Source organism: Phaeacidiphilus oryzae TH49, from assembly GCF_000744815.1.
Taxonomy (GTDB): Bacteria; Actinomycetota; Actinomycetes; order Streptomycetales; family Streptomycetaceae; genus Phaeacidiphilus; species Phaeacidiphilus oryzae.
In genome coordinates, this window is record NZ_JQMQ01000005.1 from 6,274,506 (window position 1) to 6,330,878 (window position 56,373).

Genomic DNA, 56,373 nt, shown 5'->3' on the forward strand with positions numbered 1-56,373 from the left:
GTCGAGCGGCTGCGGTCGAGTGGACAACGGCCAGGGCCGCCGGACCTGTTGCGGTCCGGCGGCCCTGACCTCCCGTTCCTCAGGCCTTCAGGCCTTCAGGCCTTCAGGCCTTCAGGCCTTCAGGCCTTGAGGCTTGTTGAAGGTGCTCCGCGCCCACAGGTAGGACACCGCGCCGATGCCGAGGCACCAGGCGAGGGCGATCACGCCGTTGTTCCCGATCGCGCCGCCGAGGAGCAGTCCGCGGACGGTCTCCATGATCGGCGTGAACGGCTGGTACTCGGCGAACCAGCGCAGGCCGGCCGGCATCGAGCCGGTGGGCACGAACCCGCTGCCTAGGAAGGGCAGCAGCACCAGCGGCATCGGCGCGTTGCCGGCCGCCTCGGGGGTCGAGGCCCGCAGGCCGAGGGCGACCGACAGCCAGGTGACGGCCAGGACGAAGAGGGCGAGCAGTCCGATCGCGGCCAGCCACTCCACGAAGCCGGCGTTCGGCCGGAAGCCGACGGCCAGGGCAATCCCGATCAGCACGGCCATCCCGAGGAGCTGCTGGACGACGCTGCCGACGACGTGCCCGGTGAGCACCGAGGCCCGGGAGATCCGCATGGTCCGGAAGCGGGCGATGATGCCCTCGGTCATGTCGGTGGCCACCATCACGGCGGTCCCGGTCGCGGCGATGGCCGCCGACATCATCAGGATGCCGGGGAGCACGTAGTTCACATAGCCGGCGCGGCCGCCGCCCAGTCCGGCACCGAGGGTGCCGCCCAGCACGTAGACGAAGAGGAGCAGCATGACGACCGGGGTGATGACCAGCTGCACGGTCATCGACGGATACCGCAGCAGGCGCTTCAGCTGGCGCCGGACCATGGTGTGGGAATCGCGGACGGCGAGGGCGAGGGTGCTCATCGGACGGTCTCCTTCTGCTGCTGGTTCTGCTGGTCCTGGTGGTCTTGCCGGCCCTCCTGGCCCTGCTCGTGCTGCGGGCCGGTGAGGGTGAGGAAGACGTCGTCGAGGTCGGGGGTGTGCACGCTCATCCCGGTGACCTCGACCGCGTGCTCGTCCAGCAGGGCGAGCAGTTCGCGGACGGCCCGGACACTGCCGTCGCTCGGCACCTGGAGGGTGAGCGCCTCCAGGTCGGCACTGGCCGTCCCGAGCAGGCCGCGGGCGACCGCCAGCTGCTCCGGGTCGGTGAAGCCGAACTCGATGTGGCCTCCGGGGATCAGGCGCTTGAGCTCTTCCGCGGTGCCCTCGGCGATCAGCCGCCCCTGGTCCAGCAGGGCGATGCGGCCGGCGAGTTCGTCCGCCTCCTCCAGGTACTGGGTGGTGAGGAAGATGGTCACGCCGCCGGCGACCAGCTCCCGCACCAGCTGCCACATCGAGCGGCGGCTGCGCGGGTCGAGCCCGGTGGTGGGCTCGTCCAGGAAGATCAGCCGCGGGTCGCCGACCAGGGTCATCGCCAGGTCGAGCCGGCGCTGCATGCCGCCGGAGTAGGTGCCGGCCGGTTTGCGGGCCGCCTCCACCAGGTCGAAGCGGTCCAGGAGTTCGGCCGCCCGGCGCCTGCCGTCCCGGCGGGACAGGTGGTTGAGGTCGGCCATCAGGAGGAGGTTCTCCTCCCCGGTGAGCAGCTTGTCGACGGCCGAGTACTGGCCGGTGACGCCGATCGCGCCGCGCACGTCGTCGGCTCTGCGGGCCAGGTCGTGACCGGCCACTCGGGCTGTGCCGCCGTCGGGTGGGAGGAGGGTGGACAGGATCTGGACGGTGGTGGTCTTGCCTGCCCCGTTCGGGCCGAGCAGTGCGAAGACGGTGCCCTCCGGGACGGCCAGGTCGATGCCGTCCAGTACGGCCTTGTCGCCGTAGGACTTCCGCAGCCCGCTCGCCTCGACGGCCAAGTGCGCGGTGCTCGCCGGGGTGTTGGTGTGTGCCGGGTCGGTGGTGCGCGCCGGGTTCGCCATGGGTGTTTCCTCTCGCGTTCCGCCGTGTGGTCGGCGTGGTCAGGTCCGGTCCGGTGGAGGGTCAGAGGCTGCGGGCGGTGATGTCGCCCTGGACGGTGGTGGCGCGGATGGTCAGGCCGGCGGCGGCGCCCTCGGTGTTCCTGAGCGAGTTGCCGATCCGGCCCTGGGAGGTGCGGGCGTCCAGCGTGGCGGAGGCCTCCGGGGCGACGGTGACGGTGATGTCGCCCTGCTGGGTGCTCAGCACCAGCTCGCCGTCGACCGCCTCGCCGATCCGGATGCTGCCCTGCCGGGTGCTGAGCTCGGCGGGGCCGCCGAGCCGGCCGACCTCGATGTCCCCGCTGGCCAGCCGGATCCGGGCGGAGGCGGCCTCGGCCACCTGGACCGGGCCCTGCGCGCCCTCGACGGCGAGATCGCCGAGCCGACCGGTGCTGCGGAACTCCGCGGCGGCCGCCTTCGCCTCGACGGCGGAGCCGGCCGGGAGCCGGAGGGCGACCTCGACGGAACCGGTGTGGCTGAGGAGCCGGTTCGCGGCGGCGGGGAGGACCACCCGCAGCAGGCCGCCGGCCTCGTCGTAGCCGACCTCGGTCTGCTCGGCCGACTTCACGTCCCGGGCCCGGCCGCGGTCGCTGGGCCGGACCTCGACGGTGGCCGCGGACCGCTCGGCGTCGGCGGTGATCCGGATGCGGCCGGCCGGGACGGACAGGACGGCGGTGATCGGGGCGGTGATCTCGAACGCGTACATGCGGGGCTCCTGGTCTTCGGGTTTCTCGCCTCGGTGTTTCCGACAGAGGAAACGCTACGTTGCGTTCACAAAGCTGGCAACATTGAAGTTGCATCAGAATCCCTTAACTCCAGCTCAACGCAAGGAAATTGTTGCAATAGGCTCGAAGTTAATGCAATGTCCGCCTAATGCCTCATTGCAATAGGCTGTAGATGAACGCTTCGGCGGTGAGGCTTCTCTTGCCGAATCGGCATGAAATCTTGCCGGAGAGGCGGTGCCGGCCGCAGCTTTGCGGCATGAGCGTTTTCGAATCGAACCGAGCCGACGAGCGCACCTGGGATGTCGTGGTGGTAGGAGGCGGCGCGGCCGGCCTCACCGCCGCCCTCACCCTGGCCCGGGTGCGCCGATCGGTACTGGTGATCGACGCGGGCGAGCCCCGCAACGCCCCGGCGGCGGCAGCCGACGGGCACGGCGTCCACGGCCTCCTCGGCCGCGAGGGGATCTCGCCGCTGGCCCTGCTGCGCATCGGCCGGGAGGAGGTCGCCTCGTACGGCGGCCGGGTGGTGGAGGGGCGCGTCACCCGGATCGAGCGGTCGGGCGCCGGCGCGGACGCGGACTTCGTGGTCGACCTCGCGGCCGACGGCCCGCGCGTCCGCGCCCGGCGGATCCTGCTGGCCACCGGCCTCGTCGACGAACTGCCCCCGGTCCCCGGCCTGGCCGAGCGCTGGGGCCGTGACGTGGTGCACTGCGTCTACTGCCAGGGCTGGGAGGTCCGCGACCGGGCGATCGGCGTACTGGGCACCTTCCAGCAGGCACTGATGTTCCGCGGGCTGTCGGCCGAGGTCACCCTCTTCCGGCAGGACGGCCCCGACCTCACCGACGAGCAGTGGGAGCAACTGGCCGGCCTGGGCGTCGCCGTCGTCGACGGCGAGGTCGCCGGCCTGGCGGTCGACGAGCGGGACCGGCTGGCGGGTGTCCGCCTCGCCTCCGGGGCCGAGATCCCGATCGAGATCCTGGCGGTCGCCCCGCACTTCGCCGCCCGCACCGACCTCTTCTCCGGTCTCGGCCTCCCCGTCCGCGAACTCCCGAGGGGACTGGGCCGCCAACTCGCCGTCGACGCCTCCGGCGCCACCGGAGTCACCGGTGTCTGGGCGGCCGGCAACGCGGCCGACGCGATGGCCGGCGTGGCCGCGGCGGCGGCCTCCGGCATGGCCGCCGCCGCGGCGATCAACCTGGACCTCCTCAACGCCGAGGCCGAGGCGGCCGCCGCGTCCCGCGCGACGACTTCAGTCCCCTTCAGTGCGGCCCTGGAGGCGGAGACGGCCCGCCGCGTCCAGAGCTCCTCCGCCCACGGCCTGAGCTCCCTCCTCACCGACCCGCCTACCGGCTGACCGCCGGCGGCCGGCGAACGCGGAGAAGGCCACCCGAGACAGGAGGCGCCGGCAGTTCGGCGGCCAGGCCGATCCGGAGGGAGCTGAGGGCCCTCGCTTTCGGCTCCCTTGGGCGTCTCGCCCGCCGGCGTCAGGAAAGCCGCGGGCGTTCGGCGAGGAGGAGGGCGGCCGTGTCGCTCGGGGCCTGGTGCGGGGCAGTGAGCAGCGGGAGGACGCGGACCCGGAAGCCTGCCGCCCGCAGGGCGGTGTGGACGCCGCGGAGGCGGAAGGTGCGGTAGTACATGACGAACGGGGGGCGCCAGAGGGCGTTGCGGAGGCGCATCGCCGCGTCGAAGCCGGTCAGCTGCCAGTAGGGGAGGCTGCCGAAACGGGGGAAGCGGCCGAGTGGGAAGGCGAAGACGCCGCCCGGCCGGAGGGCGGTCAGCACCTGCCGGAAGAGCACCGGCTGCTCGCGGGGGAGGAAGTGGCCGAAGGCGCCGAAGGAGACGACCAGGTCGAAGGAGGACGGCCGGAAGGGGAGCGCCCGGGCGTCGGCCCGGACCAGGCGGGCGGCGGGTTCGGCGGCCCGCGCCCGCTCCAGCATGCCGGCACTGAAGTCCAGCCCCACCGGCGGCTCCTCGCACAGCTCGCGCACGATGCGCAGCCCGCGCCCGTCCCGCAGCACAGGTCGAGGCCGCGGGTGAAGTGCGCCCTGTCGCCGAGCGCCGAGCGGAGGGTGCGGGCGGTGGCGTCGAGCACCGCCTCCGGCGTACGGAAGGGGGTGGCGTCGAACTTCGGGGCCAGCAGGTCGTATCCGTGCTCGGTGGAGGAGAGCGCCTGCCGGGCGAGCTCGGCGAGGTTGGGCCCCTCCGAGCCGGAGCGGAAGCGGGTGCGGTCGGCGGGCGGGGCGGGGGAGTCAGACATGGCGCGGTCAGCGTACCGGCAGCGCGCGGGCGCGGCGCAGCAGGAGTTCGCGCTCCGCCGCGTTGCGGGTCAACTCCGCCGCGCGCTCGAACTCGCGACGCGCCTCCGCCGTCCGTCCCAGCCTGGCCAGCAGATCACCGCGCACCCCGGAGAGGAGGTGATAGGCCGTCAACTCCCGTGCTCCCGAGTCGCCGAGACCGTCGAGGAGGGCGAGGCCGGCCGCCGGGCCCTCCGCCATCCCCACCGCCACCGCCCGGTTGACCGCCACCACGGGCGAGGGCGCGCAGGCGTCCAGCAGCGCGTAGAGCTGAGCGATCCGCCCCCAGTCGGTCTCCTCGGCCCGTATCGCCGAGGCGTGGCAGGCGGCGATCGCGGCCTGGAGGAGGTACGGACCCGGTGGGCGCCCGCGCTCCCGGCCGGCGGCCTCGGCCGCCGCCAGCGCGGCGAAGCCCCGTCGGATCAGCAGCCGGTCCCAGCGCCCGCGGTCCTGGTCGGGGAGGAGGACCGGGGCGCCGGAGGCGTCCGCCCGGGCCGGCAGCCGGGAGGACTGGAGCTCAAGCAGCGCGGCCAGGCCCAGCACCTCGGGCTCCCCCGGCAGCAGCCCGGCCAGCACCCGGGCCAGCCGGAGGGCGTCCGCGCAGAGCCCGGGACGGGTCCAGTCCTCGCCCGAGGTGGCCGCGTACCCCTCGTTGAAGACCAGGTAGACCACCTCCAGGACGCTCTCCAGACGTTGCGTCAACTCCGCTCCGCCCGGCACCTCGTAGGGCACCTGTCTGGCGGCGAGGGTGCGCTTGGCGCGGACGATCCGCTGCGCCACGGTGGACTCCGGGACCAGGAAGGCCCGGGCGATCTCCTCCGTGGAGAGGCCGCCGATCAGCCGCAGGGTGAGGGCGACCCGGGCCTCCCGGGAGAGCACCGGGTGGCAGGCGGTGCAGATGAGGCGGAGGACGTCGTCGTCGATCGCGTCCTGGTCGAGCTCGGCCTCGACCTCCGCGTACGCGTCCGGGCCGCCGGCGGCCGGCGCCTCGGCGTCCCGGGCCAGCAGCGGCAGCTTCTCGGCGAGCCGGCGGTCCCGGCGGACCAGGTCGATCGCCCGCCGCCGGGCCACGGTGAGCAGCCAGGCGCCCGGCCGGCGCGGCACGCCGGACTCCGGCCACTGCTCCAGCGCGGCCACCAGCGCGTCCTGCGCCAGCTCCTCGGCCGTGCCGAGGTCCTGGACGATCCGCACCAGCGCGCCGACCAGCCGCGGCGCCTCTATCCGCCAGACCGCCTCGACGCTGCGCCGCGCCCCCTCGCGCGGACCGACGGGGCCGGCGCCGCTGCCGGCGCCGCCCGGCGGGGCGTGCTCCCGATGGGTCGTCATGGAAGCCATCAGAACACGTCCCACTGACAGTGGCGGGCGGGCTCCCTACGCCTCGGGCCCCGCCTCGTCCAGACGGCGCAGCTCCAGCGAGATCGTCCACTCGTCGCCGTGCACCTCCAGGAACCGGCGGCTCCACTCGACCGCCTCCTCGTGCGACTTGACCTCCATCAGCGCGTAGCCGCCGATGTACTCCTTGCCCTCGGTGTACGGGCCGTCCACGACGGTCTGCCTGCCACCGGCCAGCCGCAGCACGGTGCCCTCGGACGGCGGGCGGAGCCCCGCGGTGTCCAGCATCACCCCCGCCTTGGTGATCTCCTCCAGCAGCACCCCCATCTCCTTGATCAGCCGCTCGCTGGGGGCCTGCGGGTTGTCGTCGCCCTCAATGTGGATCATGGACAGATAGCGCATGGCGCGTTCCTCTCTCGTCACTGCTCGTCACTGTTGGTCAGTGCTCGTCAGTGCTCGTCACCGGTCTCAGGACAGGCCCGTGGAGGGCCTTTCACCGGTACGTCGAACGGCGTCGGCCGGAATCGACACCGGCCGCCGAGGTTTTTTCCGAGGCTTCCCGGCGGCCCGGGACGGCCGCCCCGGCCAGCGCCGCGGCCAGGGAGAACGCGGCCGAGACGGCGATGGCCGGAACGAAGCCCGCGCGGAAGGACCCGGGGGAGGCGTAGCCGCCGGAGGCGGTGAAGACGGCGGCCAGCACGGCCAGACCGAAGGTGCCGCCGAGCTGGCGCAGAGTGGTGAAGACCCCGGACGCCGCGCCGATCGCCCCGCGCGGCACCGCGCCGATGACGGCGTTCTGCGCGGCGGGCATCGCGAGCGAGGTGCCGCAGCCGGAGAGGACGAGGGGCGCCAGCATGGGCGCGTAGTGCGGGTGCGGGGCGTCGGCGAGGAGGGCCAGCCAGGCGAAGCCGGCGCCTTGCAGGGTGAGCCCGCCGACCAGCATCGGCCGCTCGCCCAGGCGGCTCAGCAGGCGGCCGGAGGGCGCGGCGAGGACGAAGACGGTCCCGGTCCAGGGGGCCATCCGCAGACCCGCGCCCAGGGGCCCGTAGCCCAGGGTGTTCTGGAAGAACTGCGCGATGAAGAACGCCGAGCCGACCATCGCCCCGAAGAGGAGGAAGCCGGACGCGTTGCCGGCGGAGAAGGCGCGGGAGCGGAAGTACCGCATGGGCAGCATCGGTTCGGCGGTGCGCAGCTCCCAGCCGATGAAGGCGGCGGTCAGCAGCGCGCCCCCGGCCAGCGCCCCGAGGGTCTCCGCGGCGGACCAGCCGACGGCCTCGCCCCGGACCAGGCCCCAGACGAGGCCCAGGGTGCCGGTCGCCACCAGGGCGAGCCCGACGGGATCGAACCGCTTCGCGGCCTCGCCCCGGCTCTCCGCGATCCGCAGCCGGACGAGGGGTGCCAGGGCCAGCCCGATCGGGACGTTCAACCAGAAGATCCACTGCCATTCGAGCCCCTGGGTGACCGCCCCGCCGAGCAGCGGACCGCCGAGGGTGCCCAGCCCGGTGACGCCGCTGAACAGGCCGAGCGCCCTGGCCCGGCGCTCGGGCGGGAAGAGGACTCCGAGCAGGGCCAGCGCCTGCGGCATGATCATCGCCGCCCCGGCTCCCTGCACGGCCCTCGCCGTGATCAGCAGGCCCGAGTCCGGTGCCAGTGCGCAGGCCGCGGAGGCGGCGGTGAACAGGCCGATCCCGCCGGTCAGCAGCCGCCTGCGGCCGAAGCGGTCGCCCAGCGCGGAGGCCGGCATCAGCAGGATCGCGAAGCTGAGGGTGAAGGCGTTCACCGTCCACTCCAGCTGTGCCAGTGAGGCCCCCATGTCCAGCCGGATGGTGTTCAGGGCCGTCGCCACCACCAGCATGTCCAGAACGACCATCAGCGAGGCCACCGACACCAGCGCGAGACCCCAGCGCTGCTCGGGGGTGGACCGCGCAGCCGCTCCGGCGCCGCCGGCCGTGCTCGCCGTGCCTGTTGTGCCCGCGGTATTCGTCGTGCTCACGTGAACTCCCGCTCTCCTGCCCGGCCTTCCGATCGGCCGGGGCTCACCGGTACGTACCGGCCGGCGGGCGGGGACTCATCGCGGGCCCGGCGCGCTCAGCGCAGGCGGGCCGGGAGACCGAAGGCGGCGAAGACGTCCTCGTCGCGGAAGACGTCGTTGCGGGTGATCAGCGAACCCGCGACGGTGAAGACCTGCAGGGTGTGGAGTCGATGGCCGCCGCCGTCCGGCGCGCGGAGGTACGCGGCCAGCGCGGGCTGGCCGTTGGCGCCGGTCGGCAGCATCCGCCAGTCCGTGCCGCGCGTGGTGTACACCCGGGCGATGAAGCGGGCGTAGTGCTCGCGCCCGGCGAACCAGTTCAGGAACGGCGGCATCTCCAGCACCACGTCCTCGGCGAGCAGTTTCCGCAGGGTGGTCAGGTCCGCCTTCTCGAAGGCCGTCGCATAGCGTTCGACGACGGCTCGCTCGCCGGGGTCGGCGGGCTCGCCGAGCCGTTCCTCGCTCGGCCCCGCCTCGCGCAGCCGGGCCCGTGCCCGCTGCAGCGCGCTGTTCACCGCGGGCACGGTCATCCCCAGCGCCGCCGCGACCTCCGCGGCCGGCCATTGCAGCACCTCGCGGAGGATCAGCACCGCCCGCTGCCGGGCCGGCAGGAACTGCAACGCGGCGACGAAGGCCAGCCGCAGCGATTCCCGGGCCGCCACCACCTCGGCCGGATCGAGCTGCGGCCAACCACCGGGAGGCGAACCGCCCGCCGCCGGCCCGGCCACGCGTCCGGCGCCACCGCGACCGCCCGCGACCGCCGCCGAGGCCGCCCCCGCGACCGCCTCCGGCACCGCTGCCCCAGCCGAGCCAGGCGTCCGGGATCGGCTGGAGCCACGGCACCTCCTCGCCCCGGACGAGCGGATGGTCGGGGTCCTCGTTCGGTGGTGTGCCGAGCCCGGCGGGCAGCGGGCGGCGGCTGCGCTGCTCCAGCGCGGTCAGGCAGGCGTTGGTGGCGATCCGGTGGAGCCACGTCCGCAGGCTCGCCCGGCCGGGGTCGTACCGGCCGTACGCCCGCCAGGCCCGCAGCAGGGTCTCTTGCAGCAGGTCCTCGGCGTCGTGGACGGAGCCGAGCATGCGGTAGCAGTGCGCCAGCAGCTCCCGCCGGTACGGATCGGTCCGGACCGTGAAGTCCTCGGCGAAGCCCGCCGCGGTCGCGGGGGCCTCGTCGTCGCTCTTCGGCATGCTGGTTCCCGTCCTTCGCCCTCGGCTGAGGCGTGCGCGTCCGCGCAGGCGTTCATACATACCGGCGGGAGCCGCGGAAGTCATCGCCCGATCGTCAGCCGCATTCGGAACGCGGTCTCCGCGGCCGGCGTCCGTGGCCGGTGGCTGTGGCCGGCGTCCGTGGTCGGCGGCCACGGCCACGGTCGGCGGCCGTGCCGCAGCCGCGCTACGGGGCGGTCCGGGCAAGCAGCGCGGCGGCCGCCGGATGCCGCCGGTGGGGGAGGAGGCGGCTGCGCATCCGGTGCCGGGCCGCGTCCAGCCGCGCCGAGGCCAGCGCGGCGGCCTCGTCGAGCAGCCGCTGCCAGGTGTCGCAGGCCCGTTCGAGATGGCCGTGGTCGAGCTGGAGCTCGGCCAGCCGGGCGCGGGTGACGGCCAGCGCCAGCTGCTCCGCCGGCGGGCGCTCGCGCACCGAGCCGGCCAGCGCGCGGATCGCGCCCGTCCGGTCGCCCAGCGCACACAGCAGCTCCGCCTCCTGGCGGCCGAGCGCGGCGGCGTGCGAGGCGAGCGGACGGCCCGCGGCCGCGGTGGCGCGGTCCAGCAGCAGCCGGGCCCGGGAGAGCTGGCCGAGCGCGGTGGACCGGTCGCCGCAGCCGGCCGCGGCGACCGCGAACTGCCCGGCGACCCAGCCGCCCTCCCGGTCCGGGAGGCGGGGGATCTCCCCGGCCGCGCTCTCCGCGTACTCCAGCGCGCGGGACGGCCGGCCGAGGTGGTGCGCCTGGACGCTGAGGGCGCGCAGGGCCAGTGCCCGGCACTGCGGGTCGCCGGCCTCCCGGCCGAGTGCGAGGGCGGTGCGGTAGTAGCCGCGGGCGGGCTCGTGGAGGTGCCCGTCGAAGCAGCTGAACCCGGTCAGCTCGGCGAGCCGGGAGGCCGCGGTGAGCAGTGCGTGGTGCACCCGGGGCGCGGCCGGCACCCGCAGCCAGGGCAGCACGGTGGTGGAGAGGTAGCCGGTCAGGGCCTCGCGTACGCCGTCGCCTCCGGTGCGGACGACGGCGGTCAGCATCGACTCCAGCACCGACTCCGCGGCCCGCACGTGCTCGGGGCCGATCCGGTGGCGGGCGGGGGACACGGTGGAGGGGAGGGGAGTGCCGGGGGCGGCCGGTGCCCCTCGTGCCGACAACGCGGTGTCCGCGACGGTGACCTGGCGCCCCAGTGCCCCCGTCAGCACCTCGGCCACCAGCCGTGGGACGGGGTCCGCGGGCCGGGAGCCGGACAGCCAGTGGGCGACGGTGGTGCGGTCGTAGCGCCGGACCAGGCCCGTCCCCTCCGCGGCGCGGTTGACCGCGGTGGCGAGGTCCTGTCCCGACCAGCCGGCCTCGCGCAGCAGGCTGCGCAGGCGGCCGTTGGGCCGGCGAGCGGTGGGCGGTGGCGTTGCTGCTGACGGCATGGCGGAGGCGACTCGCTTTCGGACGGCCGGTTCATCCCTCGGAGGCGGCAGCGGAATCGTTCAGCAGTGCAGGCGTTCAACGCGCCCGCGGATTCAACGGGGCGGGTCGGCGCCCACCCTCGCGACGGTCCCGGCGCTCGCGTTGACTGGGGTTGTGCCGAGGCCGGCGCGTACCGCTGACTCCCTTTGGTCCCATGGGGATTGTGCGCCGCGGCGGATCTTGGCATCCCCCCACCCGGTGGGCGCGTGGACGCACCCGCGGCGGACGGAGGGGTTCCGCCGTGCCCCAGTGCGCCCGGCGTGCGCCCGACGGAGTGCGCTCGCCATCGTGGGTGGCGGCGTCAGGAAGGGGAACACCGGGCCGGTGGAGCACCGGTACCCGAGCACTCCAGCACTCACCACCCACCATTCACCACCACCCAGCGCACCAGGAGGGCGACCGAAGATGTCCACCGAGACCCCGCCCGCAGACCCCGCCGCCGCCCCCGACCCCGGCGGGCCCGACGGCGCCGGCGACCCGCAGTCGGCCCAGACCAGCCTCGCCACCCGGGCCGCCCGCAACCTCGCCACCACCACCAAGTCCGCCCCGCAGATGCAGGGCATCAGCTCCCGCTGGCTGCTGCGCAACCTGCCGTGGGTGGAGGCCCGCGGCGGGAGCTACCGGGTCAACCGCAGGCTCACCCTCGCGGTCGGCCGGGGCCGGATCGGCTTCGTGCAGAACGGGGCCGACGACGTCCGGATCATCCCGGAGACCCTGCGCGAGATCCCGGTGCTCCACGGCTTCGAGGACGAGGCCCTCCTCGCCGAGCTGGCCTCCCGCTTCACCGTCCGAGAGTTCCAGCCGGGCGAGATGATCGTCGAGGAGGGCGCCCCGATAGAGGAGGTCTACGTCGTCGCCCACGGCCGGCTGAACAGGCTGGGCACCGGGCACTACGGCGGCACCGGCGTGCTCGGCACGGTCGCCGACGGCGACCATCTCGGCGACGAGGCCGTCCTCACCAGCGACCCGCTGTGGCTGAACAGCTTCCAGGCCACCACCCCCGGCACGCTGATGGTGCTGCCCTGGGCCTCCTTCCAGGAGCTGTACGACCGCTCGCCGGGGCTGCGCGAGCAGATCTCCTCCCATCTGGACGCCGCCCGCAAGTCCACCGACCGGCACGGCCAGGCCAGTGTGGACATCAGTGCCGGGCACGCGGGTGAGACGGTTCTGCCGAACACCTTCGTCGACTACGAACTCGCGCCCCGCGAGTACGAGTTGAGCCTGACCCAGACGGTGCTGCGGATCCACTCCAGGGTCGCCGACCTCTACAACGACCCGATGAATCAGACCGAGGAGCAGCTGCGCCTCACCATCGAGGCGATCCGCGAGCGGGAGGAGTGGGAGCTGGTCAACAACCGCGAGTTCGGCCTGCTCCACAACGCGGCCTACGAACAGCGGATCAACACCTGGTCGGGGCCGCCGACCCCGGACGACCTGGACGATCTGCTGAGCATGCGGCGCGGCACGCAGTTCTTCCTGGCCCACCCGAAGGCGATCGCGGCCTTCTTCCGCGAGTGCAACAAGCGCGGCGTCTACCCGGACGGCACGGAGGTGGGCGGCCACCGGCTGCCGGCCTGGCGCGGGGTGCCGATCTTCCCGTGCGGCAAGATCCCGATCAGTCCCGGGCAGACCAGCTCGATCATGGCGCTGCGGACCGGCGAGGACAACGAGGGCGTGATCGGCCTCCACCAGACCGGGATCCCGGACGAGTACCGGCCCGGCCTCAACGTCCGCTTCATGGGCATCGACGAGAAGGCCGTCATCTCGTATCTGGTGACCGCCTACTACTCGGCGGCGATCCTGGTCCCCGATGCCATCGGCATCCTGGAGAACGTCGACATCGCGGGCGAGCATGGCTGAGCCGAACGCGGACGAAGCCCTCCGCCGCCTGCGCGCGCCGGGCGCCGGGGCGGAGGGCGCGGCTCGGCGGCCGCCGGAATCGGCGGCGGGTGCCGCGGGTGGGGCCGTTGCTGGTGACCGGGCGCCGCGTGCGGTGACGGGAGCTGCCGCCGTGGCGTCCGCGGATGCCGGCGCCGGGGCGGCGGGAGGGCCGGGCGTTGCCGTGGCGCTCGGGCGGCCGGGGCGGTTCGGCAGTGCCTTCGACCCGGTTCGGCCGCTCGCGGCGGAGGCGTCGGGCATGCCCGGGGCCGTACCGGGTGGGGAGGCGCGGCGGGGAACGGAAGCTCCGCCCGCGCGGGCGACCTCCGACGGCTCCGGCATCCGCATCCCGCGGCTCTACTGCCCGGACGCCGTCCGGGACGATCCCGCGCTCGGCGAGGAGGTCAACGAGCGGCTGGTGGCCTGGGCCGCCGAGATCGGGATCTTCGAGGGCCGGCTGGAGCGGCTCCGCTCGCACCAGTTCGGCCGGCTCTTCATGCTCGCCCACCCGGACACCGACGACCCCGACCGTCTCCTCGCGGCCGCCCGCTGCGGCCTCTCCGAATGGGCCGTCGACGACCACTGGGTGGACGAGGGCGAGGACACCCGCCCGGAGCTCTTCGGCACGAGGATGGCGCTCGCCCACGGCGTGATCGACCCCGCCCGCCTGCCGAACGCCTACGCCCACCGCTTCGAGGAGCAGGTGGCCCGCGAGCCCGTGCTGCGCGCCTTCCGCTCCGCACTCGCGCTGCTGCACGGCATCGCGAGCCCGGTCCAAGTGGCCCGGCTGCGCCACGAGTTGGCGGTGATGTTCGTCGGCTACGCGCAGGAGGCGGAGTGGCGCCAGCACGACCGCCGCCCAGCCGTCTGGGAGTACCTGCTGCACCGGTACGAGAACGCCTTCTACCCCTGCATGGTGCTGATCGACCCGGTCGCCGGCTACGAGCTGCCCGCCGCCGAGTTCGCCGACCACCGGGTGCGCCGCACCTACCTCTACGCCGGCATGGCCAACGTCCTCCTCAACGACATCTACTCGATGGCCAAGGAGGACCCGACCGACACCAACCTGCCCAACCTGATCGCCGAGGAGGAAGGGATCCCGCTCCAGGACGCGGTGGACAGGTCGGCCGCCATCCACGACGAGCTGATGCACACCATCGAGGCCGAGTGCGCCGCCCTCACCGCCCTCGGATCGCCCCAACTGGGCCGCTACCTGGCCGGGTTGTGGGCCTGGATGGGCGGCAGCAAGCAGTGGCACGCCACCAGCGCCCGCTACCGGACGCAGACCCAGCAGACATCGGACGATCGGAAGGAAACCACTCGGTGACGTACCAGCGCACCACTCTCGGCGCCCCCGCCGCGATCCCCGGCGCCCGCGCCGAAACCGGCTCCGACCCCAGCGCCGCAGCCGGCGTCCCGCTCTCCACCTACCAGCAGTCGGTCGCCGACTACTGGAACACCGAGCGGAACGCCGTCAACCTCCGCCTCGGCGAGGTGGACGGCATCTACCACCACCACTACGGGATCGGCGCCGCCGACTTCTCCGTGCTGGAGGCCCCGGAGGAGGTCCGCGAGGAGCGGATCGCCGAGGAGCTCCACCGCCTGGAGTCCGCCCAGGCGGACCTCCTCCTGGAGCACCTCGGCCGGATCGCCCCGGAGGGCCGGCTGCTGGACTCCGGCTGCGGCCGCGGCGGCGGCAGCCTGCTGGCCCACCAGCGCTTCGGCTGCGCCGTCGACGGCATCTCCATCTCCCGCTCCCAGGTCGCCTTCGCGGGGGAGCAGGCCGAGCGGCGCGGGGTCGGCGGCCAGGTCCGCTTCCACCTCCGCAACATGCTGGACACCGGCTTCGAGACCGGCTCCTTCGACGGCATCTGGAACAACGAGTCGACGATGTACGTCGAACTGTCCCTGCTCTTCGCCGAGTACCAGCGGCTGCTGCGGCGCGGCGGCCGGTACGTCTGCATCACCGGCTGCTACAACGACGCGTACGGGCTGCCGTCGCGGGCGGTGAGCGAGATCAACGCCCACTACATCTGCGACATCCACCCCCGCAGCACCTACTTCCGGGAGATGGCCGCGCACCGGCTGGTGCCGGTGGGTGTGGTCGACCTCACCGCGGCCACCATCCCCTACTGGGAGCTGCGCGCGCAGACCCACCTGGCCACCGGCATCGAGGAGAAGTTCCTCTCCGCCTACCGCGACGGCTCGTTCCAGTACCTGCTGATCGCCGCCGACCGGGTGTGACCCGGGTCGCACCGGGCTACTTGCCCCGGGAACCGATGATGTTTCCGACCAGGGCGTAGACCAGGGCCGCGAGACCGAAGTCGAGGATGATCTGGCCCTGGGGGTTGTGGACGTCGAACATCCCCCGGGACCAGGTCGCCAGCCAGTCCGCGGCCTCCCGGAAGCCTCCGACCAGGCCGTTCCCGGTGTTGGCCTTGGCCAGGGCGAGCACGATCCACACCACCAACACGAGCGCCGCCAGGTTCGCGGCGATTCTTATGACGCGAGCGAAAGCACTCATGAAGCTCGCATTTCCCGACCCGCGGGCCACAAACCGGCAGAGGCCGCCCGACCTGACGACGCATCAGGCCCCAGGCCCGCCCCGTTCGCCACCACTCCGCCCACCCCATCCGCCCACCCCTCCGCGAACGCCCTCGTGCCGGCCGTCGTGCGCGCCCGCGTGCCTGCCCTCGTGCGCGCCCTCCTGCCGGCCCTCGTGCCCGCCTCCGCGCGCCCCCCGCACGCACGGCTCCGCCGACGGCTCCGCGCCCGGCGTCAGGACACCCGCGATCCAGGTCCAAGGGCCTGTTCGTATGAGCGGGCTCGAAGAGATATCTTGATGTCGAGCAATGTTGCAGAAGTGGAGCGGAGCACCCGGTGACTGACTCGACCATCATCTACACCCACACGGACGAGGCACCCGCCCTCGCCACGTACTCGTTCCTCCCCATCATCGAGGCGTACGCGGGCAAGGCCGGGGTCTCCGTGGAGACCCGGGACATCTCCCTCGCCGGCCGGATCATCGCCCTCTTCCCCGAGTACCTCAAGGAGGAGCAGCGGATCGGCGACGCCCTCACCGAGCTCGGTGAGCTGGCCAAGACCCCCGGCGCCAACATCATCAAGCTGCCGAACATCTCGGCCTCCATCCCGCAGCTCAAGGCGGCCATCGCGGAGCTCCAGGAGCAGGGCTACGCGCTCCCGGCGTACCCGGACGAGCCCAAGACCGACGAGGAGCGCGAGGTCCGCGCCCGCTACGACAAGGTCAAGGGCAGCGCCGTCAACCCGGTCCTGCGCGAGGGCAACTCCGACCGCCGCGCCCCCGCCTCGGTGAAGAACTACGCCAAGGCCCACCCGCACCGGATGGGCGCCTGGACCTCCGAGTCCAAGACCGAGGTGGCCACCATGGGCCACGACGACTTCCGCTCCACCGAGAAGTCGGTCACCATCGCCGAGGCCGGCTCGCTGCGCGTCGTCCACACCGCCGAGGACGGCTCCGAGACGGTCCTCAAGGAGTCCATCCCGGTGCTGGCCGGCGAGGTCGTGGACGCCGCCGTGCTGCGCGTCGGCCCGCTGCGCGAGTTCCTGTCCGCGCAGGTGGCGAGGGCCAAGGCGGAGGGGGTGCTGTTCTCCGCGCACCTCAAGGCCACCATGATGAAGGTCTCCGACCCGATCATCTTCGGCCACGTGGTCCGCGCCTTCTTCCCGAAGACCTTCGCGGAGTACGGCGAGACGCTGGCCGCCGCCGGCCTGACCCCGAACGACGGCCTGGGCGGCATCTACAAGGGCCTGGAGGCGCTGCCGAACGGCGCCGAGATCAAGGCCTCCTTCGACGCCGAGCTGGCCGAGGGGCCGGACCTGGCGATGGTCGACTCGGACCGCGGGATCTCCAACCTCCACGTCCCGAGCGACATCATCATCGACGCCTCGATGCCGGCGATGATCCGCACCTCCGGCCACATGTGGGGCCCGGACGGCGAGGAGCACGACACCCTCGCGGTGATCCCGGACTCCTCGTACGCCGGCGTCTACGAGGCCGTCATCGAGGACTGCAAGGCCAACGGCGCCTTCGACCCGTCCACCATGGGCTCGGTGCCGAACGTCGGCCTGATGGCGCAGAAGGCGGAGGAGTACGGCAGCCACGACAAGACCTTCGAGATCGCCGCCGCCGGCACCGTCCGCGCGCTGGACGCCTCGGGGAACGTCGTCCTGGAGCAGGCCGTCTCGGCCGGCGACATCTTCCGGATGTGCCAGACCAAGGACGCCGCGATCAAGGACTGGGTGAAGCTGGCCGTCACCCGCGCCCGCGCCACCGGCTCCCCGGCCGTGTTCTGGCTGGACGCCGCGCGCGGCCACGACGCCGAGCTGATCAAGAAGGTCGAGCAGTACCTTCCGGAGTTCGGCACCGAGGGCCTGACCATCGAGGTCAAGACCCCGGAGGAGGCCACCCGGTACTCCGTCGAGCGCATCCGCCGCGGTGAGGACACCATCTCCGTCACCGGCAACGTGCTCCGCGACTACCTCACCGACCTGTTCCCGATCCTGGAGCTGGGCACCAGCGCCAAGATGCTCTCGGTGGTCCCGCTGATGAACGGCGGCGGCCTCTTCGAGACCGGCGCCGGCGGCTCCGCGCCGAAGCATGTGCAGCAGCTGGTCAAGGAGAACTACCTGCGCTGGGACTCGCTGGGCGAGTTCCTGGCCCTGGCCGTCTCCTTCGAGCAGCTGGCCAAGGTCACCGGCAACGGCCGGGCGAAGATCCTCGGCGTGACGCTGGACCGGGCCACCGGCACCCTGCTGAACGAGAACAAGTCGCCGGCCCGCAAGCTGGGCAGCATCGACAACCGCGGCAGCCACTTCTACCTCGCCCTGTACTGGGCGCAGGAGCTGGCCGGCCAGACCGAGGACGCGGCCCTCGCCGAGGCGTTCGCCCCGATCGCCAAGACGCTGGCCGAGCAGGAGCAGACCATCGTCGACGAGCTGCTGGCCGTGCAGGGCAGCCCGGCCGAGATCGGCGGCTACTACCAGCCGGACCCGGCCAAGGCCTCCGCCGTGATGCGGCCCTCCGCCACCTTCAACCAGGCGCTGGCCTCCCTCGGCTGACGCCCACCCCCGCGCAGCGCACGGGCCGCCGCCCCCGCCGACCACCCCGGTCGGCGGGCCCGGCGGCCCGCCGCCTTTCCCACACCCACGCGCCGCAGGCGCCCTTGAGGGGCGCGGGGAACTGCCTGCCCGGCCCGCTGCGGCGCCGCAGTCGGCAACGGCGGCCGGTTTGCCGCCCGGTTTCCGTCGCGGAACGCGGCAGCGCTGCGCCGCCCCGCGGCGTACCGCCTGCTCACAGGCGTGCCGATTAGCCTCGGGGCATGACTGGGACGAATGACGCCGCGCAGCGGCGCAAGCAGCGGTCGGGTTCCTTCGGCGAGGTGGCAGGGGAGTACGGGCGGCTGCGCCCCGCGCCCTGCCCGGCGGCGGTGGACTGGGCGCTCCCGGACCGCCCCGGCGCGCGAGTGCTGGACCTCGCCGCCGGCGCCGGAACGCTGACCGCCGAGCTGGCGGCCCGCGGCCTGGACGTGGTCGCGGTGGAGCCGGACGACCGCATGCGGGCGGTGCTGGAGCAGCGCAATCCGGCCGTGCCCGCGCTGGCCGGCACGGCGGAGGGGATCCCGCTGCCGGACGGCGGGCTGGACGGCGTGCTGGTCTCGGCGGCCTGGCACTGGTTCGACGCCAACCGGGCGGTGCCGGAGATCTCACGGGTGCTGAGGCCCGGCGGGCGGCTCGGCGTGCTGTGGAACGGGCTGGACACCGGCGTCGACTGGGTCGGCGAGTGGCACGCCCTCACCCGGCGCCGGGACTTCGACGCGACCGACGGCGCGGGGCCCGCGGACAGCAGCCTCCACGGCGCCCCGCACCGGCACATGGTCGCCCGCGGCGAGCTGCTGAAGCGTCAACTCGGTTCCGGTGACGGCCCGTTCGTCGATCTGGAGCACGCGTCCTTCGGTTGCTCGCGGCGGTACTCGCCGGCCGACGCGGCCGCCCTCCTGGGCACCTACAGCCGGGTGATCATGCTGCCCCCCGAGGACCGGGCGGAGCTGCTGGCCGAGGCGCGGGAGTGGCTCTGCGGACGGTTCGGCCTCGCCCCCGAGCAGCCCGGCGTCGAGCTGCCCTTCCGCTCGCACTGCTGGCGAGCTGTCAACCGGGGTTGACACGCTCTCCCTGTCAACCTATGTTGACAATATGACGGGTGCAGAGGAGAGCAGGCGGCTCGCCGACGCCGCCGGCAGCCGGGACCCAGCCGTGGGCCTCACCGCCGTGCGCGCGCTCCGCGAGCTCGCCGAACGGCTGGAGGGGCTCCAGGTGGACAACGCCCGCGCGGCGGGCTGGACCTGGCAGCAGATCGCCGAGCGGCTCGGCGTCAGCAGGCAGGCGGTGCACAAGAAGCACGGCGGCGGGCGGCGCTTCGGCCGCGGCGGAGAGTGAAGGGGACCGGCATGTTGGAGAGGTTCAGCAGCGGGGCGCGCGCCGCGACGGTGCACGCCCGCGAGGAGGCGCGGCAGCTGCGCCACGACAGCATCGGCGCCGAGCACCTGCTGCTCGGCCTGCTGTACGACGAGGAGGACCCGGCCGTCCGGCTGCTCCTCGACGCCGGCTTCGACCTGCCCTCGGCGCGGGCCGCCGTCCGCAGGGCCGACCGGGGCCTCGGCCCGGAGGACGCCGCCGCGCTGGAGAGCATCGGCATCGATCTGGAGGCGGTGGTCGAGAAGGTGGAGGAGGGCTTCGGCGAGGGCGCGCTCTCCCGGCGCCGGACGCGCGCCGGGGCGGGATCCGGCGCGGACTCCGATGCGCGCTCCGGCGCGAAGCGGCTGCGGTTCGACCCCCCGGCGCGGAAGGCGCTGGAACGGTCGGTGGCTGCCGCCGGGGCGCAGCGGACCGGGCGGATCGAGGACGGCCATCTCCTGCTGGGCCTCCTCGACGGGGCCGGCCCGGCCCGGCGGGTGGTCGAGGAGTTCGGGCTGGTCCCCGAGGAACTGTGCCGCCGGGTGCGGGCGGTCCTTCCGGCCCAGGCCGGTTGACGGCCCGTCGGCGCGCGGCGGGGCGGACCGGACGGGTCCGCAATGGGGACCATGGGCCCATGGCGGACGCGCGGGCGGATGGGCAGACTCTGAAGCCTTGTGCACTGCCGCGAGGGAGGAAACCGCGCCGTGACCGCCACAGCCGGACGGCTGGTACCGCTGCCCCGCGAGGAGTCGCTGCGCCTGCTGGGCAGCGTCTCGCTGGGGCGGGCCGTCTTCACCCATCGCGCCCTGCCGGCCATCCGCCCCGTCAACCATGTGGTGGACCGGCGCGGGGAGGGCGCCGTCCTGGTCCGGGTCAGCGAGGGGAGCGCCCTCGCCGCCCTGCTGCCGGGAAGCGTTCTGCTGTACGAGGCGGACGACGTGGACCCCCGCACCCACCGCGGCTGGAGCGTGGTGGTGACCGGATACGCCGAGCCGGTGACCGACCCGGCCGAGCTGGAGCGCTACCGCGAACTGCTGGCCTCCTGGGTCGAGTTGGGCGACGGCGCGGGGGTGCTGCGGGTCTCCGCGGACCTGGTCACCGGCATGCGGCTGGGAGACGGGCCGGACTCCCGCGAGGGCGGGGGCGGCGTGGACGGCGTGGACGGCGTGGACCGCGCGGATCGTGTGGACCGCGTGGACGACGCGGCCGGGGTGGACGACACGGTCGGCGCGGATGACACCGCCGGCACGGATGACACCGCCGGCCTGGAGGAGACGGCCGCCCACGTGGACGACGCCGCGCGGGCCGACGGGTCCGCGGGCGCCGACGGAGGCAGCGGCGGCGCCGGCGGCATCGGCGGGGGAGCGCGGTACCCGGAGTGAGGCAGGCAGGGTCCGGCGGGGTACGGAGCGGGCGGCGGCCGGTACGGCGGGTGGTGTCGCTGGTGCCGTCGCTGACCGAGGCGGTCGCGGAGAGCGCACCGGAGCTGCTGGTCGGCGTCACCGACTGGTGCAGCCACCCGGTCGGCCTGGCCGCCCCGCGGATCGGCGGGACCAAGAATCCGCGGGTCGCCGAGATCGTCCGGCTCGCCCCCGACCTGGTGCTGGCCAACGAGGAGGAGAACCGGGCGCCCGACCTGGACGCCCTCCGCGCGGCCGGCCTGCGGGTCCGGGAGACCCGGGTGCGCAGCCTGCCGGAGGCCTTCGCCGAGCTCGACTCCGTGCTCACCGCGGACTGCGGTCTGCCCCGGCCGGGGTGGCTGGACGAGGCCGAGTCCGCCTGGGCCGCGCTGCCCGGCGCGGGGCCGCGCCGGAGTGTCGCCGCGGTGGCGCCGGTCTGGCGCCGCCCCTGGATTGTCCTCGGCCGGGACACCTTCGCCGGCGACCTGCTGCACCGCCTCGGCGTCCGGAACCAGTGGGCCGAGGAGGAGGAGCGCTACCCGAGGATCGCCCTCGACCGGCTGCTCGCCGCCCGCCCCGAACTGGTGGTGCTGCCCGACGAGCCGTACCGCTTCACCGCGTCCGACGGCCCGGAGGCCTTCCCCGGAGTCCCCAGCGCCCTCGTGAGTGGGCGACATCTGACCTGGTACGGGCCCTCGCTGGCGGAGGCGCCGGCGGTGCTGGGCGAGCAGCTGGCGGCGGCCCGGGTGCGCTGAGCGCCGGCCCCTGGGGGCACGCCCGGTCGTCTCGTGCGGTGGCCCGCCGAGGTGCCGACGGGGGCGTGCGGCCGGGGTCTCACACCTGCGGATCCCTCGGCGGCGCCACTTCGGACTTGTGGTGGCGCCATGATGGTGCCACCATGGCGTCATGGACCTCACGCCCCATGTGGAGAACCTCCGCCGCGAACTGGCGGTGGCCGCGGACGCCGGTGGCGAGGAGGCGCGGACGCTCGCAGAGCGGCTCACCGCCCCGCTCGAGTCGGCCGTCCGCCTGGTACTGCTCGACGCCCTCGCCGAGGCCGCCGACGAGATCACCCGCGATCTCGCGCCCGGCTCGGTCGAATTGCGGCTGCGCGGCCGGGAGCCCGGCTTCGCGGTCACCCCGCCCGCGGTCCCCGCCCCCGGCTTCGACTACGACTTCGACTACGGTCCGGAGGGCGCCGGGGCCGCGGGCTTCCGGGTGGACCTCGGCCCCGGTGCGGGCCACGGGCCCGGCTCCGGCGCCTCCGCCGCGCAGCCGGCGCCGTCGTCCCAGGCATCGGAGGGGGAGGAGCGCGGGGGCACCGCCCGGATCAACTTCCGCCTCTCCGAACAGCTGAAGGGCCGGATAGAGGAGGCCGCCCAGCGCTCCGGACTCTCCGTCAACTCCTGGCTCCAGCGCGCCGCGGCGGCTGCCCTGGAGGAGGACGGGGCGCCCCGCCGGGCGCGCCAGCTCCCCCGCGGCGGCGACCGGCTCACCGGCTGGATCCGCTGACGCCCCCGACCTCATCCCCCCGCGCCCAAGATTCCCTGGCGCCCTGACGCCCTTTCAGGAGAGACGAGCCCATCATGAGCACGCGGCAAGGCACCCCGCACTCCATCGAGCAGTCCTTCGAAACCCCGGGCCCGATCCGGCTCACCGCCGAGCTCGACGTGGGCGACCTGCGGATCGAGGCGAGCGAGCGGACCGACACCCTGGTCCGGATCACCCCGCGCGACCCCGAGCGGGAGACCGACGCCAAGGCCCTCTCCCAGAGCCTGGTCGAGCAGACGGCGGCCGGTCTGCTGGTCAAGACCCCGCGCCAGCGGTCCATCGGCCTCTTCTACAAACCCGGCATCCTCGACGTGCTGATCGAGCTGCCGATCGACTCGACGATAGGGGTGGACGCCACCGCGGCGGCCGTCCGCATCAGCGGGCGCCTCGGCGACACCAGGCTGAAGACCGGCTTCGGCGACGTCGACGTCGAGCACACCGGCGCGGTCGAGATCAGGACCGGGGCCGGGAACGTGTCGCTCCTGCGGGCCGACGGCACAGTCGAGGCGAGTACCGGCACCGGGGAGCTCCGGATCGGCTCGGTGGCCGGGACGGCCGTTTTGAAGAGCTCCAACGGCAACGTCCGGGTCGGTGGCGTCCGCGGTGAATGCCGGGTCAACACCGCCAACGGGTCGATCCAGGTGGACAGCGCGGGCGCGGGCGTCGTCGCCAAGACCGCCGCCGGGTCGGTCCAGGTCGGCAGGCTGGTCCGGGGGGTCTCCACCCTCCGCACCCCGTTCGGCGACATCGAGGTCGGCATCGGCCGCGGCACCGCCGTCCGGCTGGACGCGGCCACCAAGTTCGGCCGGGTCGACAACCGGATGCGGCTCGCCGACGCGCCCGCGGCCGACGACCAGACCGCGGAGCTGCACGCCTCCACCAGCTACGGGGACATCATCCTCACCCGGGCCCCGGACGAGGAGCCGGCGGACGCATGACGCCCGCCACCGCCAGGACATCCAGCAGGACATCCCACAGGACATCCAAACCGCCCATGGCGGACACCCAGGACGAGGGGGACGAGACGGTGACCATACCCAAGCGCGCCGGCGGCAGCCTGGCGATCAGTGCCGTGGGCCTGAGCAAGGCCTTCGGAGAGAAGACCGTGCTGGACGGGATCGACATACAGGTTCCGGAGGGCAGCGTCTACGCGCTGCTCGGCCCGAACGGCGCCGGCAAGACCACCGTGGTGCGGATCCTCTCCACGCTGATCACCGCCGACGCCGGCGCGGTCCAGGTGGCCGGGTGCGACCTGGCCGGCGATCCGGACGGGGTGCGCGCCGCGATCGGCGTCACCGGCCAGTTCTCCGCGGTGGACGGACTGCTCACCGGCCGGGAGAACCTCCGGCTGATGACCGCCCTCCGTCATCTCGGCAGGAGCGCCGGGCGCCGCCGGGTGGACGAACTGCTGGACCGATTCGACCTGGTGGAGGCGGCCGACCGGCCGGTCTCCACCTACTCCGGCGGTATGCAGCGCCGGCTGGACCTGGCGATGACCCTGGTCGGGAACCCCCGGCTGATCTTCCTGGACGAGCCGACCACCGGACTCGACCCGCGCAGCCGGCGCACCATGTGGGCGATCATCCGCGAGCTGGTGGAGGACGGCGTGACCGTCTTCCTCACCACCCAATACCTGGAGGAGGCCGACGAACTGGCCGACACCGTGGCCGTGCTGGACCACGGCAGGCTGGTCGCCGTGGGCACGCCGGCAGAGCTGAAGCGGCAGATCCCCGGCGGCCATATCCGCCTCCAGTTCACCGGCGCGCAGGCGCTCCGCTCGGCCGTGCGGTCGGTGCCCTCCATCGCAGCGGACGAGCAGGCACTGGCCCTGGACGTGCCCTTCGACGGCAATGGCGGCGGCACCTTCTCCTCGCTGCGCGGCCTCCTCGACCGGCTGGCCGGGGCGGGCATCGGGGACGCGGAGCTTGACGGCCTCAGCGTCCACACCCCGGACCTGGACGACGTCTTCCTCGCGCTGACCGGCCGTCCGGGAGGCCGGGAGGGCAGTGCCGAGCAGGACGCGGCCGCCAGGCGGGAGCGGAACCACGAAGACCGGCAGAGCGGGCAGGATCTCGCAGAGAGGGGAACGCGGCGATGAGCGCTGCGACGTTCAACACCACAGTGGCCGACTCGGCCACCATGATCCGGCGCAGCTATCTGCGGATGCGGCGCTATCCGACACTGACGTTCGCCCTGGTGCTGACCCCGCTGGTGGTGCTGGTGCTCTTCGTCTACGTCTTCGGCGGCGCGATGGGGCAGGGGCTGGGCTCGCTCTCCGGCGGCCGGAAGGCCTACCTGGACTACATCCTGCCCGGCATCCTGCTGATGGGGGTGGCCAGTTCCGCCCAGACCACGGCGATCTCGGTGGCCAAGGACATGACGGAGGGGATCATCGCCCGCTTCCGCACCATGGACATCGCCCGGGGGTCCGTGCTGACCGGGCATGTGGTCGGCGCCTGGACGCAGTGCATGCTGGCCCTGGTGGTCGTCGCCCTGGGGGCGGTGGGCCTGGGGTTCCGAGCGCACGGGGGCGCCGGCGGCTGGCTGGGCGCGGCCGGGATCCTGGCGCTGATCACCTTCGCGGTGACCTGGCTGGCGGTCGGGATGGGGCTGGCCGCGAAGAGTGTGGAGTCCTCCAGCAACACCCCGATGATCCTCCTGCTCCTCCTCTTCTTCGGCAGCAGCTTCGTGCCGACCGCGACGATGCCGGTGGGCCTGCGGTGGTTCGCCCAGCACCAGCCGTTCACCCCGTTCAACGAGTCGGTGCGCGGACTGCTGACGGGCCATGTCCACGGCGGGGACGTGATCGCCACCCTGGCCTGGTGCGCGGGGATCACCGTGGTCTCGTACATATGGTCACTGCGCCGCTACAACCGGGACCCGGACCGGGCGGTGGCTTGAGCCTGGCGGGCCGACGGCCTGGTGGCGCGGGGGTCTGGCGGCCTGACGGGGCTGACGCCCCGGTGGTCTGACGGCTTGACGGTCCGACGGGCTGGTGGCCTGGCGGCGGGGTGGCCTACCGGCCCGGAGGCCCAGCGGCTCGACGGGCTGAACGGCCTGACGGTGACTCAGCTCCCGGTCGGTACGCCCCCCGAGTCCAGGAAGCGGCTGACCGGCAGGGTCGCGGCGCCCCTGGCGACCGCGTCCGGGCCGAGGTCGGAGAGTCCGATGGTGGCCTGTTCCCGGGGCAGCACCAGGGCCTGGCGGGAGATGATCTCCCGGATCGGGTCGAGCAGTCGCCGTCCGATCAGCAGGCCGGCCCAACCGCCGATGATCACCCGCTCCGGGTTGAAGAGGTTGACCAGATTGGCGATCCCGGTGCCGATGTGGACGGCGGTCTCGTCCAGGACCTCGCGGGCGACCCGGTCCCCGGCCTCGGCGGCGGCGAGAATCGCCCGCAGGTCACGCTCGCCGCACGGCTCCTCGCCGGCGCCGGGCCCGCCGGAACCGGAGGCTGCGCCGGGCCCGCCGTGCTCACCGGGCTGGCCTGAGCCGCCGGAGCCGACGGGCCCGCCGGGGGCGTCCCCTGCCGCCTCCGCGTAGCGCGCGGCGACGGCCGGGCCGCTGATGTAGGCCTCCAAGCAGCCGGAGGCGCCGCAGCGGCAGAGGCGGCCGCCGATCACCGAGTTGGTGTGGCCCCACTCGCCGGCCGAGGTGGTCAGGCCCCGGTAGGGGGCGCCGTCGGTGATGACGGAGGCGCCCACGCCCGAACCGAGGAGGAGAAAGGCGGCGTTGCGGATCCCGCGGCCGGCGCCGAACCACATCTCGGCCTGGCCCATCGTGGTGGCGCCGTTGTCCACGTGGATCGGGGTCGCGGCGGACACCTCCCCGCTCTCCCGGAGGGACTCGCGGAGCAGCTTCTCGAAGGGCACCGCCTGCCACCCGACGGTCTGGCCGTGCACCACCGCCTCGGGGGTGTGCTGGACGATGCCGGGCACGCCGATCCCCACGCCGAGCAGCCCGGGGCCGTCCGGGTCGAGGATCTGCCCCAGTCCGTCCCGGATCCCGCGGACCACCGCCTCCGGGTCCAGGCGCCCGGCGGGCACCGGGATCTCGGTCCGGGCCTGCTCGGTGAGCGCCAGGTCGAAGCGCTCCACGCGGATCATCGTCTCGCCGACGTCCACGCCGACCACCTGCTGCCGGTCCGCGGCGATCCGCAGCAGGATGCGGGGGCGGCCGCCGTCCGACTCCATCGCCCCGGCCTCCACCACGAGCCCGGCGTCCAGGAGTTCGGAGACCACGTTGCTCACCGAGGCGGCGCTCAGTCCGGTGGCCGCGATCAACTCCTGACGGCTGAGCGGTCCGTGGAACCAGAGCCGGCGCAGCAGCCGGGCGCGGTTCGCCCGCCGCAGGTCGCGAACGTTGTGCCGGTTCATGGTCCCGCCCTTCCACGGTCGGCGCCCTGGGCGCCGGCCTCCGCTGCCTCGTGGCTCAATCTATTTGATGCTGCGCCAACCATTGACGAGGGGTTAGTTCAGAAGTTAAATCACACCCCGAACTAAGCCGTGAAGCAAGTATCGGGAGGGACGCCATGCTCCGCAGCACGAGACGTACCGCACTGGCGGCGATGGGTGCCGCGACCGCGCTGCTGGCCGCAGCCTGCGGAGGGTCGGGCTCGGGGGGCTCGACCACCGCACAGGACACCAGCGGTCCGCAGACCATCACCTACTGGGCGAGCGACCAGGGCAGCTCCATCGCCGACGACGTCAAGGTGCTCACCCCGCAGCTGAACGCCTTCACCCAGCAGACCGGCATCAAGGTCAAGCTCCAGGTGATCGGCTGGAACGACCTCCTCAACCGGATCCTGGCGGCGGCCAGTTCGGGGCAGGGGCCGGATGTGGTCAACATCGGCAACACCTGGTCGGCCTCACTGCAGGCGACCGGGGCGTTCCTGCCGATGTCCGCCGACGTGATGAAGCAGATCGGCGACACCGGGCGGTTCCTGCCAGGGGCACTGGCGGCGACGGGCGCGGCCGGCAAGGACCCGGTGGGCGTACCGCTGTACTCCATGGCCTACGGCCTCTACTACAACAAGGCCATGTTCAAGGCCGCGGGCATCAGCCAGCCGCCGGCCACCTGGGAGCAGTTCGTCGCCGACGCGAAGAAGCTGACCCATGGCGGGCAGTGGGGGGTCAGTGTCGAGGGCGCGCAGACGCCGGAGAACGCCCACCACGCGTTCACCTTCAGCCAGCAGCAGGGCGGCAGCTTCTTCGACGCCTCGGGGAAGCCGACCTTCGACACCCCGCAGAACGTCAAGGCGATCCAGCAGTACGTGAACTTCGTCGGGGCCGACAAGATCGCCAACCCCAGTGACGCCGAGTACTCCAACGGCACCGAGGCGGTGCAGGACTTCGCCAACGGCAAGGCCGCGATGCTGCTCTGGCAGACCGCGGACGCCTCGCTCGCCAACTACGGGATGAAGCCCGGGCAGTACGGGGTCGCGCCGGTGCCGTTCCCGGCGAGCCCGCCGGCCGGCAGCAAGCATGTCGACTCCATCGTGGCCGGCATCAACATGTCGGTCTTCAGCGCCAGCCACCACCAGGCGGCCGCGCTGAAGTTCGTGAAGTTCATGACCAGCCGGCCGACGCAGATCGCGCTGAACAAGTCGTACGGGTCGCTGCCCTCGGTGAAGGACGCCTACGACGACCCGGCGTTCCAGACCCCGTCCGCCAAGGTGTACCAGCAGGTGCTGGCCGGGTCGGCGGCGCCGATGCCGGAGATCGCCCAGGAGAGCCAGTTCGAGACGCAGATCGGCGCGGTGGTGAAGGACCTCTTCGCCGACGCGGCGGCCGGCAAGCCGATCACCGGTCAACTAGTCTCCTCCGAGCTCACCCAGGCCCAGCAGAAGCTCCAGGCGGGCGGCTGATGACCCCTCGAACCAGCGGAAACCCCGGCCGCGGCGCCGCCGCTCCCGACCCGCCGGCCGCCGACGCCTCGGCCCCCGGCGCGGCCGGGGCCGCGGCCGACGCGCCGGACGGCACCGACGCCGCGACGGGCGCGCCGGACGGCACCGAGGCCGGCGGTCTGACGGAACCCCGCGCGGCCGGGGCGAGCGGCGCCGGCGGCCGGGCCGACCGGCCGGCCCTTCCGCGCCAGCCCGACCGGCCTGGCGAGCCCGACCGGGCCGCCCAGCCCGGCCAGCCCGACCAGCCAGGCGAGCCCGACCGGGCCGCCCAGCCAGGCGAGCCCGACCGGGCCGCCCAGCCAGGCGAGCCCGACCGGCCGCCCAGCCAGGCGAGCCCGACCGGGCCGCCCAGCCCGACCAGCCAGGCGAGCTCGACCGGCCTCCCCAGCCCGGCCAGCCCGACCGGCCCGGCCACGCGGGTAACCACCGCGATACAGCGGAGGCTGCCGGTGCCGCTCGGCGTGGCGGATGGCTGCGGTGGGCCGCCCGGGCCGCCCGGGGCGGTGGTTCGCGGCGCGGGCGGCGGCTGGTGCTGCCCTACCTCCTGCTGCTGCCGGCCGTCCTCTTCGAGCTGCTGGTGCACATCGTGCCGATGGTCACCGGCATCGTGATGTCCTTCAAGCAGCTCACCGAGTTCTTCATCCGCAACTGGGGCGCGGCCCCCTCCGCCGGACTGGCCAACTACCGCTTCGCGCTGGACTTCAACGGGGCGGTCGGGAAGGCGCTGCTGCAGTCCTTCCTGATCACCCTCGCCTTCACCGTCCTCACCGTGGCGGTGTCCTGCCTGATCGGCACCTCCGCCGCGCTGCTCCTCCAGGACCCGTTCCGCGGCCGCGGGCTGCTGCGCACCTGCTTCCTGGTGCCGTACGCCCTCCCCGCCTACACCGCCGCGATCACCTGGGAGTTCATGTTCCAGCGGGACACCGGGCTGGTGAACACCCTGCTCGTCCGCGACCTCCATCTCTTCCACACCGCGCCGTTCTGGCTGATCGGCGGGAACAGCTTCTGGGCGCTCACCGCGACCGCGGTCTGGCGCACCTGGCCGTTCGCCTTCCTGGTGGTCACCGCCGGGCTGCAGAACATCCCCGGCGAGCTCTACGAGGCCGCCGCGATCGACGGCGCCGGTGTGTGGCAGCGGATCCGCCGGATCACCATGCCCCAGCTCCGGCCGGTCAACCAGGTGCTGGTGCTGGTGCTGTTCCTGTGGAACTTCAACGACTTCAACACCCCCTATGTCCTCTTCGGCAACGTCGCCCCCAAACAGGCCGACCTGCTGTCGCTGCAGATCTACGACACCTCCTTCGAGAGCTGGAACTTCGGCTCCGGGTCGGCGATGTCCGTGCTGCTGCTGCTCTTCCTGCTGGTGGTGACCGCCGGCTATCTGCTGCTGACCAACCGGAGGACCAGGGCCGATGTCTGACCTCTCCGTCCAGCCCCGCCGGCGCTCGCCGATGGCGCCGCCCCGCAGCTTCCTGTGGACCAGGCGGATCGGGCTCACCCTGCTGACCGTCTTCACCCTGGTCCCGGTCTGGGTGATGGTCAGCAGCTCGGTGAAGCCGCTGCGCGACGTCCAGTCCGCCTTCGAGTGGCTGCCCCGGCATCTCACCCTGGCGCCGTACGCGCAGATCTGGTCGACCGTGCCGCTCGCCCACTACTTCGTCAACAGCCTTGTGGTGTCGGCTTGTTCGACCGTGATCTCGGTGGCGATCGCGATCCTGGCAGGCTATTCGGTCAGCCGCTTCCGCTTCCCCGGGCGGCAGGTGTTCAGCGTCACCGTGCTGTCCACCCAGATGTTCCCCGGGATCCTCTTCCTGCTGCCGCTCTTCCTCCTCTACGTCAACATCGGCACCACCACGGGCGTCGCGCTCTCCGGCTCCCGGCTGGGGCTGATCATCACCTATCTCACCTTCACCCTGCCCTTCTCCATCTGGATGCTGGTTGGGTACTTCGACTCCATACCGCGCGAGCTGGACGAGGCCGCGATGGCGGACGGCTGCAGCCCGGTGGGGGCGCTGCTGCGGGTGGTCGTCCCGGCGGCCGTGCCGGGGATCGTGACCGTGGCCGTGTACTCCTTCATGACGGCCTGGGGCGAGGTGCTCTTCGCCTCGGTGATGACCGACGACTCCACCCGGACGCTCGCCGTCGGTCTGCGCAACTACGCCTCGCAGAACGACGTCTTCTGGAACCAGATCATGGCCGCCTCGCTGGTGGTGAGCGTTCCGGTGGTGGTCGGCTTCCTGCTGCTCCAGCGGTATCTGGTGGCCGGGCTGACGGCCGGATCCGTCAAGTAGGCCCAGCCGGGCCGCTCCGCTCCGGTCCACGGTCAGCCACCTCTCCACTCCACACCCCGCACCCCGCACCCCTCCACGCACACCCACTCTGGGAGACGCATGCCCGCGCCCGACACCACCGCCTTCGGCCCCGGCTTCGCCTGGGGCGTGGCGACCTCCGCCTACCAGATCGAGGGGGCCGTCGCCGAGGACGGCCGGACGCCGTCCATCTGGGACACCTTCTGCGCGCGGCCCGGCGCCGTCGACAACGGCGACACCGGCGAGACCGCCTGCGACCACTATCACCGCTGGCCCGAGGACCTCGCCCTGATGGGCGAGCTCGGTGTCGACTCCTACCGGTTCTCGCTCGCCTGGCCCCGGATCGTGCCGGACGGCACCGGCAAGGCCAACGAGGCCGGCCTGGACTTCTACGACCGGCTCACCGACTCCCTCCTCGCCGCCGGGATCCGGCCCAACGCCACCCTCTACCACTGGGACCTCCCGCAGTCCCTGCAGGACCGCGGCGGCTGGCCGGAGCGCGCCACGGCGGAGGCCTTCGCCGAGTACGCGGCCGTGGCCGCCGCCCGGCTGGGCGACCGGATCACCGAGTGGTGCACGGTCAACGAGCCGCTCTGCGTGGCCTGGATCGGCCATCTGGAGGGGAGGATGGCACCCGGGCTCACCGACCCGGTGGCCGCGGTCCGCGCCTCCTACCATCTCCAGCTCGGCCACGGGCTCGCCGTGCAGGCGGTGCGCGCGGCCTCGCCGGGGCCGGTCCGGATCGGCATCGTCAACAACCTCAGCCCCTGCGAACCGGCCACCGACAGCGAGGCCGACCGGGCCGCCGCCGTCCGCGCCGACGGCCACATCAACCGCTGGTGGCTGGACCCGGTGCTGGGCCGCGGCCACCCGGCCGACATGCGCGCCGAGTACGCCGCGCACGGCGCGGAGCTGCCCGAGCGGGCCGGCGACCAGGCGGTGATCGCCCAGCCGCTGGACTGGCTGGGCGTCAACTACTACTTCCGCCAGCTGATCGCCGACGACCCGGACCCGGCCGCCGCGATGCCGCGGATCCGGCAGGTGCCGGGACCGGGGCCGCGTACCGGAATGGACTGGGAGGTGCACGCGGCCGGACTGGAGCAGCTGCTGCTGCGGCTGACCCGGGAGTACGGCGCCCGGCGGCTGCTGGTCACCGAGAACGGTGCCGCCTACCCGGACACCGTCCGGCCGGACGGCAGCGTCCACGACCCGGAGCGCGCCCGGTATCTGACGGAGCATCTGGCGGCGTGCGCGCGGGCGGCGGAGGCCGGTGCGCCGGTCGACGGGTACTACGTGTGGTCGCTGCTGGACAACTTCGAGTGGGCCTACGGCTACGACAAGCGATTCGGCCTGGTGCACGTCGACTTCGAGACCCAGCGCCGCAGGATGAAGTCCAGCGGCCGCGCGTATGCGGCGCTGATCGCCGCGCATCGGGCGGCGACCGCACGGTCCGAGGGGGCGGGAACGGCGCCGGCAGGAGCCCCTTCGCGTCCCTGAGCGCCGGCGGGGGGCGGCGGGGGTCGGCTCGGTGCCGCCGCTCAGTCGCCCGCGGCGGCCAGCCGCTCCCGCAGCACGCCCTTGGCGACCTTGCCGGTGCCGGTCAGGGGGAGGGCGTCGGCCAGGACGACGCGCCGGGGGACCTTGAAGCCGGCCAGCCGGCCCCGGCACAGCGCGGTCAGCTCGTCGGGGTCGGGAGAGGGGACGCCGGGGGCCGGGACCGGGACCAGGACCGCGCAGACCCGCTCGCCCCAGCGCGGGTCCGGCACGCCGACCACCGCCGCCCGGTCGACCGCCGGATGCTCCAGCAGTACGGCCTCCACCTCCCGGGCGCTGACGTTCTCGCCGCCCGTGACGATCACGTCCTTCTTCCGGTCGGTGAGGTGGAGATAGCCGGCCTCGTCGATCCGGGCCAGGTCACCGGTCCGGAACCAGCCCGAGCGGAACGCGGCGGCGGTGGCGGACGGATCGTCCCAGTAGCCGTCGCAGAGCTGCTCGGCGCGGACGGCCAGCTCGCCCACGGCGCCCGGCGGCCGGTCGGTGAGGCCGGCCTCGTCCCAGGGGTCGACGATGCGCAGCTCCACCCCCGGCGCCGGGCGGCCGGCGGCGCCGAGGAGCCCGCCGCGCCCCTCGCCCGCGGCGGCGCCCGGGTCGGCAGCGGCGGCCCGGTGCTCGGCCGGGCCGAGGAAGACGGCGTTGCCGGAGAGCTCGGTGGACCCGTAGCCCTGGTTGAGGTCGCAGTCCAGCGTCTCCACACAGCGGCGCAGCAGCCGCGGGCTGATCGGCGAGGAGCCGTAGCCGATGGTGCGGACGGTCGCGCGCAGGGCGGCGGTCCGCTCGGGCGGGGCGGCGGCGAGGTGGTCGAGGAGCGCGTCGATCATGGTCGGCGCCAGCGAGAGGCTGGTCACCCGGTGCCGGTCGGCGAGGTCGAGGAGCCCGTCCGGCTCGAATCGGCGCATCACCACCGCCGGACGGCCGGCCTGATGGTGCATCAGCACCTGGTAGCCCGCCACATGGCAGAGCGGGAACGGGGTGAGGAAGACCGCGTCCCGGTCCACCGGGCGGCCGTACCGGGTGGAGCGGACGGCGGCCAGCAGGCTGCGGTGGGTCAGCCGGACCCCCTTCGGGCGCCCGGTGCTCCCCGAGGTGAAGAGCAGCCAGGCCGGGCGGTCCGGGTCGTCGGGCGGGAAACCCCCGGGCGGGGGCGGAGCGGACAGCAGCGTGTCCCAGTCCGGGCCGTCGAAGAGGACGCGGGGGACGGAGTGCCGGGACTCCGCCGGCGGCAGCCGCTCGGCCAGCCCGCCCTCGGCGAGCAGCAGTCGGGCGCCGGCGCGGGCCAGCTGCTCCGCCCACTCGGCAGGGTGCAACCGCGGGTTGAGCGGTACCAGGACCCGCCCGGCGCGTGGGACGGCGTAGTAGGCGAGGACGTACTCGGCCCGGTTGTGCGCCAGCACGGCCACCCGGTCGCCGGGCGCGGTACGGGCGGCGATCCCTCGGGCCAGTGCCTCCACCCGCTCCCTCAACTCGCCGAAGTCCCAGGCGTGCCGGCCGCAGACCAGCGCCGGCGCGTGCGGCGGGGCCGGGTCGTCGAGGATGCCGTGGAGGGTACGGGCGCGGGCGGGGCTCGGCTGGCGCATGAGCGGACGCTACCCGCGCACGGTGACCGCCGCACCACCGCGCCGCACCACCACGGCACACCACCGCGCCGCCCCGGGGCGGGCGCCCCCCGGGTGGCAGAATGCGCGGGGTGACGGAGAGTCGACCAGCGCCGGGTGGGCGCGGGCCCGGGCGGCCGCCGGACGCCGAGATCGAGCCCAAGGTGATCGGCGCCGCTCTCGACGTCTACGGGGAGGTCGGCTGGGGCGGGTTCACCATCGACGCGGTCGCCCGCCGGGCGCGGGTCGGCAAGGCCGCCATCTACCGCCGCTGGCCGACCAAGGAGGCGCTGGTCGCCGCCGCGGTGCGGGCGCTCCGGCACGAGGACGAGCCGATGCCGGCCGGCCTCGCCGGGGAGGGACCGCTGCGGGAGCAGCTGGCGCACATCGCCCGCAACCTCTGCCTCCGCTACCTGGGCCCGCACGGCACGGCCGCGCTGCGGGCGATGGTGGAGGTGAAGGTCTACCCGGCGGTGCTGGGCGAGGCGCTGGACGGCGTGCGGCGGGAGAGCATCGCCGCCGGGCGCGCGGTGGTGCTGCGCGCGGTCGAGCGCGGTGAGCTGCCGACCGGGACCTCCCCGGCGATGGTGATGGACGCCCTCTCCGGCACCGTCCTCCACCACGTGCTGCTGATGCCCGCCGACCGCACGGCCGAACTGGCCGCGGACCCGGAGGAGTTCATCGGCCGGGTGGTGGACTTCGTCCTCGCCGGCGCCGGCCCCCTTTGCAGACGAACTTCGTCTGATTAGCCTCGAAGCGTCTGGCTGACGCGGCGTCAGCGACGCACCGTGAGACACGCGACGAAGGGGTTGCGCATGGGCCTGCTGGACGGACGAGTGGCAGTGGTGACCGGCGCGGGCCGCGGGATCGGAGCGGCGATCGCCCGCCGCTTCGCCGCCGAGGGCGCGGCGGTGGTCGTCAACGACCTGGGCGGTGCGGCCGACGGCACCGGAGGCGACGCGGGCCCCGCCGAGGAGATCGCCGCCGGGATCCGCAAGGCCGGCGGCCGGGCGGTGGCGGACGGCGGCGACGTCGCCGACACCGCCGTCGGGCGGCGGCTGATCGACACCGCGGTGGACGAGTTCGGCACGCTGGACGTGCTGGTGAACGTGGCCGGGATCCTCCGGGACCGAATGATCTTCAACCTCGAGGAGGAGGACTGGGACGCGGTGATCCGGGTCCACCTGCGCGGCCACTACTCCACGATCCGGTCGGCCAGCCAGTACTGGCGGCAGCAGCGCAACGCCGAGGGCGACTACCGGATCATCAACTTCACCTCGGTCTCCGGCCTCGACGGCTCGCCGGGCCAGCCGAACTACGCGGCGGCGAAGATGGGCATCGTCGGCCTCACCTACTCGCTGGCCCAGGGGCTGGCCCGGTACGGGGTCACGGCCAACGCGATCGCCCCGGGCGCGGAGACGCGGATGACCGCGACCGTCCCCGAGGACAGGCGGGCGGTGGCCGGATCGGCGGCCGAGCGGGCGGCCGATCCGGCGCGCTCGCCCGAGCAGATCGCACCCCTCGCGGTGTATCTGGCCTCGAAGCGCTCGCGGTGGCTCACCGGGCGGGTGCTGAGCGCGCGCGGGTACGAGGTCGGCCTCTACGCCAACCCGGAGATCGTCCGCCAGCTCAACACCACGGGTCCGTGGGACCCGGCGCAGCTCGGCGACCTGATGGAGGCCAACTTCCGCCGCGTCGCCGACGGCCTCCCCCCGAGCCTCTTCGCCGCGCAGCGCGACTGCCGCTGAGCGGGGCGCGGAGCGCCGCGGGCGCGAGCGGGGCAACGGGCGCGGGGAAGTGCGCGCCCAGCCGGCTCCGGCCCCTGCCGAAGGCAACGGCCAGCGGGCGGCAAGCAGAGCGCCGTCGCCGCCTGCGGCGCCGTTCCGCGCGGGCCGCGCGATTCCCCGCGCCCCTTGCGCGCCTGCGATGCCGCGCCCGGCGGGGTGCCGGAGGCCTTCGGGGAGAGGGAAGCGAAGGGGGCGGCACCACTTGTCGCGGGGGCGGTTTTGCCGGGGTGGCCGCCGTGGCATTCTGCGGCTCGGGAGGAGGCGCGGACAGCCGCGCCGCTTTGGGGGAGACCGGGGACGGGGGCCGATGAATCCGCTGCACCTGCTCAGAACGCCGATCGGACGCGCCGTGAGCGCTCTGGAACTGCTGCGCATCCGGTTGCTCGAACAGGCCTGGTTCACCACCGGCCTGCTGCCGTTGCTGCCCCGCCGCCTGCGCTGGGGGCTGCGCCGCGCGTACCTCGCGCCGGTCGACCTCGCCGACCGCTTCCTCGGCCGCCGCGACGACTCGCTGCCGAACAAGGCCGACACCTACACCGGGGGCGTCCGCGACTTCGCCGCCAGCGGCGAGACCCTGCGCGACGCCCTCCGCGAGGTGGCCGGCCTGACCCCGTCCTCGCACGTGCTGGACGTGGGCTGCGGCATGGGCCGGCTCGCCATCCCGATGGCCGGCTACCTGGACGCCGAGGGCGGCTACGAGGGCCTGGACATCGTCCCGGACGGCATCTCCTGGTGCACCGCCAACGTCCGTGCCCCGCACGGGAACGTCCGCTTCACCCTGGCCGACGTCCACAACAAGGAGTACCACCCGGAGGGCCGGGTGCCCGCCCGCGAGTACCGCTTCCCGTACCCGGACGACACCTTCGACGTGGCCGTCCTCATCTCGGTCTTCACCCACATGCTGCCGGAGGAGGTGGACAACTACCTCGGCGAGCTGGCCCGGGTGCTGAAACCCGGCGGGCGCTGCTTCGCCAGCTACCACCTGCTGCCGCCGCCCGAGGTGATCGCCCGCGCCAAGGCCCCGGTGCAGCGCAGCTTCCGGTACGCGATGGGCCCGGCCCGGGTCTCCTCCCGGAAGGTGCCCGAACTCGCGGTGGCCTACCAGGAGCAGTACGTCCGCGACCTCTACCGTGCCCACGGTTTCGAGGACGAGATGCTGCTCAGCCGCGGACTCTGGTCCGGCTGCGGCTTCACCCCGCTGTGGCCGCACGACTCCGGCCTGGCCGGGCAGGACACCCTGGTGGCCACGGTCCGCGCGAAGGGCCCGGTGCGCAACGGCGTCGACGCCGGGAGGGCCGAGGCCGGGAGGGCCGAAGTCGGCAGGGCCGAGGCCGGGAGGGCCGAGGCCTCCTGATCCTCCCCGGGACGTCCCACCGGGGCCCGAACTAAGCTCGCCGGCTATGAGCGATCCCCAGACCCCGCCCCCGCCGCACCCCCTGCCCTGGCGGGCGGTGGGCGCGGCGGCCGCCGCCAATCCGACCGGGCCCGGCGCCGCCTACGACCTGGAGCGGCTGCCCCCGCTCCGGATACTGGGCCTGCGCCCGCTCAAGCGCTGGACCTACGCGGCGGTCTTCGGCTCCGAACTCCAGCTCTGCGTGGGGCTGGTGGAGATCGCGGGAGCCGTCCAGAGCTTCTGGGCGGTGCACGACAGGGCGATGGGGACCGGCGGCCTGTACGAGCGGACCGTCCGCAGGCGCGCGGTGCGGGTCACCCCCGAGGGCGCCGACTTCGGCCACGACGGCGTCCGCGCGGAGGTCGAGTTCCTGCAGGACGGCGAGCCGGTCGCCGTCCTGTCCCGGCACGGCGGCTACCCGATCTGGACCCGCAAGACCCCGGTCCGCGCGCACGGCAGGGTCCTCCTGCCCGGCGGCGACGTGCGGGAGCTGGCCGGCGAGCCGGGACTGCTGGACGAGTCGGCCGGGCACCACGCCCGCCGCACCGCCTGGTACTGGAGCGCCGGCGCCGGCAGCACCCCGGACGGGCGGGACGTCCGCTGGAACCTGGTCTCCGGGATCCACGACGCCCGCTCCGCCTCCGAACGCACGGTCTGGGTGGACGGGGAGGCGCGCGAGGTCCCGGCGGTGGAGTTCTCCGGCGACCTCACCACCGTCACCGGCGGCGGAACGGAGCTGCGGTTCACCGCCGAGGCCGAACGCGCCCGCCGGGACCGGCTGGTGGTCGTCGACAGCGCGTACCGACAGCCCTTCGGCGGCTACCGCGGCAGGCTGCCGGGCGGGATCGAGCTCACCGGCGGGCGAGGGGTGATGGAGCGTCACATCGCCCGCTGGTGACCGGAGTCGGGACCGGGGTCACTCGGGGAGGTAGGCGTCGAGCACCTTGTCCAGCTGGGTGGTCCACTCCTTGATGGTGGAGCGCGAACCGCTCTGGACGTCGGCCGGGTAGCTGTGCCGCTCGGTGGTGTGGACGGTCACGGTCAGCCGGCTGGGGAAGCGCCCGGTGCTGTACTCGACGGCGCCGATCTCCGGCCAGCTGAACTCCGCGGACTCCTCGTCCAGCCGGAACCGCACGCCGGTCGGGTCGATCTCCACGCCGCCGCGATGGTCCCCGGCCTCGAAGCTGGGGCCGTCGGAGGGGGCGGCGTCCTGCTCCGCGTCCGCCTCGGCGTCCGTCTCCGCCTCTGCCGAGGCGGAGGTGTCGTCGGCCTCGGCGTCCGGCGTCGCGCCGGCGTCCGGCGCCGCCTTCGTGTCGTCCGCCGGCTTCTCGGCGGGGGCCGGCGGCTTGTCCGCCGTGACGGCACCCGCCTTGGCGGCCTCGGCCGGTGCGGGGGTGATCAGACCCGGGACCTGGGCGGGATCCAGTGCCGGTGCCGGGACGCGGTTCAGCTGAGCTCCAGGGCGTTCTTCCACGGGAGGAAGCATGGCCGACGAACCTGTGAGCGGACCAGCCGCCACGACCGGACCTCCCTCCTTGTTGCCGAATCGTGTTTCGCGGGCGGAGGGGCGAGCGAAGTCCATCAAGTCAAACTGGACAGTTCAAACTGAAGGATTTATCGTGGAGGGCATGCCTCTTACGACTATCGACCCGAAGACCGCGCTCGTCGTCATCGACCTGCAGAACGGCATCCTGGGTGCGCCCGGCGCCCCGAACCCCACCAGCGACGTGCTGGCCAAGAACGTCGAACTGGCCGAGGCGTTCCGCGCCCGGAAGCTGCCGGTGGTGCTGGTCCGGGTGACCACCGCCGCCGACGGGGCGGACTGGACCCCCGGCCGTACCGACGCGGACGCGGCCGGCGGCGGCACGCCGTCCTTCCCGGAGGGCTGGGACGTCATCTCCGACGCCCTCGCCGGACACGACGAGGACATCGTCGTCACCAAGCGCAACTGGTCCGCCTTCTACGGCACGGACCTGGACCTGCAGCTGCGCCGGCGCGGTGTCACCCAGATCGTCCTGACCGGCGTGGCGACCAGCATCGGCGTCGAGTCCACCGCGCGGCAGGCGCACGAGCACGGCTACCACGTGGCGCTGGCGACCGACGCGATGACCGACATGGACGCCGAGGCGCACGCGAACTCCATCGCGAAGATCTTCCCCCGTCTCGGGGAGACGGCGACGACCCAGGAGATCCTGGACCTGCTGGCGAAGACCCACGCATAGCCCTCTTGCGCCGCAGGCGCACCTTCGCGCCGCAGGCGCATTCAGGGGCGCGGGGAACTGCGCGGCCGCGCGCTACGGCGCCGCACTCGGCGACGGCGACTGGGTTGCAGCCCAGGCTCCGTATCCGGGTGCGGCGCCGTAGTCGGTTGGCCGCGCAGTTCCCCGCGCCCCTGAATGCGCCTGCGGCGCAAGAACGCGCCTGCGGCGCGAAGGCGCGCCTGCGGCGCGAAGGCGCGCCTGCGGCGCTACCAGATGCGGACTCGCTCCTCCGGCGCCAGCCACAGCGCGTCCGTCTCGCGAGTGCCGAACGCCGCATGGAACTCGTCCAGGTTGCGGACGATGTTCGCGCGGAACTCCGGCGGCGAGTGGGGGTCGATGGTGAGGTACTGCTCCTCCTGCTCCTTGCGGCGCTTGGTGCGCCACACGTAGGCCCAGTTGAGGAAGAGCGACCGGGAGTCCGCCTGCTCCTTCTTCTCCTCCTCCGCCAGGTCCTCCAGCGCGATGAGGTACGCCTTGTGGGCGATCGTCAGCCCGCCCAGGTCGCCGATGTTCTCCCCGACCGTCAGCGCGCCGTTGACGTGCTGCCCGGGCAGCGCCCGCGGTGAGAAGCCGTTGTACTGCTCGATCAGCGCCTTTGACTTCTTCTCGAAGGCGGCCTTGTCCTCCGGCGTCCACCAGTCGTTGAGGTTGCCCTTGGGGTCGTACTGCGCGCCCTGGTCGTCGAAGCCGTGGCCGATCTCGTGGCCGATGACGGCGCCGATCCCGCCGTAGTTCTCGGCCATCGTGCCCTCGGGCGAGAAGAACGGCTCCTGGAGGATGCCGGCCGGGAAGCAGATCTCGTTGGTGCCCGGGTTGTAGTAGGCGTTGACGGTCTGCGGCAGCATGAACCACTCGTCGCGGTCGACCGGCGAGCCGATCTTCCTCAGCTCGCGGTCGGTCTCGAAGGCGGCCGCCGCCCGCGCGTTCGCCAGCAGGTCGTCGGCGGTGACGGTGAGGGCGCTGTAGTCGCGGAACTCGTCCGGGTAGCCGATCTTCGGCCGGAAGGTCTCCAGCTTCTCGTACGCCCGCTGCTTGGTCTCCTCGGTCATCCAGTCGAGGTTCTCGATGGACCGCCGGTAGGCCCGCAGCAGGTTCTCGACCAGCTGGTCCATCATCGCCTTGGACGACGGCGGGAAGTGCCGGGCGACGTACTCCCGGCCGACCGCCTCGCCGATCGAGCCCTCCACGAAGGAGACCGCGCGCTTCCAGCGGGCCCGCAGCTCCGGTGTGCCGTTCAGGGCCTTGCCGTAGAAGTCGAAGTCGGCCTGGACGAAGGCCGAGGAGAGGAAGGGGGAGGCGGCGCGCAGCACCCGCGCCCGCGCCCACTGCTTCCAGTCCTCGACCGGGACCTCGGCGAGCACCGCCGAGAGGTGGCCCAGGTAGGAGGGCTGGCGGACGACGGTCTCGGCGATCGTCGCGTCCGAGCCGCCGAGCGCGGCGACATAGCCGCTCCAGTCGAACTCCGGGGCCAGCGCCTTGAGTTCGTCGAGGGTGGTGAGGTTGTAGGTCTTCTGGACGTCGCGGGTCTCGGCGCGCTCCCAGTGGCCCTCGGCGAGGCGGGTCTCGATGCGGAGCACGGTCGCCGCGGCGGCCGCCGCCTCCGGCACCCCGCCCAGCTCGAACAGCCCGGTGAGGTAGGCCAGGTACTTCTCCCGGGCCTCGGCGAACTTCTCCTCGCGGTAGTACGACTCGTCGGGCAGCCCGAGGCCGCCCTGGACGATCTTGACCAGGTACCGGTCGGCGTCCCGGTCGTCGCTGTCCACATAGGAGCCGAAGAGGCCGGAGCCGCCCTCGCGCTCGAACGCGCCGAGGAAGGCCGCCAGTTGGCGGAGATCGGTCAGCTCGTCGACCTGCCGGAGCTGCGGGCGCACCGGGTCGAGACCGCGGGCCTCCACCGCCTCCTCGTCCATGAACGAGTTGTACAGTGCGGCGATCTTCCCGGCCTCGGTGTCCAGCGCGGCCCCCGCTCCGTCGGCGGAGCCGGCCAGGTCCTGGATGATCTCCTTGACCTGCTGCTCCGCCTGGTCGGAGAGCTGCACGAACGGCCCCCAGCTGGACCGGTCGTCGGGGATCCGCACCGTCTCCAGCCACCGGCCGTTGACGTGGCCGAACAGGTCGTCCTGCGGACGGATGTCGGGGTTCATGCCCGTGCGGGCGCCATCGAGAATGCTCACCCGGCCACCATATGGCAGGCGGCCGGGGGAGCGCTTCGGTGCGGAGGCGCCGGGACCTCAGCCGACCTGCGAGCTGTCCTTCATCGAGCCCCATCCGTGCCAGCGGTCCACGGCGATGACGGCGGTGAACCGCTTCCGGTCGCGGACCGCGTACGGCTTGCCGAGGTACTGCTCGGACAGCCGGTCGATGACCGAGAGGTCGGTGTCCTCGGTGATCTCCTCGACCCGGCCGACGATGCTGACGTGGGTGTACCACTGCTCGCCGTCCAGGACGGTGAGGGTGACCCGCGGGTCGTTGCGGATGTGCTCAAGACGCTTGCGGCCCTCGTCCATGTTGACCAGCACCCGGCCCTCGTCCCACAGGTACCAGGTGGCGGTGGAGACCGGCTGCCCGTCCGGGCGCAGGGTGGTGATCACGGCGGGGTTCGGCCGCGCCAGCAACTCCTGCGCGGACTGCGGAAGCGGGGGCTTGGACATGGGGGAGTCCTTCCGGGGATCGCGTGGGTCGGTCGTACCCGATCGACGCTATCGCGACGGCGGCCCGCCGGCCGGACGCCGCGCCCCTCGAACGCCGAAGGGCGCGGCCGAGGGGCGCGGGGAACCGCGCCGGGCCGGGGCGCGGACCGGGACCGGGCGGACCGGCACCGGGCGACCGGCACCGGGCAGGCGGCGCCGCCTAGCGCTCGACGCGGATCAGCTTCTTGTTGACGAACTCGGCCATCCCGTACTTGCCGAGCTCGCGGCCGATCCCGGAGCGCTTGATGCCGCCGAACGGCAGGTCCGCCTGGGTGCCGGAGAGGCCGTTGATCCAGACCATACCGGTCTCCAGCCGGTCCGCGACCGACTTCGCCTTCTCCACGTCCTGGCTCCACACCGCGCCGCCGAGCCCGTACGGCGAGCTGTTGGCCAGCTCGACCGCCTCGTCCTCGTCGGCCACCGGGTAGACGACCGCGGCCGGGCCGAACAGCTCCTCGGTGTAGGCGCGCATCTCGGGGGTGATCCCGGTCAGCACGGTCGGCTGGACGTAGGCGCCGGGGCCGTCCACCCTTCCGCCGCCGGTGTGCACCGTCGCGCCCTTGTCGATGGCGTCCTTCAGCTGCTCCAGCAGCCGGTCCGCCGCGGCCTGCGAGGAGAGCGGGCCGAACCTGGTCTTCGGGTCCAGCGGGTCGCCCGGCTGCACCGCGGACACCGCGGCGGTCAGCTCCCGGACGAAGTCCTCGTAGATGTCCTGCTGCACCATGAACCGCTTGGGCGAGTTGCAGGCCTGCCCGGCGTTGCCGAGCCGGCCGGCCGCGGCCATCTTCGCGGCCTTCGCCACGTCCTCGGTGTCGAGGAGGATGAAGGCGTCCGAACCGCCCAGCTCCAGCACGCACTTCTTGAGGTTGCGGCCGGCGATCTCGGCGACCGCCGAGCCCGCCCGCTCGCTGCCGGTCAGCGAGACGCCCTGGTTGCGCGGGTCCGCGATGATGTCCGCGACCTGCTCGTTGGTGGCGAAGACGTTGATGTAGCAGCCGGCCGGGAGGCCCGCGTCGGCGAAGATCCGCTCCATCGCCAGCGCGGCCTGCGGGCAGCTCGGCGCGTGCTTGAGGAGGATCGTGTTGCCCAGCATCAGGTTCGGCGCGGCGAACCGGGCGACCTGGTAGTACGGGTAGTTCCACGGCATGATGCCGAGGAGCGAGCCCAGCGGCGTGGTGCGGACGACGGCGGTGCCGCCGCCGCTGACCGACAGCTCCTCGTCGGCGAGGAACCCGGGGCCCTCGTCCGCGTAGTAGCGGTAGATCGTGGTCACGATGTCGATCTCGCCCTGCGCCTGGCGGAAGGGCTTGCCCATCTCCAGGCTGATGATCCGGGCGAGCTCGTCCTTGCGCTCCTGGTACAGCTCGCCGACCCGGCGCAGTACCGCCGAGCGGTCGGCGACGGCGGAGTGCCGCCAGCTCTGGAAGGCGGCGTGCGAGTCGGCCAGCGCCGCCTCGATCTCCTTCGCCGTGGCCTCGGGGAACTCCTTCAGGGTCTCGCCGGTCGCCGGGTTCACCGTCTTGTATGCCGTCATGATCCCCAACGTACCCAGCTCAGGGCCGCAGGACCACACCTCTGACGCGGCGCCGGGGGGCGCGTTCACGGAGTACGGCAGTCCTGCCAGGCGGCGGCGAGCGCGGCGGGGACCACGATCGAGCACCCGCCGGTGGAGGGGAACCCGTCGCCGCCGGCGAGGCGCCAGCCGGCCGGGCCGCGGAAGATGAAGTACTTCCGGGCCGAGCCCTCGTCCTGGAGGGCGGTCCGCTCGGACGCGTCGGCGGCCGCGGTCGGCGCGAACCGGGCCGCCGCGTAGAGGTGCCCGGCGCAGACCCCGTAGTAGAAGCTGCCCGGCACCGGCTGGATGTCCGGCAGTCGGGGGACGGACTGCGCGCCCCAGTCGCGGGTCACCGCCGCCTTGACCGCGCTGCTCGCGGCGAGGTTCGCGCAGGCCGAGGTGGTGGGCGCCGCCGTGGTGGGGGCCTTCGCGGCCGGGGCCGCCGTGGTGGGCGCCGCCGTGCGGGGCGCGGTGGCCGCGGGCGCCGCGGTGGCCGGGGCGGTGGTGGGCGCCGCCGTGGTGGGCGCCCCGGCGAGCGGTGCGGCGCTCGTCGTCCCGCCCGCGCCCCCGCCCGCGGACGGATGCCCGCCGTCGCAGGCGGCCAGGCCGAGCGCGGCGCCCGCTGCCGCGAGTGCGCAGAGCAGAGGCCGTGCGGTGCGGAACCGAGTTCTCATGGCAGGTCCTTCGCTGAGGTGGGCGCGCGGCTCGATGCTCTGGACGGCCCGGACGGGCCTTCGGTTGCACCCCTCTGCCGCCGGTTTCCTGACCGATTTTGAACATCGGCTGTCGGGAGGAGACCCCGATCGCCCCCCGGGGCCGCCCTAGCGTGGAGAGGACCGGCCTGGTCGCAGGTCGAGCGAGGAGCGGAGCGGGGATGCGTCTGATCGTGGGGATGACCGGGGCGACCGGGGCGCCGTTCGGCGTGCGGCTGCTCCAGGCGCTCAAGCAGCTGCCCGACGTGGAGACCCATCTGGTGCTGTCCCGCTGGGCGCGTACCACCATCGAGCTGGAGACCGGCTGGTCCGCCCGCGAGGTCGCCGCCCTCGCCGACGAGGTGCACAACCCCGAGGACCAGGGCGCCGCCATCTCCTCCGGCTCCTTCCGCACCGACGGCATGGTGATCGTGCCCTGCTCGATGAAGACCCTGGCGGGCATCCGGGCCGGCTACGCGGACGGCCTGGTGGGCCGGGCGGCGGACGTCGTCCTCAAGGAGCGCCGCCGGCTGGTGCTGGTCCCCCGGGAGACCCCGCTCAGCGAGATCCATCTGGAGAACATGCTGGCTCTCTCCCGGATGGGGGTCCGGATGGTGCCGCCGATGCCCGCCTTCTACAACCACCCCGAGTCGGTGGACGACATCGTCGACCACCTCACCGCCCGCGTACTGGACCAGTTCGACCTGCCGTTCCCGGCCGCCAAGCGCTGGGCGGGGATGCGCGCGGCCCGCGCCGGCCGACCGGTGACGCCCGGTCAGGGACCCCTGCTGACAACGGAGTCATAACGCCGGGCCGGCCGTTCCGGGACGGATCAGGACAGTTCGCACGCGAAGTCAGGGAAATGTGCGGGGCCCGTGTTGGTCGGGTTCATGACGGCGGTACGGTGTGCGCCAGTACACAGCCGATTCGAGGGGGGTACATGGGCAAGCATGCGCGCCGTCGCCAGCCGAACCGCATAGCCGCGCGCGCCGCGACGACCGCCGGTGCGCTGGCCGTGGTGATCGGAGCCGGGGCGATACCCGCGAATGCCGCCACCAAGGCCGCCACGGCCCGCCCGGACACCGATCCGGCCAAGGGCGGGGACCTTCAGCACGACGGGGGCGGCCCGGACGCGACCCTCTCGCAGATGCAGAACGACCTTCCGACGCTCCCTCAGAAGAGCAGCGGCTCCACGACGATGAGCCCGCGGGCCCTGACGGCGCCGACCAAGGTCACCCTGCCCGCCCCGATCGGCAAGTACCCGGTCGGCACCGTCTCGCTGCACCTGCGGGACACCTCCCGGCCGGACCCCTACGTCTCCGGCACCACCTACCGGGACCTGATGGTCCAGGTCTGGTACCCGGCGGCCGCCACCACCGGCTACGGCAACTCGCCCTGGCTGGCGACGAACGCGGCCAACAGCTTCCTGTCCCGGCAGGGTCTGAACAGCAGTCAGGTCTCGCTGCCCACCACCGCCGGGCACACCGGCGCCCCCGTGCTGACCTCGGCGGGCAAGCTGCCGGTGATCTTCTACTCCACCGGCCTCCGCTCGGACCGCTCGCTCGGCACCACGCTGGTGCAGGACATGGCCAGCCGCGGATACATCGTGGTGATGGTCGACCACACCCACGACGCCAACGAGGTCCAGTTCCCCAACGGCTCCCTCCAGAAGGGCGCGCTGCCGTCGGTCATCCACGCCTCGGACATCCTGGCGGTGCGCTCGGCCGACATCAGCTTCACCCTGAACGAGCTGACCGCGATCACCAAGGGCACCAACCCGACGGTGGAGAAGTCCGCGCTGCCGACCGGTCTGTCGACCACCATGGACATGAGCAAGGTGGGGATCTTCGGCTGGTCCCTGGGTGGCGCCGAGGCCGGCACCGCGATGTACAACGACAGCCGGATCAAGGCCGGCTTCAACCTGGACGGCACCTTCTACGGCACCGTCGCCAGCAAGGGCCTCGGCAAGCGGCCGTTCATGCTGATGAGCGCCCAGAGCCACAACCTGAGCACGGACTCCAGCTGGCGGTCCTTCTGGGCCGCCACCACCGGCACCAAGTACGACGTCCGGGTGGCCGGCACCAAGCACCTCAGCTTCAGCGACAACGAGTACCTGCTGCCGCAGGAGGCCTCCCGCCTCGGCATGTCGACCACCCAGCTGCAGAGCGAGCTGGGCACGATCAGCCAGACCCGCGCGGTCACGGTCGAACGCGCCTATCTGGCGGCCTTCTTCGGCAGCCAGTTCAAGGGCGAGAAGTGGTCGATCCTGAACGGGCCGTCCTCGTCCTACCCCGAGGTCAGCTTCGTCAGCTAGGGGAACGCAGACCGCGGGCCGTCCCGGGAGAGCAGGACTCCCCGGGGCGGCCCGCCGCTTCACGCGTCCTGACGCCCCGTCAGAGGCCTCGGACCGGAGGCCTCAGACCGCGGCCTTCCGCTGTTCGACCATGGCGATCTCCTCCTCCTGCTCCTGGCGGCCGCCCAGGAAGCCGGCCGTGACGACCGCGCAGGCCAGGGCCGCGACGGCGACGATGAGGAAGCCCAGCGAGTAGCCGCTGCCCAGGGCCGGCACGGCGTGCGAGGCGGCCTTGCCGATGGCCTCGGCCGGCGGCACCGAGTTGACCACCACCGGTCCGGCGCCCTCGGCGGCCTGCTTGATCGCGCCCAGCGACGGATCGGCCGAGACCGCCGAGTCGAAGAGCGATCCCGCCCTGCTCAGCGCGATCGCGCCGATCAGCGCCGGGCCCATGGCGAAGCCGAAGTCGGCGGAGTGGATTCCCCCTTTAGGTCATCGATGAACGTCGTTGTCGTCTCGGTGCGCAGGAGCGCTCGGGTGCGCAGGAGCTCAGGCGCAGGAGCTCGGGTGTGCGGGGACTCTAGGCCGGTGGGGACCCTTGCGCAAGGGTTGTAAACCATATTGTTGACGATTTCGTTGGTGCATCATAGGGTCGTCAACGGCTGCGTAGGAGCGCGAAGGAGTCCGACTGTGTCAGCAGAGTCCGCCAGCGGTGCCGAGCGGGGAGCCGCGGGCAAGGAGCTCGCCCTCGATGCCCTGCGCCGGGCCATCAGGACCGGCGACATGGCGCCCGGGCAGCGCCTGGTGGAGGCCGAGCTCGCCGAGGACCTGGGTGTCACCCGGGCCAGCGTGCGGGCCGCCCTCCTCGACCTCACGGCCGAGGGCCTGGTCGAGCGGATCCCCAACCGCGGCGCCAGGGTCCGGGCGGTCTCGCTCGCCGAGGCGGTGGAGATCACCGAGTGCCGGATGATGCTGGAGGCCCTCTGCGCGGCCAAGGCGGCCGAGCGCGCCACCGACCGGCAGGTCGACGAACTCCGGGTGCTCGGCGAGCAGTTGAAGGACTCCGTGGCGGCCGGCGAGCCGCTGAAGTACTCCGAGCTCAACCACGAGCTGCACCGCCGCATCCGGGACATCGCCGGCCAGCACACGGCCACCGAGATGCTGGAGCGGCTCAATGCCCAGCTGGTCCGGCACCAGTTCCGGCTGGCCCTCCAGCCCGGCCGCCCCCAGGTCTCGCTGGACGAGCACCTGGCCCTGGTCGAGGCCATCGGCGCGCACGACCCGCAGCGCGCGGAGACCGCCGCCCGCACCCATCTGGCCAGCGTCATCGACGCCCTGCGGACCGCCGAGGCCCGCGGCGCCCGCTGAACCGGCCGCCCCGCCCCCTCCCCGCCCCTCCGGAGGTGCCCGTTGAAGAACGTGATCGTCACCGATGTCCCACGGCCGGCCCTGGCCGACCTCGACCGGCTCGCGCCCTACGGCGTGGCCACCGTCCACGAGGCGCTGGGCCGCACCGGATACCTCGGCCCGGGGCTGCGGCCCGTGCAGCAGGGCGTCCGGATCGCCGGCTCGGTGGTCACCGCGGTCTGCTGGCCGGGCGACAACCTGATGATCCACGCCGCCGTCGAGCAGTGCGGGCCCGGTGACGTCCTGCTGGTCACCACCACCTCGCCGTCCACCGACGGGCTCTTCGGCGAGCTCTTCGCCACCGCCCTCCAGCACCGCGGGGTGCGCGGGGTGGTCACCACGACCGGCATCCGGGACACCGAGGAACTGCGGCAGATGGGCTTCCCCGGCTGGTCCGCCGCGGTCAGCGCGCAGGGCAGCGTCAAGGCCACCGCCGGGGCGGTCAACGTCCCGGTGTCGGTGGGCGGGCAGACCATCCGGCCCGGCGACGCGCTGGTCGCCGACGACGACGGGGTGATGGTGGTGGCGCGCGGCCGGATCGCCGAGGCGCTGGAGAAGTCCCAGGCCAGGCTGGACAAGGAGGAGGCCACCCGGGCCGCCTTCCGGGAGGGCGAGCTCGGCCTCGACCGGTACGGGATGCGTCCCCTGCTGGACAAGCTCGGCGTCCGCTACCTCACCGCCGAGGAGTACGCCCGAGAGGAGGCCGAGGGCTGATGGCCACCGCCCCCGAAGCCGACGGCGTGCGCTGCATGCTGATGCGCGGCGGCACCTCCAAGGGCGGCTACTTCCTCGCCGGGGACCTGCCCGCCGACCCCGCCGAGCGGAACGCCCTGCTGCTGCGGATCATGGGCAGCCCGGACCCCCGGCAGATCGACGGCCTCGGCGGAGCCCACCCGCTGACCAGCAAGGTCGCCGTGGTCTCGGCCTCAGCGGACCCGGCCGCCGACGTCGACTACCTCTTCCTCCAGGTGGCGGTGGACGCGCCGGACGTCTCGGACGCCCAGAACTGCGGAAACCTGCTGGCCGGAGTCGGCCCGTTCGCGATCGAACGCGGCCTGGTCGCCGCCGAGGAGGGCGAGACACCGGTCCGGATACGGATGCTGAACACCGGTCAGCTCGCCACCGCGCGGATCCGCACCCCCGGGCGCCGGGTCCGGTACGCCGGCGACACCACGACGCCGGGGGTGCCGGGGACGGCCGCGCCGGTGGTCCTGGAGTTCGGCGACTCCGCGGCGGACTCCCCGCACTCGGCGGACGCGGGCGGCGGCCTGCTGCCCACCGGCAACGTCGTCGACGAGCTGCTGCCCGGCGTGCGGGCCACCCTGGTCGACGCCGGGATGCCGGTCGTCCTGCTGGACGTCGAGGACTTCGCGGAGTTCGGCCTCCGCGGCGACGAGACGCCGGAGCAACTGGAGGCGGACGAGAAGCTGGCGGCCCGGATCGCCGCGCTGCGCAGCGCCGCCATGCCGCTGATGGGCCTGGACCCGGCCACCGCCACCACCGTCCCCAAGCTCACCCTGGTCTCCCCGCCGCGCACCCCCGGCGGCACCGTGGCCACCCGCAGCTTCATCCCCGTCCGGGCGCATGCCGCGATCGGCGTGGTCGCCGCGGTCAGCGTGGCGAGCGGGCTGCTCCTCAAGGGCTCGACCGGCCGCCGGCACGCCGAGTTCCCGCCGTCCGGCGAGCCGCTGCGGCTGGAGCACCCGACCGGGCACCTCGACGTGGCCATCGAGATCGACGCGCCGGGCGACGGCAGGCCGCCGCGGCTGCTCCGCTCCGGAGTGGTCCGCACCGCCCGGCGGATCTTCGACGGCACCGTCTACCCCGGCCCGGCCAGCGACAGCGGGCACTGACCGGGCTTCCCGGTCCCGGGCCTCCCGACCCCGGGCTTCCCGTCCCCACCCGTACCCTTCCTTCCTGGAGCAGCGATGCCGCCCTCCGGCGCAGTCCCGTCCACCCCCGAGTCGGCGCCCGACGTGCCCGTCGCCACGGCCACCGCCTGGGTGCCCACCACCTCCCCGGCGCCGGCCGAGATGGCCACCGAGCTCGTCCACGACATCGCCCATCTCGGTCATGTCGAACTCCTCACGCCCACTCCGGAGCGGAGCCTGTGGTTCTTCACCGAGGTGATGGGGATGAGCGTGGTCTCCACCGAGGGCGACTCGGTCTACCTCCGCACCTGGGACGACTACGAGCGGCACAGCCTGGTGCTGACCGCCCACGGCAGCTCCGGGATCCGGCGGACCGCCCTGCGCGCCTCCAGCGAGGAGGCGCTCAAGCGCCGGGTGGCCGCCATCGAGCAGGCAGGCCTCGGCATCGGCTGGACCGAGGGCCGCCCGGGCATCGGGGACACCTACGTCTTCACCGATCCGGACGGCCACGAGCTGGAGCTCTACTACGCGAGCGAGTGGTACACCGCCCCCGAGGACCAGCAGCCGGCGCTGAAGAACCAGCCGCAGCGCTACCCCGGCAAGGGCGTCTCCCCGCGCCGCCTGGACCACGTCAACTTCCTGGCCGCCCAGGTGGGGCCGAACGGCGACTTCGTCCGGGACGTCCTCGGCGCCCGGATCACCGAGCAGATCCTGCTGGAGGACACCGAGAGGACGCGCTACGGCGCCCGCTGGCTCTCCTTCGGCAACAAGTCCTACGACGTGGTCTACACCGAGGACTGGACCGGCACCCGCGGCCGGCTGCACCACATCGCCTTCGCCACCGACACCCGCGAGGACATCCTGCGGGCGGCGGACATCATGCTGGAGAACGGCGTCTTCATCGAGACCGGCCCGCACAAGCACGCCATCCAGCAGACCTTCTTCCTCTACGTCTACGAGCCCGGGGGCAACCGGATCGAGCTCTGCAACCCCAACACCCGGCTGATCCTCGCCCCCGACTGGCGGACCGTCACCTGGACCGAGGCCGAGCGGGCCAAGGGCCAGGCCTGGGGGCTGAAGACGATCGAGTCCTTCCACACCCACGGGACGCCGCCGGTGGGTTGACGACCCGTCAGCTGTCGAAGTCGAGCTCGACCTGGTCCGTCAGCGGCAGGCTCTGGCAGGTGAGGACGTACCCGGCGGCGGTCTCGGCCGGCTCCAGCGCGTAGTTGCGGCGCATCCGCACCTCGCCGGAGCCGAGCCTGGCCCGGCAGGTGCCGCAGACCCCGCCCTTGCAGGCGAAGGGCAGGTCCGGCCGGGTGCGCTGGAGGGCGTCCAGCAGGGGCACGTCCCTCGGCACCGCCGCCGAGCTGGTCCGCCCGTCCAGGGTGACCGCGGCCCGGGTGGTCGGCCCGGCCGGCGAGCCGTCCGGATGCCGCAGCGGCTCCGGGGCCGGCTCGTCGTCGGCGTGGAACAGCTCGCGGTGGACCCGTTCGGCCGGGACGCCCCACTCGTCGAGCAGCAGCGCCCGGGCGCCCTCGGTCATCGCCAGCGGGCCGCACAGCCACCAGTGGTCGACGGCGGACGGCGGGGCGAAGGCGCCGACCAGCGCGGCCAGCCGCTCCCGGTCGAGTCTCCCGGACAGCAGCTCGGCCTCCCGCGGCTCCCGGGACAGGACGTGCACCAGCTGGAAGCGGGCCGGGTGGCGGTCCTTCAGGTCGGCCAGCTCCTCGGTGAACATCACCGTGTCGGTGCGGCGGTTGCCGTAGAAGAGGACCACCGTCGACCCCTCGTCGGCGGCCAGGACGGAGGCGGCGATGGACAGCATCGGGGTGATCCCCGAGCCGGCCGCGACCAGGGCGTGCCGGGCGGGCGTGGTGAGCTCCGGGGTGAACCCGCCGCTCGGCGGCAGCACCTCGACCTCGTCCCCCGGCCGCACGCCGTGCACCAGCCAGGAGGAGAAGATCCCGCCGGGGACCTCGCGGACGCCGATCCGCAGCGGCTCGCCCGCGGCGGCGCAGATCGAGTACGAGCGGCGCTCGTCCCGGCCGTCCACCGTCCGCCGTAGGGTCAGCGCCTGCCCCGGCCGGAAGGCGAACTCCCCGGCCAGCTCCGGCGGTACGGCGAAGGTGACGGCCGCGGCGTCGGCGCAGAGCGGCTCGACCCCGGCCACCGCCAGCCGGTGGAAGACCGGCCGGCGGCGGCGCTGCTGCGGGCTCATCGCGGTGGACGCGGTCAACTGATGCCTCCCGGCAGGGACTTGATGTGCTCGAACGGCTCCAGGCAGCTCTCGCACCGCCAGAGCGAGCGGCAGGGGGCGGCGCCGAAGGCGGAGGTCTCGACGGTCTCGGCGGACCCGCAGCGCGGGCAGCGGACGGGGTCGACCGCGCCCTCGGCTGCGGCCCGGTGCCGGGTCGGCCCGAGCCGCAGCGGAACGGGCCCGCCGGCAGCCGACTCGGCGGAGCCGACCGGGGGCGCGATGCCGTGCTCGGCGAGCTTCCGCCGGCCCTCCGCGCTGATCAGCTCCGGCGTCCAGGGCGGGCTGAGCACCGTCCGCACCTCGACCCTCGGGAACCCGGCCGCCCGCAGCCGGGCGTCCAGCACCGCCCGCATCTCGGCCACCGCCGGGCAGCCGAGATAGGTCGGGGTGAGCTCGACGGTGACCTCGCCCGCCTCCGGGTCGTAGCCGATCCCGCGCAGCACCCCCAGATCGGCCAGGGTGAGGAAGGGCAGCTCGGGGTCCGGGACGGCGGAGGCGATCCGCACCGCCCGCTCCCTGCCGAGCTCCGCCGGCGCCGTCACCAGCGGGCTCCCGGATGGGCGCGGGCCAGCCCCTGCAACTCGTCGAGCAGGGGCGCGAGATGGGCGGTGTGGACGCCCTCCCGCCCGGCCGGGGCTTCGGCCGGGCCACGGTCCCTGACCTGAGGGAGCGTCAGCCGGGCCGCCCCCAGCACCTGCTGGAGCTCGGAGAGGGCGTCGGCGGCCGCCTCCGCGTCCGCCTCGACCAGCTCGGGCAGCCACGGGGCCAGCTCCTCCAGCGCGCGGACGGTGCGGCTCCGTGACTCGTCCGTGCCGTCCGCGAGCCTGAGCACCCAGTCGGCGGCGTATCGGCGGTGGTAGGCCAGCTCGGTGACGGACTTGGCGGCGACCGCGGCCAGCAGCGGGTCCCGGTGGCCGCGCAGCCGGGCCAGCAGGGACAGCCGCCAGGAGGACAGGGCGAGCAGCCGCACCATGGTGAACGCGAAGTCCTCGTTGGGCAGTTCGGCCAGGCAGAGGTTGCGGAACCGGTCCGGGTCGCGCCGGTAGGCGTAGTCGTCCTCGTCCCGTCCGGTGCCGTCGGCCGTGCCGGTGCGGGTGTAGAGGAGGCGGGCCTGACCGATCAGGTCCAGGCCGATGTTGGCGAGCGCCACCTCCTCCTCCAGCTCCGGCGCCCGGGTGCACCATTCGGCCAGTCGCTGGGCGGCGACCAGGGCGTCGTCGGCCAGGGCCAGGCAGGTGGCGGCCAGCTCGGCGCGGTCCACCTCCTCGGGCACGGTGGTGTCGACCCCGTGGAGGGGGTCGGTGAAGCCGGTGCCGAAGGCCCAGCGGGCGTCGTCCCCGTGCGTCTCGGCGAGCGAGAGGTAGACGTTGTCGGTGGCGTCGTCGGCGTCGTCGTCGGCGCTCATGCCCTGCTCCCTAGATGTGCGGGACGTCCTCGGGGATGTCGTAGAAGGTCGGGTGGCGGTAGACCTTGTCGCCCGCGGGCTGGAAGAACGGGTCCTTCTCGTCCGGGGTGGAGGCGGTGATGGCCGAGCTGGGCACGACCCAGATCGAGACCCCCTCGTTGCGCCTGGTGTACAGGTCGCGGGCGTGGCTGAGGGCCATCCTGGCGTCCGGCGCGTGCAGCGAGCCCACATGGACGTGGTTGAGGCCGCGCTTGCCGCGCACGAACACCTCGAAGAGCGGCCATTCCCGACGTTCCGTCATCGCTGCTTCCCCTCCTGCTTCGCCGCCTGCTTGCGGGCGTACGCCGCCGCGGCCTCGCGCACCCAGGCGCCGTCCTCGTGGGCGGCCCGCCGGCGCTCGACGCGCTCGGCGTTGCAGGGGCCGTCGCCGGAGATCACCCGCTTGAGCTCGGACCAGTCGGGGGTGCCGAAGTCGTACCGGCCGTGCTCGCCCTTGTTGGGGTTCCAGCGCAGCTCGGGGTCGGGCAGGGTGACGCCCAGGTACTCGGCCTGGGGGACGGTCATGTCGACGAAGCGCTGGCGCAGCTCGTCGTTGGAGTGCCGCTTGATCTTCCAGGCCATCGAGCGCTCGGAGTTGGGCGAGTCGCCGTCCGGGGGGCCGAACATCATCAGCGAGGGCCACCACCAGCGGTTCACCGCGTCCTGCACCATCGCCCGCTGCTCGTCGGTGCCGCGCATCATGGTCAGCAGCAGTTCGTAGCCCTGGCGCTGGTGGAAGGACTCCTCCTTGCAGATCCGGACCATCGCCCGCGCGTAGGGCCCGTAGGAGCTGCGGCAGAGCGGCACCTGGTTGCAGATCGCGGCACCGTCCACGAACCAGCCGATGACGCCGACGTCGGCGTAGCCCGGCGTCGGGTAGTTGAAGATCGACGAGTACTTCTGCCGGCCGCTGATCAGCCGCTCGGTGAGGTCGGCCCGGTCGGCGCCGAGGGTCTCGGCCGCGGAGTAGAGGTAGAGGCCGTGGCCGGCCTCGTCCTGCACCTTGGCGAAGAGGATCGCCTTCCGGCGGAGGCTGGGCGCGCGGGTGATCCAGGCGCCCTCCGGCTGCATGCCGATGATCTCGGAGTGGGCGTGCTGGGCGATCTGCCGGATCAGCGTCGCGCGGTAGCCGTCCGGCATCCGGTCCCGGGGCTCGATCCGCTGGTCGCGCGCGATCGTCGCCTCGAAGTCGGCGTACTCCTCGGTCGCGTCGGTCATCTCGCTCCCCTCGGGGCGGTGGCGTATTCGCCGTCGGCAGCACCGTACCGAATGTTCGGTCGGTAGACAAGAACCAATTAGACAGGCTGGCCTGTTTAGTTTAGGCTGTATGTATTGGGCGTGGAACGAGAGGGAGTGAGGCGGCATGGCGGAGTCGGCCGAGACCGCGGGTGCGGCCGTCCAGCGATCCGGGAAGCGGTCCGCAGAGGGCTTCGACCGCCGACTGCTGCCGGCGATGATGATCGGTTCGATGCTGAACCCGATCAACTCGTCGATCATCGCGGTCGCGCTGGTTCCGATCGGGGTCGCGTTCGGGGCGCCGCCTTCCGAGACGGCCTGGCTGGTGTCCGCGCTGTACCTGGCCACCGCGCTGGGGCAGCCCGTGGTCGGCCGGCTGATCGACCTCTTCGGGCCCCGCCGGCTCTTCCTCCTCAGCACGGCCCTGGTCGGGCTGGCCGGGGTGGTCGGGACGCTGGCGCCGGACCTGGGGGTGCTGATCGCCGCCCGGGTGCTGCTCGGCTTCGGCACCTGCGCCGGCTATCCGGCCGCGATGTCGCTCATCCGGGCCGAGGCCCGGCGGACCGGGGAGGACAGCCCGGCCGGGGTGCTCACCGTCCTCGCCGTCACCAACCAGACCATCGCGGTGATCGGCCCGTCCCTGGGCGGGCTGCTGATCGGGCTCGGCGGCTGGCGCACCACCTTCGCGCTGAACATCCCGCTCGCCCTGGCCGCGCTGGTGCTCGGCTGGTTGCGGCTGCCGCGCACGGCGGCGCCGGCGTCCGTGCCGGACGCGGAGGCGGAGGCCGGCTCCGAGTCCGGGTCGGGGTCCGGGGCGACGGCGGAAGCCGGGCGCCGGCGGGCCGGACTCGCCCGGCAGCTGGACCTGCCGGGGATGGCGGTCTTCGCGGTGATGCTGGTGTCGCTGCTGCTCTTCCTGATGGACCTGACCCACCTCGGCCCGGTCTCCTACGCCCTCCTCGCCGTCGCCGTGCTGGCCGGGGCGGCCTTCGCGCGCCGCGAGCGCCGGGTCGAGTCGCCCTTCATCGACCTGCGGGTGCTGGCCGGCAACGCTCCGCTGCTGCGCACCTACGGCCGGACGCTGGCCGCCTACGTCGTCGCCTACTCGGTCCTCTACGGGTTCACGCAGTGGATGGAGGAGGGGCGGGGGCTCACGCCGTCCGAGACCGCGCTGATGCAGCTGCCGATGTTCGTGGTCGCCATCGGGGTCTCCACCCTGACCGGGCGCCGCAAGGGGGTCCGGGGGAAGCTGATCGTCGGGGCGCTCGGGCAGATCGTCGCCTGCGCGATGATGCTGCTGCTCGGCGGCGGCAGCGCGCTGTGGCTGGTGATCGCGGTGGGCCTGGTCTTCGGCGTCCCGCAGGGGCTGAACAGCCTGGCCCTGCAGAACTCGGTCTACTACCAGTCCGACCCGGAGAACACCGCCGCCTCGGCCGGGCTGATGCGGACCTTCGCCTACCTCGGCTCGATGGTCGCCTCCGCGGCCACCGCCTGGTCCTACGGCGCGCACGTCACCGACGCGGGCCTCCACCACCTCGCCTCGTTCATGCTCGCCGCCGGCCTCCTCTACCTCCTGGTCACGGTCCTGGACCGGGGCCTGGCCAGGCTCGGCGGGGAGGCGGAGAGCGCCGGGGAGTGACCGCCGGGAGCGGCCGCGGCCGCCCTGTCTGCCCGGTCCGCCCCGGGTGCCCCGTCCGCCCCGTCCGGCCCGTCCGCCCCGGGTGCCCCGTCCGCCCCCGGTCAGCGTGGCCGTACGGCGATGCCGAAGAGGCCCTCGCCGTCCTCCGAGG

52 protein-coding genes and 2 pseudogenes (1 of these 54 cut by a window edge) are annotated in these 56,373 nt (G+C 73.5%); 30 read left to right on the forward strand and 24 right to left on the reverse strand.

What is annotated here, in order from left to right; genetic code table 11:
• Positions 1–111: 111 nt before the first annotated feature.
• The 3 genes from BS73_RS31600 to BS73_RS31610 all read right to left on the reverse strand — a co-directional run bounded on the left by BS73_RS31600 (position 112) and on the right by BS73_RS31610 (position 2,688).
• A complete protein-coding gene (locus BS73_RS31600) occupies positions 112–900 on the reverse strand; it encodes an ABC transporter permease (RefSeq protein WP_037577789.1) in 789 nt (262 codons plus the stop codon).
• Positions 897–1,946 (reverse strand): ATP-binding cassette domain-containing protein, encoded by a 1,050-nt coding sequence (locus tag BS73_RS31605; protein ID WP_084704502.1) that lies wholly within the window; start codon positions 1,944–1,946, stop codon positions 897–899. Before BS73_RS31605 ends, BS73_RS31600 begins: the two co-directional genes overlap by 4 nt.
• Before the next feature lie 61 nt (positions 1,947–2,007).
• On the reverse strand, positions 2,008–2,688 hold the full coding sequence (locus tag BS73_RS31610; protein ID WP_037577790.1) for a DUF4097 family beta strand repeat-containing protein: 681 nt from the start codon (positions 2,686–2,688) through the stop codon (positions 2,008–2,010).
• 275 nt (positions 2,689–2,963) lie between these two features.
• On the opposite strand from BS73_RS31610, the gene BS73_RS31615 reads away from it, so the two are divergent.
• Complete coding sequence (locus BS73_RS31615; RefSeq protein WP_037577791.1) at positions 2,964–4,058, forward strand: NAD(P)/FAD-dependent oxidoreductase; 1,095 nt, start codon at positions 2,964–2,966, stop codon at positions 4,056–4,058.
• A gap of 130 nt (positions 4,059–4,188) precedes the next feature.
• Here BS73_RS31615 and BS73_RS31620 read toward each other — a convergent pair.
• The 6 genes and pseudogenes from BS73_RS31620 to BS73_RS31650 form a co-directional block, all read right to left on the reverse strand.
• A pseudogene (locus tag BS73_RS31620) lies at positions 4,189–4,961 on the reverse strand (methyltransferase domain-containing protein).
• 7 nt (positions 4,962–4,968) lie between these two features.
• Positions 4,969–6,324 (reverse strand): RNA polymerase sigma factor, encoded by a 1,356-nt coding sequence (locus BS73_RS31625; protein WP_084704503.1) that lies wholly within the window; start codon positions 6,322–6,324, stop codon positions 4,969–4,971.
• 45 nt (positions 6,325–6,369) lie between these two features.
• Positions 6,370–6,732, reverse strand: a complete 363-nt coding sequence (locus BS73_RS31630) for a YciI family protein (protein ID WP_037577792.1) — start codon at positions 6,730–6,732, stop codon at positions 6,370–6,372.
• Between the two features lie 91 nt (positions 6,733–6,823).
• The gene (locus BS73_RS31635; protein ID WP_084704504.1) at positions 6,824–8,323 is read right to left on the reverse strand and encodes an MFS transporter; all 1,500 of its coding nucleotides are present in this window, start codon (positions 8,321–8,323) and stop codon (positions 6,824–6,826) included.
• A 95-nt stretch (positions 8,324–8,418) separates the two neighbouring features.
• Positions 8,419–9,436, reverse strand: a pseudogene (locus tag BS73_RS31640) (RNA polymerase subunit sigma-70).
• 313 nt (positions 9,437–9,749) lie between these two features.
• Positions 9,750–10,967, reverse strand: a complete 1,218-nt coding sequence (locus BS73_RS31650; RefSeq protein WP_051941214.1) for a hypothetical protein — start codon at positions 10,965–10,967, stop codon at positions 9,750–9,752.
• 445 nt (positions 10,968–11,412) lie between these two features.
• Here BS73_RS31650 and BS73_RS31655 point away from each other — a divergent pair, with 445 nt between their 5' ends.
• The 3 genes from BS73_RS31655 (at position 11,413) to BS73_RS31665 (ending at position 15,129) form a co-directional block, all read left to right on the forward strand.
• Positions 11,413–12,867 (forward strand): family 2B encapsulin nanocompartment shell protein, encoded by a 1,455-nt coding sequence (locus BS73_RS31655; RefSeq protein WP_037577794.1) that lies wholly within the window; start codon positions 11,413–11,415, stop codon positions 12,865–12,867.
• Positions 12,868–13,144: 277 nt separating this feature from the next.
• Positions 13,145–14,212: a family 2 encapsulin nanocompartment cargo protein terpene cyclase gene (locus BS73_RS31660; protein WP_235215597.1), complete on the forward strand. Its 1,068-nt coding sequence runs from the start codon at positions 13,145–13,147 to the stop codon at positions 14,210–14,212.
• 35 nt (positions 14,213–14,247) lie between these two features.
• Entirely contained in the window at positions 14,248–15,129 is an 882-nt protein-coding gene (locus BS73_RS31665) for a geranyl diphosphate 2-C-methyltransferase (protein WP_037582123.1), read from the forward strand.
• 16 nt (positions 15,130–15,145) lie between these two features.
• On the opposite strand, the gene BS73_RS31670 is transcribed toward BS73_RS31665, so the two are convergent.
• The gene (locus BS73_RS31670; RefSeq protein ID WP_037577795.1) at positions 15,146–15,409 is read right to left on the reverse strand and encodes a hypothetical protein; all 264 of its coding nucleotides are present in this window, start codon (positions 15,407–15,409) and stop codon (positions 15,146–15,148) included.
• A 356-nt stretch (positions 15,410–15,765) separates the two neighbouring features.
• On the opposite strand from BS73_RS31670, the gene BS73_RS31675 reads away from it, so the two are divergent.
• From BS73_RS31675 to BS73_RS31720, 10 genes are all read left to right on the forward strand, one after another.
• Positions 15,766–17,985 (forward strand): NADP-dependent isocitrate dehydrogenase, encoded by a 2,220-nt coding sequence (locus BS73_RS31675; protein WP_037577797.1) that lies wholly within the window; start codon positions 15,766–15,768, stop codon positions 17,983–17,985.
• Positions 17,986–18,245: 260 nt separating this feature from the next.
• Positions 18,246–19,085 carry a class I SAM-dependent methyltransferase gene (locus tag BS73_RS31680; RefSeq protein ID WP_037577798.1) on the forward strand — a complete coding sequence of 280 codons (840 nt, stop codon included), beginning with the start codon at positions 18,246–18,248 and terminating at the stop codon, positions 19,083–19,085.
• Positions 19,086–19,116: 31 nt separating this feature from the next.
• Positions 19,117–19,359, forward strand: coding sequence for a helix-turn-helix domain-containing protein (locus BS73_RS31685; RefSeq protein ID WP_037577800.1), 243 nt, complete (start codon positions 19,117–19,119; stop codon positions 19,357–19,359).
• An 11-nt stretch (positions 19,360–19,370) separates the two neighbouring features.
• Positions 19,371–19,952, forward strand: coding sequence for a Clp protease N-terminal domain-containing protein (locus BS73_RS31690; protein WP_037582126.1), 582 nt, complete (start codon positions 19,371–19,373; stop codon positions 19,950–19,952).
• 129 nt (positions 19,953–20,081) lie between these two features.
• Entirely contained in the window at positions 20,082–20,759 is a 678-nt protein-coding gene (locus BS73_RS40805) for a pyridoxamine 5'-phosphate oxidase family protein (RefSeq protein WP_063837107.1), read from the forward strand.
• A complete protein-coding gene (locus tag BS73_RS31700) occupies positions 20,756–21,532 on the forward strand; it encodes a helical backbone metal receptor (RefSeq protein WP_051941217.1) in 777 nt (258 codons plus the stop codon). The genes BS73_RS40805 and BS73_RS31700 overlap by 4 nt, the downstream gene beginning before the upstream one ends.
• A 151-nt stretch (positions 21,533–21,683) precedes the next feature.
• Positions 21,684–22,289 carry a single stranded DNA-binding domain-containing protein gene (locus BS73_RS31705; RefSeq protein WP_037577803.1) on the forward strand — a complete coding sequence of 202 codons (606 nt, stop codon included), beginning with the start codon at positions 21,684–21,686 and terminating at the stop codon, positions 22,287–22,289.
• A 74-nt stretch (positions 22,290–22,363) separates the two neighbouring features.
• A complete protein-coding gene (locus tag BS73_RS31710) occupies positions 22,364–23,266 on the forward strand; it encodes a DUF4097 family beta strand repeat-containing protein (protein WP_051941218.1) in 903 nt (300 codons plus the stop codon).
• Positions 23,267–23,322: 56 nt separating this feature from the next.
• Complete coding sequence (locus tag BS73_RS31715; protein WP_063837108.1) at positions 23,323–24,426, forward strand: ATP-binding cassette domain-containing protein; 1,104 nt, start codon at positions 23,323–23,325, stop codon at positions 24,424–24,426.
• A complete protein-coding gene (locus BS73_RS31720; RefSeq protein ID WP_037577804.1) occupies positions 24,423–25,229 on the forward strand; it encodes an ABC transporter permease in 807 nt (268 codons plus the stop codon). Before BS73_RS31715 ends, BS73_RS31720 begins: the two co-directional genes overlap by 4 nt.
• 167 nt (positions 25,230–25,396) lie before the next feature.
• Here BS73_RS31720 and BS73_RS31725 read toward each other — a convergent pair whose 3' ends face one another.
• On the reverse strand, positions 25,397–26,704 hold the full coding sequence (locus BS73_RS31725) for an ROK family transcriptional regulator (protein WP_037577805.1): 1,308 nt from the start codon (positions 26,702–26,704) through the stop codon (positions 25,397–25,399).
• Positions 26,705–26,859: 155 nt separating this feature from the next.
• Between BS73_RS31725 and BS73_RS31730 the strand changes: the two genes are divergently transcribed.
• From BS73_RS31730 to BS73_RS31745, 4 genes are all read left to right on the forward strand, one after another.
• Entirely contained in the window at positions 26,860–28,194 is a 1,335-nt protein-coding gene (locus tag BS73_RS31730) for an ABC transporter substrate-binding protein (protein WP_037577806.1), read from the forward strand.
• 511 nt (positions 28,195–28,705) lie between these two features.
• The gene (locus tag BS73_RS31735) at positions 28,706–29,653 is read left to right on the forward strand and encodes a carbohydrate ABC transporter permease (protein WP_037577807.1); all 948 of its coding nucleotides are present in this window, start codon (positions 28,706–28,708) and stop codon (positions 29,651–29,653) included.
• Complete coding sequence (locus BS73_RS31740; RefSeq protein WP_037577809.1) at positions 29,646–30,524, forward strand: carbohydrate ABC transporter permease; 879 nt, start codon at positions 29,646–29,648, stop codon at positions 30,522–30,524. The genes BS73_RS31735 and BS73_RS31740 overlap by 8 nt, the downstream gene beginning before the upstream one ends.
• Positions 30,525–30,623: 99 nt before the next feature.
• On the forward strand, positions 30,624–32,039 hold the full coding sequence (locus tag BS73_RS31745) for a GH1 family beta-glucosidase (protein WP_051941219.1): 1,416 nt from the start codon (positions 30,624–30,626) through the stop codon (positions 32,037–32,039).
• A gap of 41 nt (positions 32,040–32,080) precedes the next feature.
• Here BS73_RS31745 and BS73_RS31750 read toward each other — a convergent pair whose 3' ends face one another.
• Positions 32,081–33,676: a class I adenylate-forming enzyme family protein gene (locus BS73_RS31750; RefSeq protein WP_037577811.1), complete on the reverse strand. Its 1,596-nt coding sequence runs from the start codon at positions 33,674–33,676 to the stop codon at positions 32,081–32,083.
• Between the two features lie 110 nt (positions 33,677–33,786).
• On the opposite strand from BS73_RS31750, the gene BS73_RS31755 reads away from it, so the two are divergent.
• The 4 genes from BS73_RS31755 (at position 33,787) to BS73_RS31770 (ending at position 37,772) form a co-directional block, all read left to right on the forward strand.
• The gene (locus BS73_RS31755) at positions 33,787–34,443 is read left to right on the forward strand and encodes a TetR/AcrR family transcriptional regulator (RefSeq protein ID WP_063837109.1); all 657 of its coding nucleotides are present in this window, start codon (positions 33,787–33,789) and stop codon (positions 34,441–34,443) included.
• A gap of 66 nt (positions 34,444–34,509) precedes the next feature.
• A complete protein-coding gene (locus BS73_RS31760) occupies positions 34,510–35,442 on the forward strand; it encodes an SDR family NAD(P)-dependent oxidoreductase (RefSeq protein ID WP_037577815.1) in 933 nt (310 codons plus the stop codon).
• Between the two features lie 388 nt (positions 35,443–35,830).
• Positions 35,831–36,835, forward strand: a complete 1,005-nt coding sequence (locus BS73_RS35320) for a class I SAM-dependent methyltransferase (protein WP_161789725.1) — start codon at positions 35,831–35,833, stop codon at positions 36,833–36,835.
• A 46-nt stretch (positions 36,836–36,881) separates the two neighbouring features.
• Entirely contained in the window at positions 36,882–37,772 is an 891-nt protein-coding gene (locus BS73_RS31770) for a DUF2804 family protein (RefSeq protein ID WP_037577816.1), read from the forward strand.
• An 18-nt stretch (positions 37,773–37,790) separates the two neighbouring features.
• Here BS73_RS31770 and BS73_RS31775 read toward each other — a convergent pair whose 3' ends face one another.
• Entirely contained in the window at positions 37,791–38,348 is a 558-nt protein-coding gene (locus tag BS73_RS31775; protein ID WP_037577818.1) for a hypothetical protein, read from the reverse strand.
• Positions 38,349–38,502: 154 nt separating this feature from the next.
• Between BS73_RS31775 and BS73_RS31780 the strand changes: the two genes are divergently transcribed.
• On the forward strand, positions 38,503–39,096 hold the full coding sequence (locus BS73_RS31780) for a hydrolase (protein ID WP_037577825.1): 594 nt from the start codon (positions 38,503–38,505) through the stop codon (positions 39,094–39,096).
• A 245-nt stretch (positions 39,097–39,341) separates the two neighbouring features.
• On the opposite strand, the gene BS73_RS31785 is transcribed toward BS73_RS31780, so the two are convergent.
• The 4 genes from BS73_RS31785 to BS73_RS37940 all read right to left on the reverse strand — a co-directional run bounded on the left by BS73_RS31785 (position 39,342) and on the right by BS73_RS37940 (position 44,054).
• On the reverse strand, positions 39,342–41,309 hold the full coding sequence (locus tag BS73_RS31785) for a M13 family metallopeptidase (protein ID WP_037577827.1): 1,968 nt from the start codon (positions 41,307–41,309) through the stop codon (positions 39,342–39,344).
• Between the two features lie 57 nt (positions 41,310–41,366).
• Complete coding sequence (locus BS73_RS31790; RefSeq protein WP_037577828.1) at positions 41,367–41,786, reverse strand: PPOX class F420-dependent oxidoreductase; 420 nt, start codon at positions 41,784–41,786, stop codon at positions 41,367–41,369.
• A 199-nt stretch (positions 41,787–41,985) separates the two neighbouring features.
• On the reverse strand, positions 41,986–43,359 hold the full coding sequence (locus BS73_RS31795) for an NAD-dependent succinate-semialdehyde dehydrogenase (protein ID WP_037577829.1): 1,374 nt from the start codon (positions 43,357–43,359) through the stop codon (positions 41,986–41,988).
• A gap of 65 nt (positions 43,360–43,424) precedes the next feature.
• Positions 43,425–44,054, reverse strand: coding sequence for a hypothetical protein (locus tag BS73_RS37940; RefSeq protein WP_051941222.1), 630 nt, complete (start codon positions 44,052–44,054; stop codon positions 43,425–43,427).
• A gap of 200 nt (positions 44,055–44,254) precedes the next feature.
• Here BS73_RS37940 and BS73_RS31805 point away from each other — a divergent pair, with 200 nt between their 5' ends.
• A complete protein-coding gene (locus BS73_RS31805) occupies positions 44,255–44,878 on the forward strand; it encodes a non-oxidative hydroxyarylic acid decarboxylases subunit B (protein ID WP_037577830.1) in 624 nt (207 codons plus the stop codon).
• Positions 44,879–45,012: 134 nt separating this feature from the next.
• Complete coding sequence (locus BS73_RS31810) at positions 45,013–46,386, forward strand: alpha/beta hydrolase family protein (protein ID WP_037577831.1); 1,374 nt, start codon at positions 45,013–45,015, stop codon at positions 46,384–46,386.
• A 102-nt stretch (positions 46,387–46,488) separates the two neighbouring features.
• Here the strand turns inward: BS73_RS31810 and BS73_RS31815 are convergent, their stop codons facing one another.
• Entirely contained in the window at positions 46,489–46,818 is a 330-nt protein-coding gene (locus BS73_RS31815; RefSeq protein WP_037577832.1) for a hypothetical protein, read from the reverse strand.
• 237 nt (positions 46,819–47,055) lie between these two features.
• Between BS73_RS31815 and BS73_RS31820 the strand changes: the two genes are divergently transcribed.
• The 4 genes from BS73_RS31820 (at position 47,056) to BS73_RS31835 (ending at position 50,768) form a co-directional block, all read left to right on the forward strand.
• A complete protein-coding gene (locus BS73_RS31820; protein ID WP_037577833.1) occupies positions 47,056–47,733 on the forward strand; it encodes a GntR family transcriptional regulator in 678 nt (225 codons plus the stop codon).
• A gap of 42 nt (positions 47,734–47,775) precedes the next feature.
• A complete protein-coding gene (locus tag BS73_RS31825) occupies positions 47,776–48,486 on the forward strand; it encodes a 4-carboxy-4-hydroxy-2-oxoadipate aldolase/oxaloacetate decarboxylase (protein WP_037577834.1) in 711 nt (236 codons plus the stop codon).
• Positions 48,486–49,625 carry a PrpF domain-containing protein gene (locus BS73_RS31830; RefSeq protein ID WP_037577835.1) on the forward strand — a complete coding sequence of 380 codons (1,140 nt, stop codon included), beginning with the start codon at positions 48,486–48,488 and terminating at the stop codon, positions 49,623–49,625. Before BS73_RS31825 ends, BS73_RS31830 begins: the two co-directional genes overlap by 1 nt.
• Before the next feature lie 180 nt (positions 49,626–49,805).
• Positions 49,806–50,768 (forward strand): catechol 2,3-dioxygenase, encoded by a 963-nt coding sequence (locus BS73_RS31835; RefSeq protein WP_037582143.1) that lies wholly within the window; start codon positions 49,806–49,808, stop codon positions 50,766–50,768.
• Between the two features lie 7 nt (positions 50,769–50,775).
• On the opposite strand, the gene paaE is transcribed toward BS73_RS31835, so the two are convergent.
• Genes paaE through paaA form a run of 5 tightly spaced genes read right to left on the reverse strand, consistent with a single transcriptional unit; the run spans position 50,776 to position 54,565 of the window.
• A complete protein-coding gene (gene paaE, locus BS73_RS31840) occupies positions 50,776–51,864 on the reverse strand; it encodes a 1,2-phenylacetyl-CoA epoxidase subunit PaaE (RefSeq protein WP_037582145.1) in 1,089 nt (362 codons plus the stop codon).
• Between the two features lie 14 nt (positions 51,865–51,878).
• A complete protein-coding gene (gene paaD, locus BS73_RS38500; protein WP_037582147.1) occupies positions 51,879–52,448 on the reverse strand; it encodes a 1,2-phenylacetyl-CoA epoxidase subunit PaaD in 570 nt (189 codons plus the stop codon).
• On the reverse strand, positions 52,442–53,308 hold the full coding sequence (gene paaC, locus BS73_RS38505) for a 1,2-phenylacetyl-CoA epoxidase subunit PaaC (protein ID WP_037577836.1): 867 nt from the start codon (positions 53,306–53,308) through the stop codon (positions 52,442–52,444). Before paaC ends, paaD begins: the two co-directional genes overlap by 7 nt.
• 10 nt (positions 53,309–53,318) lie before the next feature.
• On the reverse strand, positions 53,319–53,609 hold the full coding sequence (gene paaB / locus BS73_RS31855; RefSeq protein ID WP_037577837.1) for a 1,2-phenylacetyl-CoA epoxidase subunit PaaB: 291 nt from the start codon (positions 53,607–53,609) through the stop codon (positions 53,319–53,321).
• Positions 53,606–54,565, reverse strand: a complete 960-nt coding sequence (gene paaA, locus BS73_RS31860; protein WP_037577838.1) for a 1,2-phenylacetyl-CoA epoxidase subunit PaaA — start codon at positions 54,563–54,565, stop codon at positions 53,606–53,608. The genes paaB and paaA overlap by 4 nt, the downstream gene beginning before the upstream one ends.
• Positions 54,566–54,710: 145 nt before the next feature.
• Between paaA and BS73_RS31865 the strand changes: the two genes are divergently transcribed.
• On the forward strand, positions 54,711–56,222 hold the full coding sequence (locus tag BS73_RS31865; protein WP_084704508.1) for an MFS transporter: 1,512 nt from the start codon (positions 54,711–54,713) through the stop codon (positions 56,220–56,222).
• A 101-nt stretch (positions 56,223–56,323) separates the two neighbouring features.
• On the opposite strand, the gene BS73_RS35330 is transcribed toward BS73_RS31865, so the two are convergent.
• Positions 56,324–56,373, reverse strand: the 3' end of a protein-coding gene (locus BS73_RS35330; RefSeq protein ID WP_152617796.1) for a class I SAM-dependent methyltransferase. The gene runs 778 nt beyond the window's last position; 50 of the gene's 828 nt are visible here — the last part of the coding sequence; the start codon falls outside the window, past its right edge; its stop codon occupies positions 56,324–56,326.

Coding starts and splice junctions, on each gene's coding strand:
- BS73_RS31690 (WP_037582126.1), top strand. CDS start 19,371: ATGTTGGAGAGGTTCAGCAGCGGGGCGCGCGCCGCGACGGTGCACGCC.
- paaC (WP_037577836.1), bottom strand. CDS start 53,308: ATGAGCGCCGACGACGACGCCGACGACGCCACCGACAACGTCTACCTC.
- BS73_RS31830 (WP_037577835.1), top strand. CDS start 48,486: ATGGCCACCGCCCCCGAAGCCGACGGCGTGCGCTGCATGCTGATGCGC.
- BS73_RS31605 (WP_084704502.1), bottom strand. CDS start 1,946: ATGGCGAACCCGGCGCGCACCACCGACCCGGCACACACCAACACCCCG.
- BS73_RS31760 (WP_037577815.1), top strand. CDS start 34,510: ATGGGCCTGCTGGACGGACGAGTGGCAGTGGTGACCGGCGCGGGCCGC.
- BS73_RS31600 (WP_037577789.1), bottom strand. CDS start 900: ATGAGCACCCTCGCCCTCGCCGTCCGCGATTCCCACACCATGGTCCGG.
- BS73_RS31650 (WP_051941214.1), bottom strand. CDS start 10,967: ATGCCGTCAGCAGCAACGCCACCGCCCACCGCTCGCCGGCCCAACGGC.
- BS73_RS31715 (WP_063837108.1), top strand. CDS start 23,323: ATGGCGGACACCCAGGACGAGGGGGACGAGACGGTGACCATACCCAAG.
- BS73_RS31705 (WP_037577803.1), top strand. CDS start 21,684: ATGGACCTCACGCCCCATGTGGAGAACCTCCGCCGCGAACTGGCGGTG.
- BS73_RS31610 (WP_037577790.1), bottom strand. CDS start 2,688: ATGTACGCGTTCGAGATCACCGCCCCGATCACCGCCGTCCTGTCCGTC.
- BS73_RS31655 (WP_037577794.1), top strand. CDS start 11,413: ATGTCCACCGAGACCCCGCCCGCAGACCCCGCCGCCGCCCCCGACCCC.
- BS73_RS31835 (WP_037582143.1), top strand. CDS start 49,806: ATGGCCACCGAGCTCGTCCACGACATCGCCCATCTCGGTCATGTCGAA.
- BS73_RS31790 (WP_037577828.1), bottom strand. CDS start 41,786: ATGTCCAAGCCCCCGCTTCCGCAGTCCGCGCAGGAGTTGCTGGCGCGG.
- BS73_RS31625 (WP_084704503.1), bottom strand. CDS start 6,324: ATGACGACCCATCGGGAGCACGCCCCGCCGGGCGGCGCCGGCAGCGGC.
- BS73_RS31730 (WP_037577806.1), top strand. CDS start 26,860: ATGCTCCGCAGCACGAGACGTACCGCACTGGCGGCGATGGGTGCCGCG.
- BS73_RS31660 (WP_235215597.1), top strand. CDS start 13,145: ATGCCCGGGGCCGTACCGGGTGGGGAGGCGCGGCGGGGAACGGAAGCT.
- paaE (WP_037582145.1), bottom strand. CDS start 51,864: ATGAGCCCGCAGCAGCGCCGCCGCCGGCCGGTCTTCCACCGGCTGGCG.
- BS73_RS31750 (WP_037577811.1), bottom strand. CDS start 33,676: ATGCGCCAGCCGAGCCCCGCCCGCGCCCGTACCCTCCACGGCATCCTC.
- BS73_RS31805 (WP_037577830.1), top strand. CDS start 44,255: ATGCGTCTGATCGTGGGGATGACCGGGGCGACCGGGGCGCCGTTCGGC.
- paaA (WP_037577838.1), bottom strand. CDS start 54,565: ATGACCGACGCGACCGAGGAGTACGCCGACTTCGAGGCGACGATCGCG.
- BS73_RS31795 (WP_037577829.1), bottom strand. CDS start 43,359: ATGACGGCATACAAGACGGTGAACCCGGCGACCGGCGAGACCCTGAAG.
- BS73_RS31865 (WP_084704508.1), top strand. CDS start 54,711: ATGGCGGAGTCGGCCGAGACCGCGGGTGCGGCCGTCCAGCGATCCGGG.
- BS73_RS31670 (WP_037577795.1), bottom strand. CDS start 15,409: ATGAGTGCTTTCGCTCGCGTCATAAGAATCGCCGCGAACCTGGCGGCG.
- BS73_RS31680 (WP_037577798.1), top strand. CDS start 18,246: ATGACTGGGACGAATGACGCCGCGCAGCGGCGCAAGCAGCGGTCGGGT.
- BS73_RS31710 (WP_051941218.1), top strand. CDS start 22,364: ATGAGCACGCGGCAAGGCACCCCGCACTCCATCGAGCAGTCCTTCGAA.
- BS73_RS31815 (WP_037577832.1), bottom strand. CDS start 46,818: ATGGGCCCGGCGCTGATCGGCGCGATCGCGCTGAGCAGGGCGGGATCG.
- BS73_RS31615 (WP_037577791.1), top strand. CDS start 2,964: ATGAGCGTTTTCGAATCGAACCGAGCCGACGAGCGCACCTGGGATGTC.
- paaB (WP_037577837.1), bottom strand. CDS start 53,609: ATGACGGAACGTCGGGAATGGCCGCTCTTCGAGGTGTTCGTGCGCGGC.
- BS73_RS31740 (WP_037577809.1), top strand. CDS start 29,646: ATGTCTGACCTCTCCGTCCAGCCCCGCCGGCGCTCGCCGATGGCGCCG.
- BS73_RS31685 (WP_037577800.1), top strand. CDS start 19,117: ATGACGGGTGCAGAGGAGAGCAGGCGGCTCGCCGACGCCGCCGGCAGC.
- BS73_RS31720 (WP_037577804.1), top strand. CDS start 24,423: ATGAGCGCTGCGACGTTCAACACCACAGTGGCCGACTCGGCCACCATG.
- BS73_RS31725 (WP_037577805.1), bottom strand. CDS start 26,704: ATGAACCGGCACAACGTTCGCGACCTGCGGCGGGCGAACCGCGCCCGG.
- BS73_RS37940 (WP_051941222.1), bottom strand. CDS start 44,054: ATGAGAACTCGGTTCCGCACCGCACGGCCTCTGCTCTGCGCACTCGCG.
- BS73_RS31770 (WP_037577816.1), top strand. CDS start 36,882: ATGAGCGATCCCCAGACCCCGCCCCCGCCGCACCCCCTGCCCTGGCGG.
- BS73_RS31745 (WP_051941219.1), top strand. CDS start 30,624: ATGCCCGCGCCCGACACCACCGCCTTCGGCCCCGGCTTCGCCTGGGGC.
- BS73_RS31630 (WP_037577792.1), bottom strand. CDS start 6,732: ATGCGCTATCTGTCCATGATCCACATTGAGGGCGACGACAACCCGCAG.
- BS73_RS31780 (WP_037577825.1), top strand. CDS start 38,503: ATGCCTCTTACGACTATCGACCCGAAGACCGCGCTCGTCGTCATCGAC.
- BS73_RS31810 (WP_037577831.1), top strand. CDS start 45,013: ATGGGCAAGCATGCGCGCCGTCGCCAGCCGAACCGCATAGCCGCGCGC.